The organism is Phreatobacter aquaticus, assembly GCF_005160265.1.
Taxonomy (GTDB): domain Bacteria; phylum Pseudomonadota; class Alphaproteobacteria; order Rhizobiales; family Phreatobacteraceae; genus Phreatobacter; species Phreatobacter aquaticus.
Window position 1 is genome coordinate 1,531,148 of the sequence record NZ_CP039865.1, and the last position, 57,671, is coordinate 1,588,818.

A 57,671-nucleotide genomic window follows, 5' to 3' on the forward strand; every position below is an offset into this window, starting at 1 on the left:
ACGTTCCTGCTGGCGCCGATCGCCATCGTCACGGTCTTCGCGCTCAATCCGACGCCCTACATCTCGTTTCCTCCGGTCGGCGTCACCTGGCGCTGGTTCGACAAGTTCCTGTCGAGCCCGGAATTCATGGACGCCTTCTGGCTGAGTTTTCGGGTGGCGCTGGCGGTGCTCGTTCTCTCCATGCTGATTGGCGGGCTCTGCGCATTGGCGCTGGCACGCGGCAACCTGCCGGGCGCGCGCCTCCTCACCGCCTTCTTCATGTCGCCGCTCATGCTGCCGGCGATCCTGACGGGCCTCGCACTGTTCCAGCTCTATCTGATCCTCGACATCGGCCGCCCGGTCTGGGGTCTGATCATGGGCCATACGCTCGTCGCGGTGCCCTATGTGCTGCGCACGACGCTGGCCGTGCTGCACAATTTCGACCGCCGGATCGAAGAGGCCGCCGCCGTCCATGGCGCAACGCCGACGCGGGTCTTCTTCGAGGTGACGCTGCCGCTGATCCAGCCCGGCGTGATGGCCGGCGGCATCTTCGCCTTCATCGTCTCCTTCGACCAGTTCCCGATCTCGCTGTTCCTGGTGCCGCCCAGAGGCGAGACGCTGCCGGTCGTCTTGTTCAACTACATGAAATTCGACCTGGATGGCGCCATCGCGGCGGCATCCATGGTGTCGATCCTGATGGCCGTCTCGGTGGTGGTGCTGCTCGAGAAGGTCATTGGCTTGAAGGCCTATGTGAAGCTGTGACGCCGAGACCCGACAGGAGGCTCCTCATGACTGCCAAGACCATGAATCGCAGAACTCTCATGAAGGCCGGCGCCGCCATGGCGACCGTGCTTGCCGCGCCTCACATCGCCAATGCCCAGGCGGCCACCCTCAAGATCACGACCTGGGGCGGCAAGTGGGGCGACATCATGAAGAGCGAGCTGCTGCCCGCCTTCGAGCGCGAGTTCAAATGCACGGTCTCGCCCGACCAGGCCTTCCCCTTCCTGCCCAAGCTGCAGGCAAGCCCGAAGTCGAACCCGATCTACGACGTGCTGCACGCCAATTCCAACGAGCAGTGGAAGGCGCTGGAAGAGGGCCTCGTCGAAGCCAAGTTCGACGCGAAGAACGTCCCCAACATCAAGGACGTCTACCCCTACGCCAACAGCGACAAGATGGTCGGTGTCTCGATCTTCACCTCGGCCATCGGCCTCGGCTTCCGCACCGACAAGGGTCTGGTCAAGCCGACCTCCTGGAAGGATCTCGCCGACCCGAAGCTCGCCGGACAGCGCGGCGGCTACATCATTCCGGTCAATTCGCTGGGCCAGGCCCATCTGATGATGCTCGGCAAGATCTATGGCCGCGGCTTCAACGATCTCGACGCAGCCTACAAGGCGCTGGAAGCGCTGAAGCCGATCAAGCTGTTCGACTTTACCGGGCAGATGGAAAAGGCGCTGCTCTCGGCGGAAGTGACCATGGGCGTCATCCATGACAGCGGCATCTATCGCTATGACAGCGGCACCGAGCCGGTCGACTTCGCCATTCCCACTGAAGGCGTGCTGTCGCTCGAGCAGGTCCTGACGGTGACGCCGGGCTCCAAGGTCAAGGAACTCGCCTACGCCTATGTCGATTACATGCTCCGTCCGGCGGTTCAGAAGCGGCTGGCGGAAGGCGTCTGGTACTCGCCGTCCAACACCAAGGTGCAGCTCGACGCCAAATATGACGCGAAGCTGTTCAACACGCCTGAGAAGGTCGCCAAGCTGATCCAGGTCGACTGGAAGTGGTATAATGCCCGCAAGGACGACATCGACCTGCGCGTTGCGCGCATCCTGAGGGGCTGATGTCGGCCATCACAACATCGCCGGCGTCGATCCGGCTGGATGCCGTGTCCAAGAGCTATGACGGCCAGTCCCTGGCCGTCGACGCGGTGACGCTGGACATCCAGCCGGGCGAATTTTTTTCTTTGCTCGGACCCTCCGGCTGCGGAAAGACCACGACGCTCAGAATGATAGCCGGCTTCGAAACTGTCGATGCCGGACGCATCCTCGTCGGTGACCGGGATGTCACCGACGTGCCGGTGCACAAGCGCGACATGGGAATGGTGTTCCAGTCCTATGCGCTCTTCCCGCATCGCACGGTCGCCGAGAACGTCGCCTTCGGCCTCAGGATGCGCGGTATCGACAAGGCCGAGATCGCCGAACGGGTGAAGGCGGCGCTCGCCCTGGTGGCTCTCACCGGCTACGAGGACCGTAAGCCCGGCCAGCTCTCGGGCGGCCAGCAGCAACGGGTGGCGCTGGCGCGTGCCACCGTCATCAAGCCGCCGGTCCTGCTCTGCGACGAGCCGCTGGGCGCGCTCGACCGCAAGCTCCGCCAGCAGATGCAGTTCGAACTGAAGCAGCTGCAGAAGGAGCTTGGCGTTACCCTGGTCTTCGTCACCCACGATCAGGAGGAGGCACTCGCCATGTCCGACCGGATCGCGGTGATGAATGCCGGCCGGATCGAACAGGTCGGCACGCCCGGCGAGATCTACGAGCGGCCGCGCACGCGCTTCGTGGCGGACTTCATCGGCGAGATCAACCTGATGGAAGACGCCGGCGGCAAGGCACTCGCCGTCCGCCCTGAGAAGATCGTGCTGGGTGCGGCGAGCGGCGCCCAGGTGTCGGGTCGGGTCGAAAGCGCCAACTTCCTCGGCGGCCAGACGCTCTACCGGATCATCACGGCTGACGGCCGGCAGATGCTGGCCAAGGAGACCAATGTCGGCGAGCGCCCCGTGCGCGCTGTCGGCGACGAGGTTGGGCTCTCGTGGAGCCCCGCCGATGCCGTTCACCTGGAGGCATGACCATGGCGCTCACCCTCGGCATTGCGACCATCGGCCAGGCGCCGCGCGACGACATCGCGGACCTGTTCGCGAGCTACGCCCCGGCTGGGACCAGGGTCATCCTCCGCGGTGCGCTGGACGGTCTGAGCGACGACGAGATCGCCGCCCGCCCACCGCTTTCGGGGGCCGACACGCTCTACACACGGCTGCGCGGTGGCCAGGACGTCAAGATCTCCAAGGCCCATGTCATCGAGCGCTCGCCGGCTGTCCTGGCCAAGCTTCGGGCCCATGGGGCCGACGCCATCGTCTATGCCTGCACCGGGGATTTCCCGCCGATGGAGGGCGATGCCGGGGTGCTGTTCCCATCGCGCGTGCTGAACGGCCTTGCCGCCGCCCTGCTGCCGCAGGGCCGGCTCGGCCTTCTGCTGCCGCTGGTCGAGCAGGGCGAGAAGCTCTCGGCCAAATGGGCGCGGCCCGGCCTTGAGATCGTCTTCGAGGCACTGAGGCCAAGCGCTGGCGCGGATGAGATCGCCGCCGCCGCGGCCCGCCTCAAGGCCAAGGCGCCCGATCTCGTGGCCATGGACTGCATGAGCTACACGCCGGCCACCAAGGCAGGCGTCAAGGACGTGCTGGGTGACGTGCCGACCATCCTCGGCATCACCGCCACCGCCCGCGTGCTCGACGAGATGCTGAGCTGACGCCTCAACCAACCCTTCAAGGCCGCGCCTTGCCGCGGCTGCCCACCCTTCCCTCGACTTGATCGCGGACGCCCATGACAGACCTGCGTGAACTCTCCATCGACGACATCGAATCGCTCTCGGTGGGGGCCTGGATCCTCGGCACCGGTGGCGGCGGCTCGTCCTATCTCGGCCTGCTCAACATGCGCGCCCTCTATGCCGAGGGCTACCGCGTCAGCCTGATGCAGCCGGCCGATCTTGCCGACGACGATTGGGTGGCTGCGGTCTCCAACATGGGCGCGCCGCTGGTCGGACAGGAGCGGCTGACCGACAGCCGCACCATCGCCCGCGCGGTCGATCTGATGGAGCGCCATACCGGTTACCGGTTCCGCGGGATCATGGCGCTGGAGATCGGTGGCGGAAACTCCATTCAGCCGCTGATGGCGGCAGCCCATCTCGGCCGCCCGGTGATCGATGCCGACATGATGGGCCGCGCCTATCCGGAAGCGCAGATGACCTCGGTGGCTGTCGGCGACCTGAAGCCCTATCCGCTCTCCACCGTCGACTGCCGGGGCCTTGAATCGGTTGTCGAGAAGGTACCGACCTGGAAATGGATGGAGCGGGTCAGCCGCAAGATCTGCGTCGAGTACGGCTCCATCGCCTCCACCTGCAAGGCGCCGCGCACCGGCCGCGAGGTCAAGGACTGGGGCATCCATGGCACCACGACCAAGGCGATCGAGATCGGCCACGCCGTGCGTGAGGCGCAGCGCCGTCACGAGGACCCGATTGCGGCCATCCTGTCGGTCGAGCCCGGCAAGGTGCTCTATCGCGGCAAGGTGATGGATGTGGAGCGCCGGGCAACCGAAGGGTTCCTGCGCGGCCGCACCCGTTTCGACGGCATCGATGAGTGGAAGTCGACCTCCATGGAGCTCGCCTTCCAGAACGAATGGATCGTCGCCTGGCAGGATGGTGAGCCGATCGCCATGTCGCCCGACCTCATCTGCGTGCTGGACAGTGTCACTGGCGAAGCCGTCGGCACCGAGACCATCCGCTATGGCCAGCGCGTCACCGTGATCGCGCTGCCCTGCCCGCCGGTCTTCATGACGCCGAAGGGCCTTCAGCATGTCGGCCCCCGGGCCTTCAACTATGACATCGAATTCAAGAGCGTGTTCGCATGAGACGGATTGGCATCGACGTCGGCGGGACCAATACGGACGCCGTCCTGATCGAAGACGGCAAGGTTACCGGCGCGGTCAAGGCGCCGACCACGGAGGACGTGACCTCCGGTATCCTGGACGCCCTGAAGCGCCTCGGCGCCACCGGCCTGCTCCAGGGCAAGAAGATTGATGCCGTGATGATCGGCACGACCCATTTCATCAACGCCGTGGTCCAGCGCAAGCATCTCTCGAAGGTCGCGGCGCTGCGTCTCGGCATGCCGTCGGGTGCTTCGCTGCCGCCCTTCTGCGACTGGCCGGGCGATCTCGCCACCCTGGTGCGCGGCGGCGTCTGGATGGTCGAGGGCGGTCACGAATATGACGGCCGGCCCTTCATGCCGCTCGACCGCGAGGCGGTGACCAATGCCGCTCGCGAGATGAAGGCAAAGGGCCTGAAGGCCGTCGCCATCTCCTCGGTCTTCTCGCCGCTCGACCCGAGCCACGAGCGCGAGGCGGCCGAAATCGTCGCGGCCGAAAACCCTGGCGCCATCATCACCTGCTCGTCGGACCTCGGCCGCATCGGCCTGCTGGAACGCGAGAATGCCGGCCTGCTCAATGCAGCGCTCGCCGATCTCGCCCGCGATACGATCGCCGCCTTCGACAAGGCGATCCGCGACAGCAAAATCGACGCACCGCTGTTCATCACCCAGAATGACGGCACAGTGGCCGAAGCCCATCAGGCGATGAAGCTGCCGGTCTATTCCTTCGCCTCCGGTGCGACCAATTCGATGCGCGGCGCTGCCTATCTCTCAGGACTCGACGACGCGATGGTCGCCGATGTCGGCGGCACCACCACGGATATCGGCCAGCTCAAGAATGGCTTCCCGCGCGAGGCGAATTCCGTCGTGCAGGTCGGCGGGGTGCGCACCCTATTCCGCATGCCCGACCTGATGTCCTTCGGGCTCGGCGGCGGCAGCCATGTCGCGCTGGATCCAGTGAAGATCGGGCCGCTCTCGGTCGGCTATCGCTTGCTCACGGACGGCATCGCCTTTGGCGGCGGCCAACTCACGACCACCGATGTCGCTGTTGCTGCCGGCATCCTGCCGCTCGGTGACAAGGCGAAGGTTGCCCATCTCGACAAGGACACTGTGGCGAAGGTCTTCGACGAGGCGAAGCGCATGGTCGAGGTGACGGTCGACATGATGAAGACCGAGGCAGGTGACGTGCCGCTGCTGGCGGTTGGTGGCGGCGCCTTCCTCATTCCCGACACGCTTGAGGGCGTCTCGCGCGTGGTCCGCGTCGAGCATGGCGACTGCGCCAATGCGGTCGGCGCGGCCATCGCCCAGGTGTCCGGCGAATGCGACCAGATCTTCCGCGACATGACCCGCAACGACGCGCTGGACGCGGCGGCAGCCGTCGCATCGGATCGCGCGGTGGCCGCAGGTGCGGACAGGTCCACGCTCAAGACGATCGAGACCGAGGACATGCCGATCGCCTATCTGCCGGGCAATTCGCTCAGGGTGCGCGTGCGCGTCGTGGGAGATGTCGCGAGCGGTTGAGGCTCACAGGCTCTTCAGGGCTGCGTCGAGATCGCCGCGGCCCTGGTAGCGGACCGTCTCGAGCCCAAGCCAGTCAGCCATCAGCCTCAGTTCCGCGGCAAGCGGCTCAGCAACGCGCGCCGGCTCGAAGCCCGCTTCGGCATGGGCCGCCTGGACTAGCAGCACGGAGGCCGGACGATCCGCCTTGAGGTCAACCCGGGCCGCGAGCGTGTCGCCCAACAGGAACGGCAGGACGTAGTAGCCGTGGGTGCGCTTGTGCGCCGGCGTATAGATCTCCAGTCGGATGCGAACGCCATAGAGCGCCTCGGCCCGCTCGCGTTGCCAGACCAGCGGATCGAACGGGGCGAGCAGGGCGCGCGCTTCGACCTTGCGGGGGATGCGGATGCCCGGCGCAAGGTAGGCCTGTTTCGGCCAGCCCTCGACCGAGACGGGGATGAGGTCTCCCGCCTCCACCAGCTCCGCGAATAGCGGTTTGGCATCCTCCGCATCGAGCCGATAATAGTCGCGCAGGCAGCGCTCCGACGCGATGCCGAGGGCAGAGGCGGAAAGGCTCAATAGCCGCTTCTGGGCATCCCTTGGCTCAGGCGTCGGCAGGTCGATAATCTCCTGCGGCAGAACACGCTCGGTCAGGTCATAGACCCGCTCGAAGGCGCCCCTGCGAGTCCTGGTCGTTACCTTGCCTGCCCAGAACAGCCATTCCAGCGCACGCTTGCCCTCCGACCAGCCCCACCAGCCGCCCTCGCCCTTGTGTTCGTGCGACAACTCCGCCGCTGCCAATGGTCCGCGATCGGCAATTTCCTGGCGGACCTTCTCGATCACGTCCTGCCGTTCGCGCCCGAACTTCGCGAGGCCGGTATAGACGCCCTCGCCCCGGGCGGCGCGGTCCATCCGCCAACGAAACAACGGTTGCAGCGAAACGGGGAGGTAGGAGGCCTCATGGCCCCAATATTCGAACAGCTTGCGCTTGCGGCCCTGGTAGGCGAGCCGGTCGAGATCGGCCGTCTGATAGCGGCCGAGCCGCGAGAAGCCAGGCAGCGTGTGGGCGCGGGCGATGACATTGACCGAATCGATCTGGACCACACCGAGGCGCTCGATCATGCGGCGGAGATCACCGATGTCGGCTTCTCCCGTTTGTCGGTCGGCCCCAAACCCCTGCGTTGCTATGGCAATGCGGCGCGCCTCGGCGAGGGAGATGCTGCTTGATCTGCGTGGCACGGAGGGGCTCCGGTAATGAGCCGCAGACCCTAGCGCGTCACCCCGCGCGCGTCATGGTGCACGATCCACCTTGCGTGCCTTCACATAGGTCATGGCAACATCCTTGATCTGGACATTGGCTGTGCACAGCGAGGCGAGCATATTGAGCTTTGTTGTCTGCGCGAGTTCGGGCTGATCACCGATCTTCTGCCCGAGATGGGCGAGCCGGTGCGCGAGCTCGATCAACTCATCCCCGATGACGTCGGAGGAGAGGTCGCGACCGCGATGTTCGGTGGGGCGCGGAAACCGGATGACAGTCATGGGAATCGCTTGGCTCGACGCTGACGAAGCGGATAGAACAGCCGAAGGTAACCTAACGTCAACAGAACAGGTTGGGCTACAACTGCGAATTCGCCATAGGCGCCTTACGTGGCAGGTCAGCCGGTGATGGCACCGTCGCTCATAAACAGTGCGCCCAGCACGTTGCCGTCCCGCCAGACACGCTTGCAGACGCGGCGAGAGGCACCGCCAGGTGCCAGATGCAGGACGAACTGCTCGGGGATGTCGGTGCCTGGCGCCACCTGAAGCTTGGCTCCGGTGGCCGAGACATCATGAATCTGACAGGGGATCAGGCTGCCATCCAGGACATTTTCGATCGTGGCGCGATAGCGAACGCTTCGGCGCGCTGTGCGGCGATTGTCTGATGGCGTTGCCATTGGCGTCGTGGCACTCCAGAATCCGGATCCATTTCAGTTAAGCGACAATGACTTTGTATGAGCAAGACTTGATGCAAATGGTAGCACAGCCATTTGTGCATGATGCCTGACGGGGCGATCGAAATGTCGGTAAAATCAGCCTGCCCGAGGCCAGATCAGGTGCCACCTTACGTAGGTGCACAACCTTAAGCCGATCTCAATATTTGTCTGTGTAAATGCCGATCTGAACCAAGGACGGGCTCGGGGGCATCGTGTTGAAGTGGTTGCGTAGCGTTTTTGCGGTGCCAGGCGACGACCCCGATCTGCTGCAGGCGCAGGTGCAGGCCCTCAGCACCCGAATCCCCCTGATGTACGGACTGGTGGCGATCAACACGGCCGCCGTGTCATGGACGCATCTGCATGTCGCGCCGGCATTCCTCACGCTCTATCTGCCTGGGTTGATGATTCTTGCGACCTTCGTCCGCGCGGTGCAGTGGGACCGCCGTCGGCGGTTGGCCTTTGATCCCGTCGCGGCCGCGGCCATGATGCGCGGCGTGATGATCGTTGCGCCTGCGCTGGGCCTGGTCTTCCCGATATGGGCTCTGTCCCTGATGCCCTATGGCGATGCCCAGATGCAGAGCCAGATCGCGATCTACCTGTCGGTCACGCTCATCGCGTGCAGCCTGTGCCTCATGCACCTGAAGACCGCGCCGGGAATTCTGCTCGCCATGGTCATCGTGCCGTTCATCATGGTGTTCAGTCAGACCGGCAATCGCGTCGACACGGCCGTCGCGCTGAACATTCTGCTGGTCGGAGTGCTGATTCTTTTCCTGCTCCGCCGCAACTACGACGACTTCGTGAGCATGATCGTCCAGCGTCGCGTGCTGGTCGACAAGCAGGCTGAGACCCAGATGCTCAGCGACGAAAACTTCATGAATGCCAACATCGATATGCTGACGGGCCTGCCGAACCGGCGCTACTTCTTCGCCGAGCTGGGGCAGAAGATGGCGACGGCGCGGCGCGACGGCTCGACGCTGGCGGTCGGGGTGGTCGACCTCGATGGCTTCAAGCCGATCAATGACATCTATGGCCATGCCACCGGTGACGATCTGCTCGCCCTTGTCGGCCAGCGACTGGCTGACGTCTCCACGCGGTCCATATTCCTCGCGCGTCTTGGCGGTGATGAGTTTGGCATGATCGTCGAGCACTACGCCGACAATGCCGAGTTGGCCGGTATCGGTGAAACAGTGGCGGTGGCGCTGCGCGCGCCGTTCGATTTCCAGATGATGACGGTGCAGCTTGGCGCATCCGTGGGCTTTGCGTCGTTCCCCGAAGCCGCAGAAACCGCCGAAGACCTGTTCGAGCGCGCGGACTACGCGCTGTACCATGCCAAGCAGCACAACAAGGGCGGTGTGGTCCTGTTCGCTGCCGAACACGAGACCGCCATCCACGAGGCGAGCCACGTGGTGCAGGCGCTTCGGGCCGCCAATCTGCAGGAAGAATTGTGGGTTGCCTACCAGCCGATTGTCGATGTCGACACCGGCATGACCTACGCCATGGAGGCGCTCGCGCGCTGGAACAACTGCTCGCTGGGCCCCGTCTCGCCGGCTGTCTTCATCCCGTCGGCGGAGCGCTCAGGCATGATGAGCCAGTTGACGCCGGTCCTGCTGCGCAAGGCGCTGGCAGACGCATGCGACTGGCCTGGCGACGTTCGGTTGTCGTTCAACCTTTCGGTCTTCGACATCTGCTCACCGGCTTCGATCCTCGGTGTTCTGGCCATCGTGCGCGAGAGCGGATTCCCACCCTCGCGGTTGGATTTCGAGGTGACCGAGACGGCCGTCATGCTCGATTTCGATCAGGCGCGCGATGGTCTCAATGCCCTCAAGGCGCTGGGCGCGCGCATCTCGCTCGACGATTTCGGCACCGGCTATTCGAGTTTGAGCTGTGTCCGCCAGTTGCCGCTCGACAAGATCAAGGTCGACAGAAGCTTCGTCATCGAGCTTGAAAACGACCCCGCTGGCCGGCAGGTCGTGCGCACTATTGTCGACCTCTGCCGAAATCTCGACTTCGACTGCGTTGTGGAAGGCGTGGAGACCGAAGCGCAGAAGGCCATCCTGCGCGAGCAGGGATGCCGCCTGATGCAGGGCTATTTCTTTTCGAAGCCGATCCCGTCAGCCGGCGTCGCAGATCATTTCACCCGGCACGGCCCTCACTCCATCGCGCCTCGGGCCATGGCCAGCTGAGTCATCAACCGGAAATGCGCTCGATCTGGGCGCCGCAAGCAGCGAGCTTGGCCTCCAGGTTCTCGAACCCGCGGTCCAGATGATAGACGCGGTTCACCAGCGTCTCTCCCTGGGCGGCAAGCGCTGCGATGACCAGCGAGACAGAGGCGCGCAGATCGGTCGCCATGACCGGCGCGCCCTTCAGCACATCGACGCCCTCGATTGTCGCCGTCTGCCCGTCCAGGTGGATATGGGCGCCAAGGCGCGCCAGTTCCTGGACATGCATGAAGCGGTTCTCGAAGATGGTCTCGGTGATCCGCGACGTGCCTTGGGCGCGGGTCATCAGGCCCATCAGCTGGGCCTGGAGATCTGTCGGGAAGCCGGGGAAGGGCGCCGTCGTCACGGTGACGGGTGAAATGCCGGCGCCGTTGCGCTTGATCCGGATACCCGCATTGGTCGCGCTGATCTCGGCACCCGCCTGGGTCAGGACATCGAGCGCCGCCTGCATCAGTTCGGGCCGCGCGCCTTCCAGCAGGACATCGCCGCCGGTCATGGCCACGCACATCGCATAGGTGCCCGCCTCGATGCGGTCGGCCACCACGGCATGGTGCGTGCCCTTCAGGCGGGTGACGCCGGTCACTTCCAGTGTATCGGTCCCAAGCCCCTTGATCCGGGCGCCCATCTTGATCAGGCATTCCGCGAGATCGGTCACTTCCGGCTCACGTGCGGCATTGCGAATGACGGTTGTGCCGTCCGCAAGCGTTGCCGCCATCAGCGCCACATGGGTCCCGCCGACCGTGACCTTGCCGAAATCGATCTCGGCGCCCTTGAGGCCGTTCGGTGCCTCGCACACCGCATAGCCGGCATCGATCTCGATCTTGGCGCCGAGGCGCTCCAGCGCCATCAGCAAGAGATCGACCGGGCGCGTGCCGATGGCACAGCCGCCGGGAAGCGACACCTTGGCGCGGCCCATGCGGGCGACCAGCGGCGCGATCACCCAGAAGCTCGCGCGCATGGTCGAGACCAGCTCGTAGGGCGCCGTCGTATCGACGATGGAGCGCGCCGCCAGGCGAACCGTCTGGCCCATCAGAACGTCGTCTCCCGAGCGCTTGCCGGCAATGGTCACGTCGACGCCGTGATTGCCGAGAATCCGCGCAAGATTCGAGACATCGGACAGCCGCGGCACATTGGTCAGCGTCAGTTCGTCCTCGGTGAGCAGCGAGGCGATCATCAGCGGCAGCGCGGCGTTCTTCGCACCCGAGATCGGGATCGTGCCGTTGAGTTCACGGCCGCCAGTGATACGGATGCGATCCATGTCGAGCCTCCAGTGCGTGTGCCGGCGCGGGGACGGCGACCGTCATCCGCGCAAGCAGGGGACAGCAGTACCGCCGGCCCGCCGACGTCGATCTACCTGACCAATCCCGGCGAAACAAGGAACGACCTGTGGCCGCATCCTGTCCCGGCTGATCGCAAGGCTAGCCACGGTCCTCGTCAGGCGCCTGGGCCCGTGCGCGCTGCTGCGCCTTGCGTCGCTTCAGGTTGGCCTTGAGCTGGGCAGCCAGCCGTTCGCTTCGTGTCTGGCGGAGGCTGTCAGGCGGCGCAGCGGCAGATAGGGCTGGCTGGACGGTACCGGCACCGGGCAGGACAACGCCTGCCGGGCGGATGTCTTCGTCAGGCTCCGGCGACACTGCTGCCGGGCCATCCGAGCCGGACGATTCGTGAGTCATGACCCCAAAATGCACCCAGACGGGAATGCGCGGCAAGATTGTTTGCAACGACCGGGGATCACGCCGGACCTGTAGCGCATGCCAATGCATTGCAGCGGGCCACAAGTTCTGGCCCGCAGGCCTTGCATCCGCCGATCCTGTGTGGCAGGGAAGCGTCCCGATCACAGGCAGGGCGTTTTGCCCGGCCTTCGCTGGTCACGCTGCGGTAGCTCAGTGGTAGAGCACTCCATTGGTAATGGAGAGGTCGACAGTTCAATCCTGTCTCGCAGCACCAGTCTTTCCCTTTGAAATGATTGAAGTCTCTTGATCCAAGGGCGTTTTCGGGCATCTTGCCGTTACAAGACTCGTTACAAACTTGGCAATGATGACAACCAAAATCAGAAATCTTCTCGATCGCGACGGTCGGTATTTTGCGCGTCGCGTCGTGCCGGTTCACCTGCGCGAGCTTCTCGGACGTGAGTTGAGAACGCCTCTGGGAGGCGAGCGAGCGATCGCTATTCGGCGTCTTCACGGGGCGCTCGCCGACTTTGAACATCAGATTGAAGACGCTGAAGCGCAGGTGCTTGATCGCCGGAAGAAGGCGCCGCGCAGGATCGTAAGGCCGCGTTCGCCAGAACAGGTCGCTAGGGAGCAATATGAGGCGCTGTTGGCGCTGGACGACGATTATCGAAACCGTGGGCCGGACTATGCGAACAGTGAACTCAACCACGGTCGAATAGAGATCTTGCGAAAGATCGCCGCGGGGCGCGCGACGAATGTCGAGATGGGAGCAGCCCTTAGCCACTGGGTTGAAGTGCTGCGTCAGAATAGTGAGCTCCCGGGAGCGTTTGGGAGCACAGAGTGGCGGAACGCCATGAGGCTATGGGCTCGAGCTGAGATTGATCTTCTCGCCCGGGTCCAGGATCGGGACGAAGGCACTTTGGATGACAAGGGTGTCCCGGACTTCCTAGCCCCGAAGTCATCTGAGGCGGCGAACCAGCCGGCGGAAGTGTCAATACGTGGCCTGTTCGCTGCCTACGTCGAGCAGAGCCAGAAGGCGGGTAAAGGGCAAGTTGCCGCGAGACTGTGGGCACCTGTCGTCGAAAAGTTCGTACGCTTCATCGAACATGACAATGCGAACCTTGTCGAACGAAAGGATGTGCTGCGCTGGCGCGATCACCTCCTTCAGTCCCTAAGCTCCAAGACAACCAAGGACGTCTACCTCGGTGCTCTGCGTGCCATATATCGTTGGGCGGAGGACAACGAACTCGTCGACCGAAATCCGGTGACAAACATCAAGGTGACTCTAGCGCGGCAAGTCCTCGGCCGCGAGAGGGGCTACAATGATCAGGAGGCGACGGCGGTATTGCGCGCCGCCTGGAACTACCAGCCTCGCAGCACTGTCGAGGAGGGAGGGCGCGAGCTTGCCCAAACCAGCGCTGCGAGACGTTGGGCCCCGCTTCTCTGCGCGTATACCGGCGCGCGGATCACCGAGATCACGCAGCTCCGGAAGCAGGACATTGTCGATGGAGAAATCCCCTACATCAGGATCACACCCGACGCTGGCTCTACTAAGACCGCTCGCTACCTCGACGTTCCGATCCACAGCCACTTAGTCGAGATCGGGTTCATGGAGTTCGTCGCAGAGCTCCCGGATGGGCCGCTCTTCTATCGCGACAATAGCCGTACGGGTACGACGCACCCCTCGAAAATGGTTGCCGGTAAGATCTCGAGTTGGGTCAGGTCGCTTGGACGCCTCGACAAGCGCGTCCAGCCAAGTCATGGCTGGCGTCATCGGCTGAAGACGGTCGGGCGGGAGATTGGCGTGGCCCCTCGCGTCCTTGATGCCCTTCAAGGGCATGCAGCCCGCACCGCAGGCGATGGCTACGGGGACATTTCGCTCAAGGCAAAAAAGAGCGCGATCGAACTCTTCCCTCGCTTCGTGATCGAGGACGAGCAAGCCTAGGCGGGCATGCGGCCCCCTTGATCGCGCCGCATCGTCAAAAAATTCCGTAGCCTCGAATGACGACGAAGTCCTAGAAATGTGCCTGACTGATCAGAGGGATGAAGCGGGTCTCCCGAGCGAGACTGTCATCATCCTTACCCCATCTAGATGCCTTCAGGCGAGCTTTGGCGTCGTTACCTGTCTCGAGAACGCTATAAGCTGAAGGGAGCGTCTGACCTCTGCGCGCTCGAAAGGAGATCAGATGACACAACCCATTGCTTCGCATTCATCGACTGAGCGTATGCCGCTCCTGGCGCTATTGCGAGCCCATGTTGCTGACGTGGAGGCCGGACGATACGTCTCGCAGGCCGCGGATCAGCCCAGCCCTCTGGAGAGCGGGTTACAGGCGTATGCTGACGAGCTCGAAAAGAAGCGGCTAGCTGCTGAAACTGCCATTGACGAGCCCTCAGTGTTCGAGAAGCGCGTCCGACATCGTGTCGACAAGCTGGGGGCGCAGCGCATGGCCGCTATCGCGACAGCGGAGGCGTCGTCAATCTCCCCGTGCGGAGACCAAACTGAGTGCAGGCCGATCGCAATTGCCCCCCAAGCGTCCGAAGCAATTGATGGCGAAGTACCAAGCGCTCCTGCTGCGAACCAGCTGATCTTGCTTAGGATCGCGGAATGGCGTGTCCGCGCGGAGGCTATCCGGGCTGAGAGTCGAAGAATTGACCGTCTGAAGGTGCTCAAATCGTGGGATACTGGAGAGTTCAGTACACCAGGTGAGCGCGAAGCGGCGCGTAACCGTGCAAAGCAAGCCGCATATCGTCATAGACAGAAAGCGCATAGCCAGACGCCACTGGACGAAATGACAGAAGACACAGGCAGCCACGCCACGGATGCACCCATAGAATTCGCGCCCGGTGCCCGTGACGCGGCAGAGCACCGAATTACCGCATGGATCGCTCGAGACACTCCCCAAAGTCGCCAGGTGCGCCCTGAAGCCGTTCCAAATATCGCCGCCGCATTGCTTGTCTGGCTTGACGCCTGTGATGAGCTCGATCGAGAGCCATCCCAAGCCGACTTTGCTCGTCGGATCTTCAGAGCGACAGGGCAAGGTTGTACGAGGCGGCAGGCGCAGAACCACATCCGGCGGGTTCGTTCAATCCTCCATGCCGAAGGCTTCGACCGCACGTCCGCGGGCATCCTGACTGGGATGGTAGCTTCATCCCAGAATGTGGAAGGCTAGCAACAAACTTCACTTCATCGCCGGGAGGCTGGTGCAGCGATTCGTTACCGTTTCTCTATATAGAGTATATTAGAAAGAGAGTAGTTAAAAGAAGTGCGCCGGTAACGCCGCTCCGAACCAACCTGTAAGCAATACCCCCGGCTCCGTGCTGAAGAAGCTGAGCCAAGGAATTACTTCCCGGATCTCGATTGCCTTGTAGTCGTTGTATCCGGATCGACGATTTTAAGGGCCAAGGAGGGCAAAATGGGTGCCGGGCGCACCCCCCTTGTCGGAAAGATGCGCCGTGCCAGCCAGCGAGCTCCCTGGCCGCTTCTAGAGTGCATCTATTTCCGACACTTCCATCCCGCGGCCAGCTAACACGAAGTCCTAGAGTACCGTCGGCTTGCCCACCAGGGTGCAGCCCGTGCCCGGGCTGATGGCAATTCATCCTTACCCCGGCAGTCTGACTCACCTTTAAAGGTTAGTCTCCGGCAGCGTGATGGTTAGTCGCCATGATCAGCCATCCGTTCAAATCCGGGCGACTATCGTTTGTGAACGCCCCGCCGAGTGCGAAAAGGTTAGTCTAAGGTGTGTGTATGGTAAGTGCGAAATCCATTTTTCGCCAAGAGACGCCCACAAAACCTGCGTTCTTGCTTCGCTCAGGCGCATTTGCTCTCGGCCTAACGAGGTAGAAATGACCGTGCCCGATCCAAGCCGAGACCTTCGGTGTTCAAGGCTAGCGCGCCTCAGGCAAACGCAGTCCCGGCTACGACCAATTCATATCCTGGTCCATCGGCTATCCGAGATGTCGATCCACTGGGGAAGCGAGCCTCGCAATGCCGAGAGATGTGCACCGTGCAACGCTCCGCGACTACCGAACGCACCAGGCGGTCCGCTGGCTACCCGGCAATGACGCTTGATCCCAGCGTGTTCGGACGTGGATGTCCGCCACCGCCTTACCCCGCATGAGCTTGACGAGGCTCAACCACCTCCCACCTACCCTGCTGCGCTCTCGTTCAGACCCAGGATCACCTCGACAAGCATCTTGGCCTGTTGGGCCATAGGTCGTTCGACTACCCCACCAAATCCTTCAGCACTCTCGCCTTAAGCAGCTTGTCACGTGAAGTGTAGCGCGGTCCTTGCATCGCTCCGGGCTTGGCATCAGCGAAGGGGATGGGCTTGGCGAGCGAAGTTGCGGGGGCCTTGAACACCAGCCGGAACTTCCCGGTGTCGCCATAGGGCTCGATCCGCTCCACCTCTGCGATGTGGGTTATGGCCGCGACCGGAAGCGTCTGGTAGCCAGCGATCCATTTGATGCGCGGCAGCATACCGCCTGAGATGCGAATGGAATGCCAGCAGTTCTCACCAAGGAAAACGCGGCGAAAGCCCTCTTCATTCGCAGGAACAATGATCGTGTCCTTGTCAGTCTGAGAGCCGCCGAGCGCTGCCACTTCCTGGACGGTCTTGGCTGGAAGAATTGCCCTAGCCTTCTCAAAAGCATGAACGCCCACCAAAGGCATGATCTGGAGCATCTGCTTGAGGAAGGCGTTGGTGTCGGCCTTGTCGCCCTCTCCCAGCGCCGGTTCGTTGGGTCGCTGTCCGTTCTGCACCACAGCCCGGTTCGCGGCGTCGGCCTGCTTGATCAGCGCCCATTCCAGCCATGTGATGTGACCACGGTTCAGGTCGTTATTGCTCGAGACGAACACCAGGACAAAGTTCCAGAATTCCTTTTGTTCCGCATGGGTGTCGATCCGGCCGCGCACGCCGTCCGCCTGTCCGATGTAGATGATCGGCTGGTCGTCATCGCCGTAGCCAACGAGGATGTAGACGCCAGCCCGCTCGAACTCAGAACGGCTCTTCACCGCGTTCCACCTGTCGCGCGGGATCACAAGGCCTTTGCCGGTCCAGTTCAGCCGGTCAACGATGCGCACTCCCTCAGGATCGCCATCAGGAACGAAGATGCGGATGGTGAAGGGCTCAGTCATGCAGCTCAACCATAGTCCGCGTGCTGAAGGCCGGAGCGCTAGGCGCGTTACGGCGGCAGATGTCATCCTGCCAATTTCTTGGCCGTAAGCTGCGATAGCGAGCGCACAAGAGGGTGCGGGACAGGCCCACACCATCCCTGCGGATGTCACAGTCCGGTCTGTCCAAGCAGGCCAAGGCGGTGCGCATCATGGTCGCCGCCAGACGCTCCATAGAATGCTGCGCTACTATCGCCCTGCCGAGAGTCCCGTTCATCCGGTAAAGCGCATCGTTCTTGGTGTTCGTCATGCGAGAGGCGAAGCGCGAGAATGCGTCGTTGTCCTCATACAGCCTGATCCGCACTTCAGGGGTGTAGTTCCCATAGAAGAGCGTGTTGGTGACAAAGGAGGAGTTAAACACGATGGTAGAAACGCATCGGAAAACCGCAGCGACGTGTTGCGCCAAGCCGCCACCTAACGAATGCCCAGTCGTGATGAAGGCAATTGGCTTGCCTCGTGCAGCCCTAATGCCTTCTGCCACGACTTCAGGGAATTCGTTCCTTGCCGCCCGGTATTGGTCATAGGGATTGAACCACTGAGTGAACCATGACGCGTTCGCAATGCCATCTGCGTTAAGCCAACCGTCGGTGCCTCTGTATGCCACCAAGACAACAAGGCGGGCGGCCTCGTTCCGATGATAAACGTCGTACGATAATCCCGGCACACCGCCGACGCCCTTGCGGACTAAGCGCCAGCCCGTAACCCCCGGATCGCCCGATAGCCGGCTCAGGTTCGGGTCGTTGTCAGCAATTGCAAACGGACGCTTCTCCTTGCCTGGCTCGGTTGGCTCGTAGGCGTCGTAGCTCGCAGCCGCGTAGATTGCATATGTATTGGCGACGCGCTCTCGGTCATAGTTCCAGCCCCCGGGGTCGTAAGTTCTATCTATCGCCTCCAATGGGGTCGGCGCACAGGAGAAGTCGCTCTGCGCTGCCGCTCGATCGGACAAGGCTGCAAGGCCCGTGATCGCCGCTAAGATGGAAAGTCTCTTGAACAACTTCATGTCAGCCTCCCAAGACAATCACGTCGACTATGCCGCCATCATCGCGATTTCGCTGGCATACTACCGCGCTCCCTGGGGGCATGGATAACTGCCCTCCCGCTATGGTCAACCCCGGAATGCTCGGCCAGTCCGGGAAGGGCGACGCGGTGCGACGGATAACTGTTAGGGCAGGTTTCGCAGTCAGCCCCAAGATAGCTGTTAATGTCGTGGTCAAGCCCGCTACCAGAGTGCGTATGGCCCGCGGGCTTATGCTCCCGTTGTTAAACCGAGGATAATTGGGAGATCAGGTCCTGCATGGCTAACGCTCACTTGAGCAGTTGTTGACGAAGGTCTTGGATCGCGCTTGTGCCGTTTTGCGGCCGTGGAGAGGTGGCAGAGTGGTTGAATGCACCGCACTGCGAAATGCAGAAGACGGGTGTAACTCGCCGCGACGATCAACCGCCTCACTTCTTGTTACCTCCAATGAGTACGCTTCCTCGACGCGCCCGGCGCGGGCTTCGGCAGCCTGTTCAAAATTGCCGGCGCGACCCTACCTCGGGACAAGGCCGCGGTACCGGAAAACGTGCCTCCGCCCCTAGTGGGCAACGTGAATGCCCACTTGTGAGACGGGCCTCAACGCACTCGCCTTGCGCGCCGGATTACTATCGCAGAAGTCGCGAATTGGGGTGGTCAGACTGGATAAGCGCTCTGGCGCTCGTCGACGGCAATTGCATACCGGTCATTTCAAAAACGGACGGAGTAAGCTGCCAGGGTCATGGGGAACCTCACTTTGGCGCCCGATTGCTGCGCCGCAATACGAACTCCAGCGACTACAATTCCCTAAGGTCATTCACACAGCCACAATCGATCAGGCTAGCCTTGAACCGAAGAACGCACAAATATTTACGAAATGCGCAATTCCTCACTGTCCGGCCGAGTTTGCTTTTCCTAGAATAACGCGTCGACTGCGAATCGAACCCCGACACCGCTTTCTCAACGGAGATGCAGAATGCATTGGACTGACATTGCCTGGGCAGCGATAGGTGGCGCCTTAACATTGCTCGGTCGAAATGCATTGACTGCCGCATTCACCGACGTTGCACGACGCATAAGCCTTTCCATGTGGGGTATCCGAATGTTCGATCAATATATCGGAAAATATCTAATACATCCGATTTGGAGCGGCCAATGGGACGTCACATGGTTTGTCAATAGCGCCTCGTTCGAAGAGAGCAATACCCACACAAGCACGATATATCGCTGCTTTAACACTATTGCGATCGAGAGCACCGGCACCACACCAGCCGGACTGAAGCTACGTTATGGTTTTATCGGTCGCTTGAGCCGAGATAAGACTATTGTATCTGGCATCTGGTTCGACAGTCGCGGCAATGACGGGGGTTATCATGGTGTTTATCAGCTTAGGATGCCTGGCGCGGGACACGCTGCGACAGGTTTGTGGGTCGGATTCTCGGATACCACTGACGCTATAAATTCGGGGAAACTCGTATGGACTAAATTATAGAACGCGCTCTGCGATAACATGGTCTTATGTTGAAATAACTCAAATGCCCCTCGTCGCAATGCGCGCCGCATGCATGGGCTTAAGTCGGATGATTTGTTTGCCCTATCCATGATGCGCATGCGCTATCGGCTCGGGGGGGGTGTAACCATAATTGCGGGAGTTGCCATCCTTGCGACTCCATATATCTATTGAACAAGGCTGCAGCTGGAATAGTCGCTCATTTCTGGAAATCACGACATGCCCAAATATCCGCCCCACCCTCACGCCTTGACAACACAGGCATTCGAAAATGTCCTAAATTGCCGATACACGCCCAGACGCAAAAAGCTTGCGTACCTCGCAATGATAAATTCGTGTGGCTCAGACACCAATAGTGCCGCAGCGGCTCATGACAAGGAACGAAAAGGCGAGCTTCGCAAGGGGCCGCCTCCGGACAAATTAATGCCTGACGAGGGGCTTGGAGTGATCATATCGGAGTTCACTTTCATCGCCAAGACTGCACAAGAGTTCAGTATGGCGCCTTCGGAGTTCCGCCGGAAGGTTGACGCATGGCTCCGCTATACTGAGAAGCGATCCGCAGGCAAGCCAGTCACAGAAACTGAGCGTCTGGCAGCGATGACGATTCAAAGCTCAAAAGTCCCAGCGCGACAGGATGGCGAAATTTGGCTCTTCCGAAATCCAGGCCGGGGGCGAGATGCATTCTCTGGCGTTCTAGACGATTGGCTCGGAATGAGACTCGGCATCCAGTTAATACCAGGCGAAGTGCGGCTGGCCTTTTGCTTCCGCAGCCAGCATGTCACCAACCCGTCTGTGCCTCGCTTCCTTGACGCCACATGGAGCACGTTGCCCTTTTGGGACTGGCGGGGTAAAACTCGTCCGCTTGTCGGTTGTCCGAGCGGTAAGGGCGGGTTTGAGGAGATAGTGGCAGATCCACCCGAACTTCGGTTCTTGGATCGCCCGGTCGAACGGATAACTCTCAAGTCCCCCTAAGGGCGCGCGTCGTGGCAGAGTTGGAACAATTGGGCGCCAATGATCACACTGAGATTCGTATGCGCCTCCGAGAGATAATTTCCGACCATGTTGCCGGAAAGTTCGATGCATTCCAAAGAACCGAACTCGAGCTTCTGGCATCCGGAATGAGGAGCTCCGACGATGAGCGCTTGCGGACAGAGAGCCTCCTTTGTCGGCTTTTGGATGAGGGAGTTCCGGACGACAAACATTGGTGGGACGCGATAGCTCTCCTAATAGATTACGGTGGTATACATTCATCTAGCGTATTTGAGAAGCTGGAACAGATGGTGTGGATGCCACAGTCCTGTGGCGTGCATTGCAGAGCGGTAATCTACGGAATTCTTGCGTCTGGGGGGAAGCCACCGACGAGTTGGGCGCTATCAAACGATCTAGAATTTCGTCAGAAACACCCTTTAGAATGGATAGATTTGATTGTTCCAATGCTGCCGGATGTCTTTGATAGGCAGCAGGTAATTTTGGAGGAGATCGCGGCGGGAACTTTTTCTGTGAGGCAATTGGAAACCCGGCTGGATAAAATTCGGTTGGCGGGAGGCTCCCATTTGGGAGAGTGGCTTGAGCAAATTGGACTGACCGTCCCAGTTAGCCAGCGAAAGCGCTTCTGGGCAATTGCAAATAGCGCGTTCGGCCCCGATCGATCAAAGCTTGCCCGGCGCCCAGGCCATCGGCCGTTGGCAACTCGCACTAGGCCAGGCAATTCCGGGCGCGGCAGTCTTGCTGCAAAAAGCATTCAGAATAGCCCCGCGCTAGCAAACAACATTAAATTCATCCAAGCCGGCGGCCTCTCAGATCGCCGTAATCGTGCACGAGAACTGGTATGATGCAGAGCACCTCGTCGCGCCAGTTTCTTCTCGCGAGACCATTCAAAGCGGCATCGCAAGACATACTCGCGGGGTGGTGGTCAGCAGTACAGTTGTTCTGCGAGGAGCCAGCTGAAGTGTGGCTATCCGAGCCATTCGGTTGGCGCGTCAGCGGGTGCTTCACTGCTCTTGGGAAAAACGCAACCCAATTCGACCCACATCTCACTGCTGGGTATTTCGATAGCCTGCGCACAGTTAGAGCAAGAGGGAGTGAGACGACGTCGCGCCGGCCCGCGTTTACGCGACCTTACGCGTTGTTGCTGGAGCATTTTCGCGCTTCTCAGGTGAGAAGCTCCCTCATTGTCTCCCCGCCCAGCTCGAATAATGATAAACGAAATCGCTCGAAGCAGTATCTGTTTTCGCCATTGTATTTGATGCGGCAGTTACTCACATCACCGGAATATCTCGCCAGCGATGGCTATGCACATGTTGTCGTTCGCTCTGAGATATTTTCGAGCGCATATGATTTCTATGTCCATCTCAATAGGACAAAGCGGAAAGTCGCCAAATTGGCGCCAGTGGACGCCATCAAAGAGTTCATATCGTTTGATAATATTGCAAATTCGCTCCAGAAGGCGGAGTCTTATCATAGAAAGGGTGATACGTTTTATCCGGCGACTCCGACGGACTTCATCGTAGGGCATTTGTTGGCGTCACGGGGCCTCGCTGTGCTCGCTTTTGCGCCGGAACAAGGAAGCTACACGCCAGAGAGGCGACACGAGAGGCCGTTGATTGGACGCGATACGTTTCTGGCGCAGAGGGAGCTGTCCAGCCAGGCGTCGGTTTACGAGTTTCGGATTGTTGATCAAGTGAGCCGGCTGCCGTCGCCCTCAGAGCTTATAAACGAACTGGACGGGTTTCCGCTTCCGCTCCCTGGGGCCGATGTGATTTTCGCGCGTGGGATCAGAACCACAACTAATCGAGGGGTTGTCGGCCGCATCTCGGGCGCATCGGGAGCTGGAAAGACCAGCGTGGCCTTATCAATAGGCGCCGCGCTCGCGCCGATGGGCACCACGACAATTTACCTGTCGTGTGAGGAGGATCCAGTCGATCTCAAGAAGCGTGTGTTGACCTTGACGCCTCCATTTGTGTCGCGAATGTCCACCTTTCCAAGGCATATAAACGAGTGGTTTCACGGCGAAAAGATTGAGAATGATAATCCGGCAGAGGAATTTGCGGATGTCGAAGATGTCATTGATGCGATAATATCGAAGTACGCGTCGGCTAACGTATCATTGTCGGAATTGTCTCCCGGACTCGTTCCCCTCTATGTCGTCTTCGACGGCATTCATGAGCTTATCGACAAGAGACTGGACGACAAGTCATCCGGGCTACGCCACTTGGTCGATAGGTTCCGAGAGCTTGGTGCGTTTGTTGTTATTCTGAGCGCAGATATCGATGAGCCGGCCCTTCGTGAACTTGATTATGCAGTGGATTTTGTCGTTCGATTGGAGGTTGATACGCCGAGAGACGCGGCGGAAGAGCCGTTACGCAGGTTCGTTCTCGAGAAAACGCGCTTACAGTACTCGAGAACTGGAGCACACCTGCTGCATATTTCCCGGAGAGATGGCGTTAAGCTGTATCCTCAGCTCGCAGCACAACTCGATCGGTATACTCATCTTGAATGGAAGGCGCAGAATAAGTCGCGGTACTACGATTTTTTACAAACAGGAGTTCGACGGCTCAGGCCTGGCACAGAAGAGCTTGAGGCGCGACCTCTCGCGCGAATTTATGAGCGTTCGCAGATATTGCTGAGTGGTCGCGGTAGTACTGGCAAAGCGGGATTTGCACTCAAGCTTCTTATGAAGCCCTTGATAGGTAGCGATTCATTCGAGCCATCGTTATTTGCAGGTGCGCGCGCTGATTCTGGCGATTTTGAGGATCCGGCGCGCGCTTTGGTAGTTTCGTTTCTTTACAATGAATCATATTACCGGGAGTTGCAGACCGTGATCGAACGGTCATTTGGGGCAGATTCACACATGGGGAAGCCGCCCAGAGCTTTCCGGTGCGATGTTATTCCGCTTTATCCGGGATACCTGTCTCCAGAAGTTCTCATCGCGAAAATTATTGCTCAAGTGGAATCACGCGCACTTGATGGAACGCCGTTTACCGGAATCGTCATCGATGGTTTGCACAATGTGTTTTTGCAATTCCCCCGGCTTCAGGACACATTTATGCTTTGGCCGCTTCTGTTTGAGTTCTGCCGGGTGCTCGGCGTTACTCTTATAACGACCCACACGCAGTTTGAAGTGCGTGGAATGGACTCCGCGTTTCAGTTTCGCGGAGACGTCGAGACAGCTATGCATCGAGTAGGGCCACTGTTGCAGGCGCTGGTTAATGCTGCTGATTTTTATATCGACATATCTGCCCCGGAGCGGCCGGACGAGCGCGTTGGTCGCAATCAGATCCGCATCATCTCCGCCCTCGGGCAGGACGCTCGATCGTTGGAGTACTTTTGGAATCGCGAGCACTCGATCGTGGAGCTAGTTCTTTGAGGTATCACTCTATGGGCGCTCACCAATTGCTATGTTGAGGGCTACCTGCATACTGGCGTTCGATTACGGGTTTGGTCATAGTTTGTGACAGTCACGTTTGAAGAGTGGATAGGCGGCCGGAATATTGTGAGCTTCGGCACAAATGCTGGCGCCGACTCGCTGCCGTTCCAGCGCTGGCGACGGTTCAAGGAGGCGTTCGCCCCCGAGCTCGTGTCATATGCCTTCTCACAAGCTGGAAGGCCAGTCACCAGTTGCTTGGATCCGTTTGGCGGATCTGGCACTACTGCATTGGCTGCACAGTTCCTGGGCGTCCACCCAATTACAGTCGAGGTAAATCCGTATTTGGCGGATCTCATTGAAGCAAAATTAGCTTGCTACGACGTTGATGTCGTTGCAGTGGATTGCGCGGTCGCAATTGGCATTGCAGACGGTTTCGCTAAATGCGCTGAGACTTATGTGGAGTCGCTTCCCCCAACCTTCGTAGAGCCGGGCCTAAACGGGCGTTGGCTTTTCGAGCGCCCAATTGCAATGCGTATCGGCGCGCTGCTGGCGGCTTTCGATACGCTGCCAGATTTGAAGCACCGGCGCCTGCTGCGCGTCCTTCTGGGAGGTATACTTGTTGACCATTCGAACGTCGTTGTCAGCGGCAAGGGGCGGCGGTATCGGCAAGGATGGCGGGCCCGACGCAGTACCGTTGCTGACCTCGATACCGCTTTCGCTGAAACTGTGCGAAGCGCGTTAGCCGATATACAGAGGTTTGGTCGACGGATGACGACTACATCAACTGTTTTGCATGGCGATGCGAGGACGACAATAGCCGGCATAAGCGAAGTTGACATTGTGGTGTGCTCTCCGCCCTATCCAAATTCGTTCGACTACACCGACGTATACAATATAGAATTATGGTGCTTGGGGTATATTGCGAACGCAGAGGACAATCGTGCGTTGCGCTTGAAGACGCTATCGTCGCACGTACAGGTAAGCCGACCATTGATCTCACCACCGACTTCGTCGAAAACACTGTCGGTTATCTTAGAACGGCTTCAATCCAAACGTGATCAGCTGTGGGATAGACGAATACCAGAAATGATAGGGTCATATTTTAGTGACCTAACTCGCGTTTTGACTGAGTGCGCTAAGAAGGTGCGGCCGAACGGCCAGATGTGGGTTGTTGTTGGTGACAGCCAGTATGCGTCTGTTCTAGTGCCTGCCGCGACCATTATTTCCGAGCTTGCTCCGTCGTTCGGATGTTGCACAGTGCGTTACGAGCCCTTCCGATTCATGAGAGCATCGGCGCAGCAGGGTGGACGCCATGATCTGCAAGAGAATCTAATTGTCATTTCAAAAAGATAGATCCGGATGAGCCACTTGGCATTACAGTGTGTATAGTCGTCGTAACTCTCCGTTGGTTCGCTGAGCTGCCGACCTCTGTTGCCCCTGCCCGAAGTGCGGCTTGACGGCCGCTTGAAATTGACAGTTTAATCGTAGCTTCTGATTGCCTCGAATAAGTACACCCCTGCGAGACGACGCTGCGAGACAGCCTGACCGTCTCGTTTGGATTGACACCGATGTTCCGAGAAATGATTGTGCGATGGTCTTGAGCCAAATGAGACACACTCATGACCATGTATGGCTACGCGCGGGTCAGCTCCGTTGACCAAGATCTGTCAATCCAGATCGAGGCCTTGAAGGCCGCAGGGTGTGCCGCTGTGCGCGCCGAGAAGAAGAGCGGCACGAGCACCGACGGTCGGGTTGAGCTGCAGATCATTCTCGATTTCCTGCAGCCCGGCGATATCCTCGCGATCACACGCATTGATCGCCTGGCACGTTCGATAGGCGATCTGCAGGACATCGTTAGAAGCGTCCGCGGCAAGGGAGCCAGCCTGCGAGCCCTTGAACAACCGATCGACACCTCGACGGCAGCAGGAAAGGCATTCTTGGACATGCTAGGGGTGTTTGCTGAGTTCGAGACGAACCTTCGCCGTGAGCGCCAACTTGAAGGGATCGCCAGGGCGAAAGCGGAAGGTGTTTATAAGGGGCGTCGCCCTAGCATTGATCCTGCTGCAGTCAAGGAACTCCGAGCTCGCGGATTGGGCGGCAGCGAGATTGCTAAACAGCTGGGGATCGGGCGCGCATCTGTGTACCGAGTGTTGGGTGCCGCCTAGCACTCCACGGAATCACTTTACTGGTGTTGCGGCGTCGAGGCTCCATCACACCGTGTTTGGCAACGCGCGTTGACCGCCTGCGACGAGGCCGTTGCAGGGCATGTCTCGCATTTTGCGGCCCATCGTGCGACTGCGAGCAGTTAGGGTTCGTCGGGCCCAGGAAAGAAGCTTTCGCCGGGCCGGAAACGGTGCTTGGCAAATAGGTCCGCTATCGCCTCGGTAATGAGCTGCCGCATGGTCCACCCCTTCATGCTGCAGAAGATGCGCACATCTCGTCGGAAATCGCGGCTGACCTTAGTGTTGAAGTCGACAAGCTTGGTACGGGATACAGTCATTCTGGCCTCCAGAAATCGTTAAGTGCTTGTTAATGATTCGTATAAAAGCGTCAATACGTCAATTCTCGTAAGTAATCGCATACTTACCGCACGCTGATGTCTGTTATGCTATCAATCGATCAGACGGTATTTGGATGTTGGCAACCTCGCCAAGCGCTAGACTTTCGCGGAGGCCGTCGCGACGCGCCTAGCGCTGAGGGCGTACGTTACAAAAGCTCGTTCGTTCCAGCGTTACAAAAGTTGACGAAGTACCAGTATAACCCATTGATAAATAATGGTTATGACTCACGCAACGACAGTTCAATCCTGTCTCGCAGCACCATCCATCTCGTTGAAATTGCGAAACCCACTGCTTGGCATGGCGCGCCAGTGCGTGCCGGCATGGTGCTGACCAAAATGATCGATCCGCCCAGGCGAGGGGATCGCCAGGACGGATCGAGGAACTTGACGACGGTGAACCGGCCTTGGCCGCCTCCTGGCGAGACGGCTAGGCCGCTCGCACGCCAGCCAGAAACTTGCTCATCTCGCTGCGCAGCTCAGCGGCCTGGCCGGCGAGGCCGTCGGCGGATGACAGCACCTGCGTCGCCGCGGCACCCGTCTCGGTGACCGCATGGGACACGCCGGTGATGTTTGATGCCACTTCCGATGATCCGGCCGAGGCCTGGTGGATGTTCCGGGCGATCTCGTTGGTGGCCGCTGCCTGTTCCTCGACGGCTGCCGCGATGTCGGTCGACACGCGGCTCATCTCGCGGATCGTCTTGGCGATGCCGGTGATGGACTGGGCCGAGTTGCGGGTCGCCTCCTGAATGCCGGCGATCTGATTGGCGATTTCGGTCGTGGCCTTGCTGGTCTGGTCAGCGAGGCCCTTCACTTCGGCGGCGACGACCGCAAAGCCCTTGCCGGCTTCACCGGCCCGCGCGGCTTCGATCGTGGCGTTGAGGGCGAGCAGGTTGGTCTGGGCCGCGACGCCGCTGATCAGGTCGACGATCTCACCGATCTTCTGAACCTTCAGAGCAAGGTCCTCGACCTGGCCGGCCGAGGTGTCGGCATTGGCGACCGCGCTGGTGGCCATGTGGGCCGATGTGTCGACCTGGCTGCCGATCTCGCGAACGGATGCCACCATTTCTTCGGTGGCAGCGGCAACCGTCTGGATGTTGCCGGAGCTCTGTTCCGAGGCGGCGGCCACCGCGGCGGTCTGGGCGGAGGCCTCGTTGGCGGCACCGGTCAGGGTGCCGGCGGCGGCCTTCAGCTGCTCTGCCGAGGCCGAGACCGATTGGACGATCGAGCCGACGGCCGTCTCGAAATCATCCGCCATGCGGTGCATCAGGGCTTTCTGGTCGCTGGCGGCGCGCTGGCGGGCCGTCTCCTGCTCGGCGCGCAGGCGCTGCGCGTCGATGCCATTGGCCTTGAACGTCTCAGCCGAACGGGCGATGTCACCAATCTCGTCGCCACGCTCCGTGCCCTTGATGTCGATGTCGAAGCGCCCATTGGCGAGTTCACCGAGCTGTCCCGACAGGCTGGCGATCGGAACGGCAATGCCCGAGCGGCCGATGAGCAGGCCGGCGAGAAGGCCGAGGACGACCGAGACACCGGCCAGAATCATCAAGAGGCGCGACATGGAGGTTTCGGTCTCGGTGATCGACCGGTTATAGGTCTCCGACCGCTGCACCAGAAGGGCGGTGAGGTCCTGACCTGCGGCGCGGGCCTTGAGGAACTGGTCCCGCCCGGCGGCGACCGCTTCGCCGAGTGCCTGGCGTTGGGCTTCGCTGGCCGTGCCGGTTACCGCACGGGCGATCTCGACGGTCTTGGCGCGCGCCGCAGCATAGGCTGCGAAAGCTGTTTCCGACACTGCGAGCTTTGCGCGAACCTCCTCGCTGGGGCTTGTGCGGATACGACCGATCCTGTCCGCGATCCGGACCTGCTGTTCCTCGATCATGCGGAGATTGTCCGCAATCGCCTGTTGGGTAGGCAACGCAGCCAGAGTGGCTTCCGCTCGCGCGATGAGAGCCAGCGAGGAATTGGCCTGTGCGCTTGCGAGCGCCCGGGCCGCACCGCCCTGGCCCAGTTGAGAATCGACCCCCACTGACGACAGCGAGAACATGCCCACCGCTGCGATCGCGACGGTCAGCAGGTTCAGCAGGATGATGACCATCATCATCTTCGGGGTGATGCGCATTCGATTGAGCAGTGTCATGGTGCAATCCGTTGAGGGGGGTCTTCCGCTGGGTAACAACAATCAAAAAGATGTTAAATTTTGAATAAGATACAATCTGTAGTATGTATTTGTAGCCGCGAAACAGACAACTGGTGAGACAGAGATCAGGCGTCCTTGCCAAGCCCGGCCAGCCGCGGAGGACAATGCCGCTCGGCCAGATTGATCACGAAAGCAAGTGCTTATCTGTTGGCGGGTCTCTCGTTACGGCCACGGATAGCCTGGGCATAAGCGTCACCGCTCCTGTAATACAACCCATCAGCCCAATGCAGTCTGGATGCAAAGGTTGCAGGGTGAGTCTCGTCTGGAGGTCCTCCACGCAGATGCCTCCGCTCCAGCGCTTTGCAACGGAAGGCCACGCTCCCGGAGGCCGCGCCATGGCTGTGCTCGCATGTCAGAAGCGGCGCTATCGTCGCCTCGGGTCCAAGGCGCGTCCGGCGTGCGACGAAGGCTCCGGTACGGCGGGCCCACCTCTCCCTCTCTCGCAGCGCACCCACCATGTCGATCGCCATGGGCTATCCGTTCAAGCCTCGCGGAGGCGCGCGACATAGCCCTCCGGAGCCGCAAGCCCGGAAGATTGTGCCCGGTGCCCATGGGGCAGGTCCGGCGCCAGGTGATTCGCGAAGATGGCTGCCTTGTCAAAAGGATAGGGAGCATGCGCTGGCCGACCATCCGGGAGCTCCGGCGCGATGCGGCAATTCTTGCCGGGCAGGCGGCAACAAATGCCTACTTAAGATATTGAAAAATATAAGTTTTTTGAAAATTCTGCGCCTGATTTCTCCGGCCCCGCCGTTTCACCATCAAGGCCCGCCTCCTCACCAGACTTGCGTGCGGGCGCCGGGTTGGGAGAAGTGCAATGGCCCTCGCTTACGCCACATCAGAACCAGCGGTCGTCGCAACCCCGATCATGTCGAACACGGCCAGCAAACGGTTGGACGGACAATCCCGGGCGATGCCGGCGGACATGCCCGCGCGGCCGCGCGATATCGACGACGAGTTGCTGGAGCGGATTGGCCAGAGTGACGAGCAGGCCTATCGGCTGCTGGTCGAGCGCCATATCGATCGTGCCTATGCCCTGGCGCTTCGCATCCTGCGCAACGGCGCCGATGCAGAGGATGTCGTCCAGGATTCGCTGATCAAGATCTGGTCCCATCGCGGATCGTGGGTTGCCGGCCGGGCGAAGTTTTCGACCTGGCTCTATCGCGTGGTGACCAATCGATGCCTCGACCTGCGCCGCCTGCCGCGCACCGACGACATCGATCAGGCACCCGACCTTGCCGATGGGCGGCCCGACGCCGTCACCGCACTGCACCGGCACGAGGTCACCGATTTGCTCGGCCAGGCCATGGGGCGATTGCCAGACCAGCAGCGCGTTGCCCTGACGCTCTCCTACTACGATGACCTTAGCAACGGCGAAATCGCAGAGGTGATGGAGACCACGGTCTCAGCCGTTGAGTCCCTGCTGAAACGCGGTCGCCAACAGTTAAGAAAGTATTTAGGGCGTTCCGAGCCGGACATTCGGCAGTCGTTTACTGACGATTAACCATAACCCGACGCGGACTGATAGAAAGTCCGCCTGACAATGCCTCCTGCTCCCGTTGAATGATCAGACGCGAACAATCGCGTTTTCTCAGCCCTGCTCGCACAGGGGTGGGTGGCCCGACAACGCGAGGAGCAAGCCCTCATGCCCGTTATCTCCACGAATACCGCCGCCAACTCGGCGGTGCGCTACCTGAACATGAACTCGGCCGACCAGAGCTCGTCGCTCTCGAAACTGGCTTCGGGTTCGCGCATCTCGCAGGCCTCGGACGACGCTGCCGGCCTCGCCATCTCGACCCGCATCTCATCGGATGTCACCACCCTCACCCAGGCCGCCACGAATGCCTCGCACGGCATCTCCGTGCTGCAGACTGCCGATGGCGGCGCCGCCAACATTTCCGACATCCTGCAGCGCATGAAGGCGCTGGCCTCCCAGTCGGCATCCGGCACGGTCACGGATACCGAGCGCGCCTATATCGATGCTGAATTCTCGCAGCTGACGGATGAAATCGACGGGACGGCCACATCGACCCGCTACAACGGCCAGAGCCTTCTCGACGGCACCAGCTCCTTTGCCACCGGCGTCAATGTCATGGTGGGTTCGGATGCATCTGACACGATCGAGGTGACCATCGCCACGCTGACGGCCGAACAGCTCGGGATGAGCTCGGACACCGCAACGGCTCCGACCGCGCTGACCGGCAATTCGACGGGCTACACCGCGACCAGCGACGTGAGCTTCGACATCAACGGGACGACGGTGAGCCTGAGCGCGACCGGCGGCACGAACAGCGACGGCGTCTACACGGCAGCGGATCTCGTCAGCGCGATCAATACCGCGCTGGGCTCATCGAGCACCACCCAAGCGGCGGTCGATTCGACGGGCAAGCTGACGCTGAGCAATTCGGCAACCGGCGCGTCCGCCGAAATCACGCTCGACAATTTCACGGGCAGCGGTTTTTCGGCTACGAGCCTCGGCTTCACCACAACGTCGAGCACTGGCTCTGATGCGGGCGCACTGTCGGTGGCAACTCAGGATGGCGCCACAGCGGCGCTCGACAAGCTGGATGCGGCGATCAACGCTGTGTCTCAGGCGCGTGCCGATATTGGTGCAACGGAATCGCGGTTCAATTTCCGCTCGGAATCGATCGCAACCTCGATCGAGAACCTCGACGCGGCACGGTCGGCGATTTCCGACGTCGATGTCGCCTCCGAATCCGCCAAGCTCGCATCGGCCAAGGTCAAGACCCAGGCAGCTGTCGCCGCCGCGTCGCAGGCGAGCCAGATGCCGCAGGACCTCCTGAAGCTCCTGCAGTGACGGATTGAATCCGGCGGGCCGGCACCCTCGGCCCGCCGCTTGTGGGGAAGCAGGTCCAATGTCTTCAGTTAGCAGCACGAGCTCAAGCACATCGGACCTGTTATCCTCCACCTATTCGACGTCTTCGACGACGAGCAGTTCGACGTCGTCGACATCGAGTTCCTCGAGCTCGTCCAGCATCGATTGGGACAGCCTGATCGAGGAAGCTGTTCAGGCCAAACTCGACAAGGCCGACACGATCGACACCAAGATCACGGCCAATGAGGCCAAGATCTCGGCCTATGAGAATCTTCAATCGCTGCTTGGCGATATCCAGAGCGCCGCGCAGTCGCTCCGCGCGCCCTCGGGGACCTCGAACGCCTCGGACGATGCGTTCCTGGACCGCGCGGCCTATCTGACTGCCGTCGGCGACGTCGACACGTCCTCCTCCGTCTCGGTGACAGTGGATAGTGGCTCAGATATCGGTACCCACGACCTTCAGATCGTCCAGCTCGCCACCACCCACAAGATCAGCGGCAGCGCGGAGACGAGTAGCACCACGGATCTCGGCTATTCCGGCGTGATGTCGGTCGGCGTGGTGGATGGGACCGCCGTGGATATCACCATCGACAGCGGCATGACGCTCGCGGAGATTGCTGAGGCGATCAACAACGAGACCGACACGACCGGCGTGCAGGCCACAGTGCTCAAGGTGTCCAGCAGCTCCTACAAGCTGGTCCTGTCGTCCAGTGATACCGGCAAGACCATTGCTGCCAGCGCCGTGTCTGGCGACGATGTGCTGCAATCCCTGGGCATCACCGATTCATCCGGCGATTTCGCCAATGTGCTGCAGGCATCGCAAAGCGCGATCATCAAGCTCGACGGCATCGAGATCACCCGCGAATCCAATGACATCGACGATGTGCTCGATGGCGCCACCTTCCATCTCTACCAGACGACGCCCGATGACACATCGATCACGGTCGATATCGGTGTCGATGTCAGCGCGGCCAAGACCGCGGTGCAGTCGCTTGTCGATGCGTACAACGCGTTCCGCGACTATGTGGTGACCCAGCAGACAGTCACCAGTTCGGGAACGGCCTCCAGCGACGCGGTTCTGTTCGGCGACGGCACGCTGCGCACCATCTCAAGCCAGGTCTACGATGCCCTGAACACCACGGTGAACAAGGAATCGATGGCCCTGCTGGGCCTCACATTCGACGAGAACAACAACCTGGAGCTCGACGAAGATACGCTCGACAACGCGCTGCTCGACGACCTTGACGCCGTTCAGCAAGTGTTGTCGTTCCAGATGACGTCGTCCTCGCAGGACCTGCTGCTGTTGTCGCGCGGAACCAGCAGTCCCGCCGATTTCACGCTCGACATCACGACCGATTCCAGCGGCGCCATCACGTCAGCATCCGTCGACGGCAACAGTTCCTTGTTCACGGTGAGTGGGACGCGGATCATAGGCGCCGAGGGCAGCGCCTATGAAGGGTTCACCTTCGTTTACACCGGCTCCGCGTCGAAATCGGTGGACCTGTCGTTCTCATCGGGCCTTGCCGAGCTGCTCTACAATGCCACGACCGATGCGGTGGATTCCTCGGATGGATCGCTCCAGACGCTGATCGACAATCTCGAAAGCGTCGACGACACGCTCCAGACGAAGAGCGATGACATTCGCTCGCGCGCCGAGACCTACCGGACCAACCTGACAAACCGCTACGCCAAGTATCAGTCGGCTATCTCGCAGGCGGAATCGATGCAGGACTATCTCACCCAGTTGCTTGCCACGTGGAATGCTTCTTCATGACGCAGATGCTCAACTACGCCATCTCTTCCTACCGGCGCACCTCGGTGGCGCTGTCGCCTCTGGCGGCGGTGGTGCGGCTGCTCGACGAGGCAATCCGGTCGATCCGGAAGGCGGTGCAGGCCATTGGCGAGAAACGGCATGAGGAGAGCTACGTCGCCATTACCAAGGCCAGTACGATCCTGCGGGGGTTGATCCACAACCTGAAGTTCGAGCGCGGCGAGGACCTCTGCGAGGATCTGATGCGGACTTATAACCGCAATATCGTGGCGCTTCACACGTCCTATGGCAGGCCGGATGCTCCGCAACGCTATCAGCGGATCATCGAGGGGCTGACGGAATTGCGTGATGCGTGGGCGTCCGTTGCAGGGATGAAGTCCGCCGCTGAAATGGTGCGTGCGCCGGACAAGCCGAACACGGCCCGGTAGTTTTTTGTTGCAGCGCAGATGCAAATCACGCTTTTTGTATCCACAAGGTAACGGCAGGTATCATCCTGTTCCGTCCGTGGATCAAAGGCGCGATGACGTTCCACGAATTCGAGACCGCGATGGTGCGCTTCGGTGACGATCTTGCGGCATGGCCGCAAGCCGAACAGGCGGCTGCGCGCGCTTTGCTGGCCGCGTCTGCCGAGGCTCGCAGGCTTCTCGATGAGACTCTGGCGCTCCGTCTGATGTTTGTCGACAGGGCGCCATCTGTTGCCCCGAGCGGGCTCGCCGACCGGATCATCCGGCGTGCGATGGAACTCTCGCCGGCTGACCGGACCCGCCGCTGACGGTCTTCCCCGCAGTCGAATCCGGTAACGCCGGCCTGGCCATGTGCTGAGCCACGTTGAGCCCGGACCGCCCATGTCTCGGCCCTGCACTTGCCGGTCTTGTGAACATCGAGCGTTCCAGCCGCGTTCTGCCAAGTATACAATGGTAAATGATATGTTGATGCGACGCTCCGAAGCGGGATTTCGGGCGTGCGTAGAGTTTCCGCAAACAAATCCCGCCTGAAAATCCTTCCAGCCTCGTTTCACTAGCGACGTCCACAACGACACGTCGTCGCACAGATCCTGGCAGCCGCCCGCAAGGGCCACGCTGCGGGTGACCGAACGAGGCTTGCCATGAGCATCAGCTCCATCTCCTCCACCTCCACCACCACCACCGCGTCGACGACGTCGTCATCGTCGACGAGCTCGTCGTCGACCTTGAGCGGCGACAGCTTTCTCTCCCTGCTGGTCGACCAGCTGCAGAACCAGAATCCGCTCGATCCGACCGACTCGAACGAGATGATGAACCAGCTCATGTCCTATGCGAGCTACGACCAGCAGACGACGACGAACTCGACGCTGTCGGATCTCTCCAGCACGCTGTCGGATCTGTCTTCGACGGTCAGCAGCATCGCTTCCAGCCTCAACATCACGGCCTGAGGCGCGCCATGAGCCTCTCGGGCGCACTGAACTCCGCCGTCTCGGCGCTCTCCTCGCAGAGCTCCGCATTGGCGATGATATCGGACAATATCTCCAACTCCAGCACCTACGGATACAAGACGACGACGGCGAGCTTCGAGAGCATGCTGACTGGCTCATCCTCGTCCGCCTATTCGTCGGGCGGCGTGTCGGTCTCGAGTGTTTCGAACATCTCGACCGCCGGTCTGCTGGTGGCGTCGACCACCTCAAGCAACATGGCGATCTCGGGCAGTGGCTTCTTCGTCGTCACGGATGGCGCCAATTCCAATCAGACCTTCTACAGCCGCAATGGCGAGTTCACGACCGATTCCGACGGTTACCTGGTCAATGGCGACTATTACCTCCAGGGCTGGAAAACCGACGCCGAAGGCAACATCGTCGGCAGTTCCACCCAGAGCTCGCTGACCGCGATCGATACCAATTCGGTCGCCACGATCGCGTCGGCGACCACCAAGATGTCGCTGCAGGCCAATCTGCCCTCCAATGCGGCGACGAACGACACGTTCACCAGCGAGGTCGAGCTCTATGACTCGCTCGGCACCGCGGCCACCTCGACGGTCACCTGGACCAAGACAGGCGACAATGCGTGGACGGCGAGCTTTTCGGACCCGACCGCCGCGGATGGCACGACGCAGCTTGGCACAGTGTCGAGCAGCGACATCACCATCACCTTCAACACGGATGGCACACTCGCGAGCACGTCACCGAGCCCGGCCACCCTGTCGATCGGCGCCTGGACGACCGGTGCGGCCGACAGCACCATCACGCTCGACATGGGCACGATCGGGTCCAGCAGCGGCCTGACCCAGCTGTCATCGACAGCTGACACACTCGCTGTCTCGCTCACGCAAGACCAGGACGGCGTCAGCTACGGCAGCCTCACCGGCGTCGAGATCGGCGACAACGGCACCGTCTACGCCAATTACGACAATGGCGAGCAGAGGGCGATCTACAAGGTCGCTGTCGCCACCTTCAACAATGCCGATGGCCTGACTGCGATGAGCGGCGGTGTCTATGCCGCGAGTTCGGAATCCGGCGGCAGCACGCTCCACATCGCCGGCACCGGTGGCGCCGGCGACGTGCTGGGCTCGAAGCTTGAGGCCTCGACCACCGACACCAACCAGGAGTTCTCCAACATGATGTCGGCGCAGCAGGCCTACTCGGCCGCCGCGCAGGTCATGTCGACGGTGAACAAGATGTACGACACCCTGATCAGTGCCGTCAGATGACGGCCGGGTCCGATCCTGATCTGCAGCTTCGGTTGTTGGATCGGCTGGTGCGCCAGGCGGCGCACTGGACCGCCCCCGGACGCTCCCGTCCGACCGCAATCGAGTGCCAGGTCCTCATGGCGCTGATCGCCGACCTCGATCTCAACGTCCGGGCGCTCCGCCGGGCAAGCCGTGACCTCAGGGTCGAACTCGACCGGGCCCTCATCAAGATCAACGCGGCCGATGCCTACAGGCGCACCAACAGCCTCGGCCGGCCCTCTCTGCGCCCCTATGGCACAAGCCCAGGAGCATCCTATGAGTTACGCACCCACCCGGCCTTCCGGTGGATCTGACGCCAGACCCAGGCCGGCCGGCGACACCGCTCCGGCGACCAATGCCGCGGTCACCAAGATCCTTGCGCTGGTCGACGAACTGATCGCCGTCATCTCCGACGAGAACAGCCAGCTGGCGCAGGGGCTTCCAGCCTCCATGTCGCTGTCTGCCGCGCGCAAGGCGGAACTCGCCAAGGAGTTCGAGCAATGGGTCGCCGACATCCGTAGCAGGCGGATTGTGCTGGCCCATGCCGATCAGCCGCTTCGCGCCCGCATCAGCGAGCAGACCGGTGTCCTGCAGCAGGGCATGGACGAGAATGTCGAACGTCTGCGGGCGGCGATCGATGCCTCGCGACGGCGGGTCGATGCGGTGATGCGGGCGATCCGCGAGCAGATCGCTCCGTCCGGGCCGTATCAGGCGAACGGTCTGACGCGCACCGCGTCGCCGCCTGTCGCCGGCAGCGGCCGCTGGGTCTGACCGGTTCGAGGAGCTGCCGCCATGTCGTTCTCGGTCATCCGCAGCATCGCCTATTCCTCGCTTGCGACCTCGCAGGTGCAGATGAGCGTGGCGGCCTCCAACATCGCGAATGCCGATACGGACGGCTACACGCGCAAGACCGCGACCCAGGCATCGGTTGTCTCCGGCCAGGTCGGCACGGGCGTCACGGTGACGGCGGTGACCGGCACCGTCGACAAATATCTGCTCAAGGATCTGGTGACGGCAACGTCCGAACTGTCGGCCGCAACCATCGCCGACAGTTATGGAACGCGCGCGCAGAGCCTGCTGGGATCAACCTCCGGCTCGGATGACAGCGGCACCTCGATCGCCAACACGATCGCCGACCTGGAATCGTCGATCGCGCAATTGTCGGGCACACCCGAGAGCCAGACCCTGAAGGCGGTGACCGTCGACGCGCTGGACAGCGTGGCGACCCAGTTGCGCGAGACGTCGGCCGGCATCCAGTCTCTCAGGGCGGACGCCGACGATGCCATCGACACCTCCGTCGATACGATCAACGACGCCTTGAACACCATTGCCGACCTGAACAGCCAGATCACTTCGGCGGCGGCCCGCGGGGAATCGACCGCCGATCTGGAAGACCAGCGCAACACGGCGCTGCAGACTCTGTCCGGCCAGATGGACGTCACCTATTTCGTCAATTCCGACAACCAGATGAGGGTCTATACGTCGGGTGGCACGACATTGGTCGATGGCAAGGCCCATGAACTCTCCTATGCCAGCGCCTCGACCGTCACGGCCGAGACGGTCTTCGGTGCGATCAGCGTGGACGGCAAGGACATCACCACGCAGATCACATCCGGTACGGTCGGCGCTCTGATCGATCAGCGCGATGAGGTCCTGCCGGCAGCCCAGGATGAGCTGGATCAGCTCGCCGCGGGCCTGATCGATGCCTTGAACGCGGTTCACAACGAGGGCACGTCGTCGCCTCCGCCGTCCTCGCTGACCGGATCGGCGAGCGTCAGTTCCACCGACTCCTTCTCGGCCAGCGGCACGACCCGGTTCGCCGTCACCGACAGCGATGGCAACCTCGTCGCCTCCGCCGATCTCGACCTCTCCGCCTATTCGACCGTCGGCGACCTTGCCTCCGCCATCGACGCGATCGATGGCCTGTCGGCCTCGATCGATGCGGATGGCCATCTGGTGATTGCAGCCGAGGATTCGTCGAACGGCGTGGCAATCGCCGACCTGACAGCGTCAGTGGGCTCGTCGGGGCAGGGCCTGGCGGACTATTTCGGCCTCAATGACCTGTTGACCGGGTCCGGGGCCGCGGACATTCGGGTCAAGGCGGATATCCTTGCGACGCCCGGGCTCCTTGCGACAGCGGCATTGAGTACCGACGCAAGCCTGACGCTCGGCAGCCAGGTGGTCTCGACCGGCGAGAACGGCATTGCGGCGAGCCTGTCCGATGCCCTGACCGGCGAGACCAGCTTTGCGGCCGCCGGCCGGCTGTCGGCCACATCATTGTCCTTTGCGGACTATGCCTCGAGCATCGTCGCCGATATCGCGAGCACCGCCTCCTCAGCCTCCAGCACGCTGACCGCACGCGAGACGACGAAGGAGACCCTGGCCAATGCGATTGCCTCACAGAGTGGCGTCAATATCGACGAGGAAACCGCGCGAGTGAGTGAGCTGGAACAGCAATATTCCACCGCGGCTCAGCTTCTGGAGGTGCTGAATGCGATGTTTGACGCGCTGCTCAGCGCGGCGCAATCGGCATAGCGGGGGCAAACCATGACCATGCGGGTCGCGACATTCGCCATGAATGACCGGATGCTCAGCGCGTCGCTGAAGACGCAGGCCCGCATGGCGGAGATGCAATTGCAGGAATCGTCGGGGTCGGTGTCGACCGATTATGGCGGTCTCGGCAGCTCGGCGCGCCAGGTAATCGATCTCGAAGTCTCGATCACCCGCTCGAAGAGCTATTCCGACGCGGCGGACGAGGCGGGGCGGCGGATCGAGACGATGTACAGCGCGCTGTCCTCGATGACCGACCTTCTGTCGAGCTTCCGCTCCGACCTCGCCTCGGCGCTCAGCACCGACAGTTCGGCCTCCTCCACCAGCACGCTGGCAGCAACCGCCGAGCAATATTTGTCCGAGTTCAGTTCGCTCATGAACACCCAGTTCGAGGGGCGCTACCTGTTCGCCGGAACGGCCACGACCGCCAAACCGGTGGACCTGTCGTCCTATGTTGCGAGCGATGTGGATACCGCCGACACCTCCTACTATCTCGGCAACGAGCAGATCGTCTCGGCCCGCATATCGACTGACCAGACCCTGGCCTATGGCGTCACGGCGTCCGATACCGGTTTCGAGCAAGCCTTGCGCGCGCTCAGCCTCATCGCCAACGCCACGGGCACGCTGGACGAGACGACGCTGAACGCCGTGTCGGAACTCGCAGTCAGTGCCCTCGACAATGTCACGGCGACACAGAGCCAGCTCTCGGTCCATGCGGCGACCGCTGAGCGCGCCTCGTCCGACCAGCTGGATTTCCAGGACTATGCGGCCTCTTCCCTGAGCGATCTCAACGGCGTCGATGTCGCTGCCGTCACCGTGAAGCTGACCGCCTATCAGTCCCAGCTCGAGGCGTCCTATTCGGCGCTGGCGAAAATCCAGGGACTGAATCTGCTGACCTACCTCAGAGGGTGAGCGCGGCAACCAGGCGCCCTTCGCGCTCGCAGCCTGAAGGCCGCATTCACCTGCAATTCAGCCGCCGGGGCTCAGGGAACAGGGAACCATTGCCCAGCGACTGATCGGTTCCACTCATGCACGCGCCTGCCACCCGTTCCGCCCGCGCGGACGATGACCTGAGCCCCCTGCGGATTGCCCTGCTGTTTGCGGTCCTGCTGCTGATTATCGCTGTGCCGATCCTGACCCATCGGCTGCCCCCGATGTCGGATTATGTGAACCATCTGGCGCGCATGCATGTCATCGCCGATGCCGGCCGCGACCCCAATCTGGCGCAATTCTATCGGATCGACTGGCAGATCGTGCCGAACCTGGTCATGGACCTGATCATTCCGCCGCTGACCCGCGTGATGGATGTCTACCTCGCCGGCCAGGCCTTCCTGATCCTGACCTTCTTCCTGATCATGTCCGGCGCCATGGCGCTGCACCGGGCGCTGTTTGGCCGCTGGTCAGCCCTGCCGCTCATCGGCTTTCCGCTGCTCTACAACTACGTGCTGCTGGTCGGCGTACTGAACTACATCGTCGGCATCGGGCTCTCGCTGTGGGGCCTGGCCTTCTGGGCGGCCTTGCGCGAACGAAACCCGGTCCTGCGCCTCGGCGTCGCCACGGTCTTTGCCTGTGCCCTGTTCTTCTGCCACCTCTATTCGGTCGGCGTGTTCGGTATCGGCCTGTTGGCATTCGAGCTCCTGCGCCTCCACGAGCGCCGGAGCGAGCCATGGTTGCCCCGGCTGGTGGATTTCGTCGCCACGGGCCTGCCCTTCCTGCCGGTTCTGGCGCTGCTCCGGGCAAGCCCGACCTGGGGGCTCGCCAGTGAGAATTCCTGGGAGCCCAAGGGCAAGATCGACGGCCTGATCTATGTGTTCGAGATCTATTCCGACGTCGTCGCGATTGCTCTCGTCGCCGTGGTTGTCACCGCCAGCGCCTGGGCAATCCGCCATCGGATCCTGCGTTTCCACCCGCTTGGATGGCTGATCCTGGGCGTCGGCTTCATCGTCTACATGGCCATGCCGCGGGTACTGTTCGGCTCCTATCTTGCCGACCAGCGGCTTCCCATCGCCCTGGTCTTCATGCTGATCGCCTGCCTTCGGCTCGACATGCATCACCGCTTCGTGCGGCACGGCTTCATGGTGATGGTGCTGGCTCTGGTCGTCGCCCGCACCACCGAGGTGCAGCTGGCCTGGCAACAGCTGTCGCGCGGGCCGCTGGCGGTCAAGCAATCCATGCAGATGGTCAATCTCGGGTCCAAGATCCTGGTCGCCTATGCCGACCGCAGCGCCGGCGATGATGTCCGCGACTACGGCCTGCTCCACGCCGCCTGCCTCGGCATCATCGAGCGCTCGTCACTGGTGACGACGGCTTTCACGGTTGCCGGCAAGCAGATCATGCATGTGCGCGAAGCGTTCCGCGACCGGGTCGACAATGAGGATGGCACGCCGCCTTCGGTCGACCAGATGCGCGCCGCCCTCGAACCGATCCAGGGCGAGGCCCCGAACTATTGGGAAGCCTGGTGGGACCAGTATGACTATGTCTACATGGTGTTCACCCAGGCCGGTCAGGAAAACCCCATGCCCGACCAGCTGCAGCTGGTGGTCGAGGGGCCGCGCTTCCAGCTCTACAGGGTGGTGAGGGAGCAGCCCCCGGGTTGACGTGACGCCTCAGCCAAGGCCAGCCCAGAGCGCGTTGAACCCGAATGGCTTGAACAGCCGGCGCAGCGCCAGCACATCGCCGCCCGTCCTGGTGTTGGGACGGCCGGGGCGGCCGTAGTCGCAATCGACCATGCGGATCTCGCCAGACGGCGTGACGATCAGGTTGTCGCGCTCGATATCGCCGAGCGCCAGTCCCATCCGGTGGACCTCGCGCACCTTGGCGAGAAAGGTCCGGACCTGCTCGACGCTGCACTGTTCCAGGGCCAGGTCGCCACGTTCGATCAGCTCCTGGATCAGATAGGTGTGGCCGATGCCGTCGCCGCCGTTCAGGAACAGGTGGCCCATATGGTGGTAGCGCGGCAGGATGCGCAGATCCCCCAGCTGCTCAAGAACCGTCGCATAATGGGCGACGACGCGCAGATTCTGGATCGCCTGCCGCTCGTCGAACCGGTCATAGATCTTGAACGCCCGGACCGCGCCGGTCGGCACCTCGTGGCAGCGGTAGGATTCCGCGGTCCAGCCGGAGCCAAGCCGCTCGCCGATCTCGTAGTGCCCGACGCGGAAACCCGCCGGAATGCCGAAACGGACCGATGTCCCGTCGAAGATGCTCATGACCAAGCCATAGCCGGTTGCGGCGCTCCGGTCACGATGGGCTCATCTCCTGGCCGGAGGGCTGCCTTGACCCCCGGCTCGTGCCGTCTGTAGGTTTCGTTCGTTGAAATGGCGCTTCATCTGTCGCCGCGTGCGAGCGCGGGTCGGCAGGCCACATTCCGGGACGGAGACATCAAGACCATGAGCGAGACGGCACAGGAACCGGCGGTCATCGTCCGGCGCGAGGGCGCGGTCGCCATCGTCACACTCAACGAGCCGCGCTCGATGAATGCGCTGTCCGGGCCCATCAAGGACGGGCTTGCCGGCCAAATGCCCCTGCTGCTCGACGACCAGACGGTGCGCTGCATCGTGCTCACCGGCACGGGACGCGCCTTCTGCGCCGGCGGCGACATCCGCGCCATGGACGAGCGTGGCGTGACCCAGGTGCGCGCCCGCATGGAGCGCAGCTATCGCTGGTTGTTCCCGTTGCTCGCAGCATCGAAGCCGGTCGTCACCGCGATCAATGGCGCGGCGGCGGGCGCCGGCCTGTCGCTCGCGCTCACCGGCGACATCATCGTGGCGGCCCGCGATGCCCGCTTCAAGGCAGGCTTTCCGGGGCTCGGCGCCTGCCCGGATCTGGGCGTTGCCTATACCCTGCCGCGTGCCGTCGGCCTGCCGCGCGCGACCGATATCCTCCTGACAAACCGTGAGGTTTCGGCGGAGGAAGCCTTTGCCATGGGGCTCGTCACCCGGCTCGTCGAGCCGGAACAACTGATGGCGACGACGCTCGAGATCGCGCAAGCGCTTGCGGCCGGGCCCACCCAGTCGCTCGGCCTGACCAAGCGGCTGCTGCGCCGGGCCTACGAACTGCCGCTGGAGGGCTTCCTGGAGCAGGAGGCCATGGCCCAGGCCGCAGCCTTCGGCACCGAGGATTTCGCTGAGGGCGTCGCGGCCTTCCGCGCCAAGCGCAAGCCGGCCTTCGCCGGGCGTTGAGGGCCGGAACCCTCATGGAGAACGGCGGAGACCGGCCTCCGTTTGGTGGTATTATAAAACCGTGAAGCCAGAGCCGTCGTGGAACCGGACGGAGACCTCTCTCCGCCTGTCTCGACCGCGCTTCGAATTTCGGTTGCAGAAATGGCATTTCACACCAAAGGTGATCGGCGCTGCGCTCCAGGGCGCGCCGGATCGATCGCCTCCCGTCTGGCCTTGCGCCCCCGTCAAGGCTAGGAGAGGCGCCGAACAGCTGGCCGTCCGGTGGCGTGATGCTGCCGGAACGACTTCGAGGACGCCCGTCGCATGCCTTCCTTCGACCCCGTCATCGCGCTCTCGCGCGGCCTGGAGATCCTCCGCATCCTCAACGAGGAGCGCCGCTCGACCGTCGGCTCACTGCACAAGGCGAGCGGCCTGAACAAGGCGACCATCGTGCGCATGCTGGAGACCCTGGTCCACGAGGGCTATGTGCTGCACGATGCCGCGCAGGGCTTCTACGCCCCCACCGGTCGCTGCCTGCTGCTCTCGCAGGGCTATGACCAGCATCTGTGGATCGGCAGCCTGGCCGAACCGATCATGCGGGACTTCCGCAAGGAGATCGGCTGGCCCTCCGACATCGCAGTGTTCGACCGCGATGCCATGGTGGTGGCGCAGACCACCCGCGAGTCCGGCTCCATGCTGTTCTCCAGGCGGCCAGGCTTCCGCTTCCCCCTGCTTGGCACGTCCATGGGCCGCGCCTATCTGGCCTTCTGTGCGGAGGACGAGCAGGCCCGGATCATCGCGCGCCTCGCCGCCATGCCGGGGCCTTCGACCGAGCTCGCGCGCCAGCCGAAGAAGCTCGCCAAGCTGATCGCCGACATCCGCGAGCGCGGCTATGCTCTGATGGACGATGCCTATAGCCGCGACATCTTCGACGGCAAGGTGTGGGCCATGGGTGTGCCGGTGGAGGCCAATGGCCAGGTCTTCGCCAGCATCAATGTCATGATGCTGCATGGCGCGGTGTCGGTGGAGGATGGCGTCCGGCTCTACCTCGCCCGCCTGAAGGCAACCGCCGCGCGAATCGCGGAGGCGCTGACCGAGAACCACCGCGCGACCCTCTGGGTTCCGGGCGCGGCGGACGAGTGAGGGCAGGCGAGCCGGTTACTCTTCCCTTCGAGGCTCGGTACACCCGCTAGTGGGCTGAAGTCCCCTCCCCGCCACTTCGTGGGGGGAGGGGAGCTTCTGTGGCGCTCCCGTCAGCTGGCTGGCCATTCAACCCAGCGGTCCAGCGCATGCCCTGATCCGCGACCATTTCGCGCGCCGAAACCATATTTCATCGAATTGACCGGATTCTCCGTCCGTGAGACCTTGAAGCGGGTGATGGCGGTTGCCCGTCCCGGCGATAGTGGCCTCGGCCTCGCTCGGCAGGATGGCCGGCCGTGTCGCCCCAACACGACCAATCAAGTCCGCTCCCCGGGGGGAACAATGCTGGAATCGCCGTCCCGCCGCGCGCTGTTGCGCGCTGGCATCATCACGACTGTCGCTGCGCCCTTGGTTGCCCGAGCAGCCCCCGCCTGGCCCACCAAGCCCGTGCGGATCATCTGCGCCTTCCCGGCCGGCGGCATCACCGATGCCTATGCCCGCGTCTATGGCGAATACATCTCGCAGAAGAGCGGCCAGACCGTGGTGGTCGAGAACCGCGCTGGTGCCGGCGGCGGCCTCGGAGCGCAGGCGCTGCTGAGCGCGCCCGATGACGGTCACACGCTGATGATCACCATCTCGTCGACCATGCTCGGCAACCGGGTCATGTACAAGTCGCTGCCCTACAATCCCGACAAGGATTTCGCCTTCCTCGCCATGATGTCGACCGGCCATCTGCCGCTGGTCGTGCAGAAGTCGATCGGGGTGAGGAACCTCGCCGAATTCGTCGACTATGCCCGCAAGAACCGGGTGAGTTTCGGCTCCTATGCGGCCGGCTCCTTCGCCCATATCGCCGGGTTCGAGCTCAATCGCCGGTTCAATCTCGACATGACCATCGTGCATTACCGGGGTGAGGCACCGATGTGGCAGGACCTGCTGACTGGCTCCAGCCAGGCGGCGGTCGGCAGCTATTCCGCGGCCAAGGGCGTGCTGGATGCGGGCGCTGGCGTCGCCATTGCGGTGCCGACCACCAAGCGAATGAAGACGCTGCCCGATGTGCCGACCTTTACCGAACAGGGCCTGACCGACAAGGTATTCGACCTGATGAGCTGGGCCGGCTTCTTCGGCAAGGCCTCCATGCCGCCCGACATGGTCGAGGCCATTTCCGGCCTGATGGTGGAAGCCGGCAAGACCGAGCGCATCCAGAGACTGATTGCCACATTCGGCATCGACGAGGCGGCGCAGGACCACCGGGCCTTCCGCCACATCTACGAAACCGAGGGGCCGATCTGGCTCGACAACCTCAACAAGCTGGGCATCACGCCAAACTGACCGTTCCTGTCGATCGCTGACCGGTGGCCACCGAACAGAGGAAGCGCCCATGTCTCTCATCATCACACGCCGTCGGCTGCTCGCCACCGGCACGGCCTCCACACTGTTCGCCCCGCTTGTCGCGCGCGCCCAGGCGCCCTGGCCCACCGGCACGATCCGTATCATCTGCGGCACCGCCGCCGGCGGCCTGACCGACCTGTTCTCCAGGGCCTATGGCGAGTTCATCTCGCGGCGCGTCGGTCAGACCGTGGTCGTCGAGAACCGGCCGGGCGCTTCGGGCGGCATTGCCGCGCAGGCGGTCAAACAGGCCCCGCCGGATGGCCTGACCATGATCCTGACGATCTCGACCACGTTCTTTGCCAACCGCATCCTGATCAGCAATCTGCAATACGATCCGGACAAGGACTTCAAGGTCGTCTCGATCATGCCGGCGGGCCATCTGCCGCTGGTCGTCCGAAGCTCCACCGGGGTCACCAACGTCAAGGAATTCCTGGCCTTTGCCGAGGCCAACAATGTGAGCTTCGGCACCTATGGCGCTGGGTCCTTCCCGCACACGGTGGCCTACGAGTTCAACAAGCTGCTGCAGCGCAAGATCGTGCCGGTGCATTATCGCGGCGAGGCACCGATGTGGAACGACCTCTCGGGCGGCGCGCTGCAGGCGGCGATCGGCAGCTATCTCGGCATGGCCGGCGTGCTGCAATCGGGAGCGGGGCGCGCCATTGCCGTGCCGACGGCCAAGCGCATGGGCAAGCTGCCGAATGTCCCGACCTTCCAGGAGCAGGGCCTCAACATTCCTGTCCTGCAGCTGAATGGCTGGGTCGGCCTGTTCGCGCCGGCTGCAACGCCCGAACCGACCCTCGACCGCATCGCCGAACTGATGGTGGAGGCCGGCAAGAGCGAGGCGATCGTCAAGCTGCTCGACACGTTCGGCATCGACGAAGCCGCCATGAGCCGCAAGGACTCGCAGAAGCTCTACGACGAGGAAGGCCCGGTCTGGATCGAATCGACCCGCCAGCTCGGGATCACCCCGAGCTGACACGGCCCGAGACGCGGCTCAGTCGAGCTGCGCGAAGCCGTTGTTGAGCACGACCAGGTCGCGCTCGACCACCCGTGCGCGGAATGACACGGCCTTGCCGTCGCGCCAGATTTCGGTGCGGATCGTCTCGCCGGGATAGACCGGCGATGAGAAGCGCAGTTTCATCTCCTTGAGATTTGCCGGCTCATCATTGCAGCAGGCGCGCAGGAGCGCGCGGCAGGCGACGCCGAAGGAGGCGAGCCCGTGCAGGATCGGCTGGCGGAAGCCGGCGGCCGTCGCGATGTCGGGATCGGCATGGAGCGGGTTGTAGTCCCCCGACAGGCGGTAGATCAGCGCCGCCTGCGGCACGGTCGGCGTGTCGACAGTCAGATCCGGCGCGCGGTCCGGCAGGCTGTGGGGCTGAGGCGTCGGGCCGGTGGGGCCGCCAAAGCCGCCCTCGCCGCGCAGGAAGGTGGTCGAGGTCAGCGTGCAAAGCAGTTGGCCGGTCGCCTGGTCGATCACGTCGCGCTCGGAAAACAGGAGGGCATCCTTGCCCTTGTCGACGATCTCGGTGATCCGCGACTTGCCGACGACGGTTGCCGCTGCCGGCAGCGGCGCGTGGATGATCACGCCCTGCTCGCCGTGCAGCACCTTGCGCCAGTCGATGCCGGTCGCCGGGTCCTTCAGCCAGAAGCCGGGATAGCCCAGCACCACGCCCATCGAGGGCAGGACCTTGATCGCCTCCTCGTAGACGTAAGCGAGGTCGGCGCGGTCCATGGGGTCGCCGCCGCAGCCAACCCCCAGCGCATAGAGGATCGTGTCTCTGACATCATAGGTCTGGACGATGTCGGGCACCGGCCAGGATTTCAGCTTGGCATAGTCGATCGGCATGGGGTTCTCCCTGGATCTCGATGTTGCTGGGTTGGCATTCGGTTTTCGGGACTGGCCCCTCACCCTTGCCCTCTCCCCGCAGGCGGGGAGAGGGTATGCGGCACCCATCCGCCTTGCCGTCCAACGGTCGGGCCAGGCACGTCGGTCGTTTTTGGGGACCGGGGGTTCCGTTCCCTCTCCCCGCCTGCGGGGAGAGGGTAGGGTGAGGGGCCACAAGCCGCCCCACCGGTCCTCAAAGCGACCGCGCCACGATCTCCTTCATGATCTCGGTCGTGCCGGCATAGATCCGCTGGATGCGGCTGTCGGCATAGGCCCGGGCGATCGGATATTCCCACATATAGCCATAGCCGCCGAACAGCTGCAGGCAGGTGTCGACGACGCGCCCCTGCAGCTCGGTCAGCCACCATTTGCACATGGCCGCGGTCGGGATGTCGAGCTCGCCGTGCATGTGCTTAGCCAGGCAATCATTGAGGAAGACGCGGGCGACCGTCGCCTCGGTCTTCACCTCGGCGAGCTTGAACCTTGTGTTCTGGAACTCGGCGAGCGACTTGCCGAAGGCCTTGCGCTCGCGGGTGTACTCCACCGTCCAGGCGAGCGAGGCCTCGATTACCGCCACCGCCGAGATCGACACCAGCAGGCGCTCGCGCGGCAGCTCGTTCATCATATAGGCGAAGCCGCGGCCTTCCTCGCCGATGATGTTGGTGGCGGGCACCCGGACATTGTCGAAGAACAGTTCCGACGTATCCTGCGCCTTCAGCCCGATCTTCTCGAGATTGCGGCCCCGCGTGAAGCCGTCGCGGTCGGCCTCCACGATGATCAGGCTGACGCCCTTGGCGCCGGCCTTCGGATCGGTCTTGCACGCCACCACGATGAAATCGGCGAGCTGGCCATTGGTGATGAAGGTCTTCTGCCCATTGATCACGTAATGGTTGCCGTCGCGCACCGCCGTGGTGCGGATGGCCTGCAGGTCCGAGCCGGCGCCGGGCTCGGTCATGGCGAGCGCGCCGATCGCCTCGCCGCGCGCCATTTTCGGCAGCCATTCGCGCTTCAGATGCTCGGAGGCGTTGTTGAGGATGTAGGGCGCGACAATGTCGGAATGCAGCCGGAAGCCCGGGCCGGTATAGACATGCCGCATCATCTCCTCGATCAGGATGACGCTGGTCAGGAAATCGCCGCCGCCGCCGCCATATTCCTCGGGGATGTTGGTGCAGAGCAGGCCCGCTGCGCCCGCTTTGGTCCAGAGCGCGCGGTCGACCACGCCCTCCTTCTCCCAGCGCGCATGATGGGGCGTGATCTCCTCGTCGACGAAGCGCTTGGCGCTCTCGCGGAACAGGTGATGCTCTTCCTTGAACAGCTGCTCGGTGCTCATACCGGTCTCCCATGGCGTCCCGGATTGCACCGGGTTGGCCGAAATTCTTACCTCGTCATTTCGTCGAATGAAATAGAGTTTCGCACAATTGACGGCTGTGCCGCCGTGGTGCAAATCTCCCGTCCGAAGCAGGGCAATGATCCGGCACGGGTTCAAGAGGAACGCAGCATGGCGGGAACGGGCGCACTCGACGGCAAGGTCGTCATCGTCACGGGAGCCGGGCGCGGCATCGGGCGCGAGATCGCGCTCACCGCCGCTGCCGAAGGCGCCAAAGTGGTGGTCAACGATCTCGGCGGCGCCGCCGACGGCGCGGGATCATCCGCCGCTCCCGCCGAGGAAGTGGTGGACCTCATCCGCAGCAAGGGCGGCCAGGCGGTCGCCAGCTTCGACAGCGTGGCCGAGCCCGCTTCCGCCAATGCCATCGTCAAGACCGCGGTCGATGCCTTTGGCGGTCTCGACGGCGTGGTCAACAATGCGGGCATCCTGCGCGATGCCATCTTCCACAAGATGAGCGTCGCGGACTTCGAACTGGTCATCAAGGTTCACCTGATGGGCTCGTTTTATGTGAGCCATGCCGCCGCCCGCATCTTCCGCGAGCAGCAATCGGGTTCCTTCGTCCATTTCACCTCGACCTCCGGCCTCATCGGCAATTACGGCCAGGCGAACTATGCCGCCGCCAAGCTCGGCATTGTCGGCCTCTCGAAATCGATTGCGCTCGACATGGCGCGCTTCAACGTGCGGTCAAACTGCGTCTCGCCCTTTGCCTGGAGCCGGCTCATCGGCACGATCCCGACGGAGACCGAGGCGGAGAAGGCGCGCGTCGCCCGCATGCAGGCCATGGGGGCTGAGAAGATCGCGCCGCTCTCGGTGTCGCTGCTCGGCGCGGGCGCGAAGGATGTCACCGGCCAGATCTTCGCGGTCCGGATGAACGAGATCTTCCTGATGGGCCAGTCGCGGCCGATCCGCTCGGTCCAGCGCTCGGATGGCTGGACCTGCGCGACCATTGCCAATCATGCGATCCCCGCGCTGAAGTCGTCCTTCTATCCGCTGGACCGGTCGGCCGATATCTTCTCGTGGGACCCGGTGTGACCTCCCACGCTTCGCAATTCGTCATGGCCGGGCTTGTCCCGGCCATCCACGTCTTTCATCTCAAGGCGTGGATGCCCGCCACAAGGGCGGGCATGACGTCGAGAGATGGATTACTGCATCCGGGACTGATCCCATGACCACAGGCATTCTCTCCTTCGGCGCCTATATCCCGCGGCTGCGCCTGCAGCGGCGCGTGGTGGCGGAAGCCCATTCCTGGTTCAACGCGGCCCTGAAATCGCAAGGCAAGGGCGAACGCGCCATCTGCAACTGGGACGAGGATCCCGTGACCATGGCGGTGGAAGCCGCCCGCGACTGCCTCACCGGCATCGACCGGACGAGCATTTCCGCACTGCGCCTCGCTTCCACGTCGTTCCCCTTCCTTGACCGGCTGAATGCCGGTGTGGTGGCGGAGGCGCTCTCGCTGCCCGAGGACATCTCGTCCCTCGACGTGACCGCCACCCAGCGCGCCGCGACCTCCGCTCTGGCCGAAGCACTGGGGCGCACCGGCCGCACGCTGGTGGCCGCCGCCGATCAGCGCGGAGCCCGCGCTGCGAGCCCGGTCGAGATGAGCGCCGGCGATGGCGCGGCCGCCCTGCTCGTTGGCGAGGGTGAGCCGGTGGCGAAACTGCTCGCCTCCGCCACCCGCTCCGCCGATTTCGTCGACCATTACCGCACGATCGAATCCGGCTTCGACTATCAATGGGAGGAGCGCTGGATCCGCGATGCCGGCTATATGCCGATCGTGCCGCCGGTGATCGCGCGCTGCCTGGAGAAGGCTGGCCTCAAGGCCGCCGACGTCACGTTCTTCTGCATGCCCGCGGTGCTGGCCAAGGTCGCCAATTCCGTCGCCAAGGCCGCCGGTATTGCCGATGCCGCGGTGGTCGACAACATGCACGCCGTGCTCGGCGAGACCGGCTGCGCCCATCCGCTCGTCATGCTGGTGGCGACGCTCGAAAAGGCGAAGCCCGGCGACCGGATCCTGGTCGTCGGCTTCGGCCAGGGCGCCGATGCGCTGCTCTTCGAGGTGACACCGGCCATTCTCAGCCTGCCGGCCCGCATGGGCGTGAAGGGTCATCTGGCGCGCCGCCGCGAGGAGGCCAACTACCAGAAGTTCCTCGCCTTCAACGAGACGATCGATCTGGAGCGCGGCATGCGCGCCGAGGCCGACAAGCAGACGGCCCTCTCGGCGATGTGGCGCAACCACGGCACGGTGACGAGCTTCATCGGCGGCAAATGCACCACATGCGGCACGCTGCAGTTTCCGAAGAGCCGCATCTGCGTCAATCCCAACTGCAACGCCGTCGACAGCCAGGAACCCCATCCCTTTGCCGACCGCATCGGCAAGGTGAACTCCTACACCGCCGACCGCCTGACCTATTCGCCCGATCCGCCGGCCTGCTACGGCATGATCCAGTTTGACGAGGGCGGCCGCTGGATGATGGACTTCACCGATGTCGACGAGCCGGATCTGAAAGTCGGCATGCCCATGCGCATGATGTTCCGCGTCAAGGACGTCGACAGCCAGCGCGGCTTCCGCCGCTATTTCTGGAAGGCGGCACCGGCCGCCGCGCCTCAGGAGTCTTGATCATGGCCAAAGGCATTCGCGACAAGGTCGCCATTCTGGGAATGGGCTGCTCGAAATTCGGCGAGCGCTGGGACATGAACGCCGAGGACCTGATGGTCGAGGCCTATGTCGAGGCGCTGGCCGATGCCGGCATCGAGACCAAGCAGATCGATGCCGCCTGGCTCGGCACCGCGATCGAGGAGCAGCATGTCGGCAAGTCCGCCGTGCCGCTCGCCGTCGCCCTGCGCCTGCCCTACATCCCCTGCACACGCGTCGAGAACTATTGCGCCTCGGGCACGGAGGCGTTCCGCGGCGCGGTCTATGCGGTGGCCTCTGGCGCCGCCGACATCGCGCTGGCGCTGGGTGTCGAGAAGCTGAAGGATACCGGCTATGGCGGCCTGCCGCAGCGCGGCCGTGGCACGGTCAACAACATGACCTGGCCGAACGCCTCGGCGCCCGGCAATTTCGCCCAGCTCGCCGCCGCCTATCGCGCCAAATATGGCTCGGCGCCGGAAGACCTGAAGCGCGCCATGGCGCATATCTCGGTGAAGAGCCACGACAATGGCTCCAGGAACCCGAAGGCGCATCTGCGCAACAAGATCACCATCGACACCGTGCTGAACGCGCCGATGATCGCCGAGCCGCTCGGCCTGTTCGATTGCTGCGGCGTCTCCGACGGTTCGGCCTGCGCCATCGTCACCACGCCGGAAATCGCGCGGAGCCTCGGCAAGAAGGACCTGATCACGGTGAAGGCACTGCAGGTGGCGGTGTCGAACGGCCAGGAAGCCCAGCACAATGCCTGGGACGGCAGCTATTTCGCCACCACCCGCATTGCCGCCACCCGCGCCTATACGGAGGCTGGCATCACCCGGCCGCGTGACGAGGTGAACCTCATCGAGGTGCACGACTGTTTCTCGGTGACCGAGCTCGTCACCATGGAGGACCTGCACATCTCGCCCGAGGGGCGCGCCATCCACGACGTGCTCGACGGCTTCTACGATGCCGACGGCACCGTGCCCTGCCAGATCGACGGCGGCCTCAAATGCTTCGGCCACCCCATCGGCGCCTCGGGCCTCCGGATGATCTACGAGATGTATCTGCAGATGCAGGGCCGCGCCGGCGAACGCCAGCGCCAGGACCTGCCCCGCATCGGCCTCACCCACAATCTCGGCGGCTTCCCGCACCAGAATGTCTGCTCGATCTCGATCGTCGGCCGCTACGGGGAGTGACGGGGCGGGAAAGCTGCGGATGGCTTGCGCTCGCCCCTCACCCTGACCCTCTCCCCGCCTGCGGGGAGAGGGAACCGCTCACCCCCGGCCTTGGATCACATGACAGGGCGGTCATTTCGATCTGGCGCCTCGCTGAAGGGTCGTCATCGGGCGCAACGTGTGCCGCCGCATCCCCTCTCCCCGCCTGCGGGGAGAGGGCAAGGGTGAGGGGCCGGCATGGCCGGGCTCGACCCTCACATCGTTCGCCCCTCAGATCTTCCGCCCCGCCGCCTCCCAGTAGGGATCGCGTAGCCGCCGCTTGAAGATCTTGCCGGAATCCTCGCGCGGCAGGCCGGTGCGGATTTCCACATGACGGGGAACTTTGTAGCCGGCAAGCTTCTCACTCAATCCCGCGCGGATCGCGACGGGATCGATCACCATTCCAGGCTGCGGCTCGACCACTGCCATCAGCGCTTCGCCGAATTCGGCATCCGGCACCCCGAACACAGCGCAATCCTGCACGCCCGGCAGGCCATGCAACACCGCCTCGATCTCGGCCGGATAGATGTTCACGCCGCCGGAAATCACCATGTCGCGCTTGCGGTCGCAGAGAAACACATAGCCTTCGGGATCGACATAGCCGATATCGCCGCAGGTGACGAAGCCCTGCAGATCCACCTCCCGGCGCTTCTGCGGATTGTTGTGATAGGTGAAATCGGGATAGCCGGCGATGCGCGCATAGATCTCGCCAACCCCGCCCTGAGGCACCGGCTGTCCGGCATCATCGACCACCAGGATCTCGGCGCCGGGCGACAGGCGGCCGACCGTGCCCGGCTTCTTCAGCGCGTCCTCTGAGGTCGCATAGGTCACCGGCCCGGTCTCGGTGCCGCCGTAGAATTCGTGAATGACCGGTCCCCACCAGGCGATCATCGCGGCCTTCACATCGACCGGGCAGGGCGCCGCCGCATGGATGACGAACTTCAGCGAGGAACAGTCGTAGCGCCTGCGCACCGCCTCCGGCAGTTTCAGCAGCCGGATGAACATGGTCGGCACCATGAAGATGCCCTCGATCCGCTCGGCCTCGATCAGCCGCAGCATCTCCTCGGGATCGAAACGCGGCATCAGCACCAGGGCCGCGCCCAGCTTGCCGCAGCGCGTGCCGTAGCTGTTGGGAGCCGAATGGTAGAGCGGGCCCGGCAGCAGGGCGCGCAGTCCCGGCCTGATACCATAGACCAGCGCGCGCAGCGCGTCGGTGGCGCGGGCCTCCTCCGGCGTCGGGGCCTGCCGACGGACGCCCTTCGGATTTCCCGTCGTGCCGGACGTGTAGATCATGCTCTGCGGCGCGGGCAGGGCCGGGCCGTCATAGGGCGGAACGGCGGCAAGCCAGGTCTCGATGTCCACCGCGCCCGGTGCGGGCCGGAGCAAGTCGCCGCTTGCCGGATAGACCGCCTGGATTTCGGGAGGCGGCACGACTGTCACGACGGTCAACCCGTCCGGCACTGCCGCGACATAGTGGTTGACGAGGTCGAGATGGCCGATCAGGGCCTTGGCCCCGCAATCGCGCAGCACATAGGCAATCTCTTCGGCCTTGAAGTGCCAGTTCACCGGGACGGCATAGGCGCCCAGCATCATCGCCGCATAGGTTGCCTCGAGAAAGGCGATGTCGTTGCGCATCAGGATCGCGACGCAATCGCCGGCCCCGACCCCCAGCGCCTTCAGGCCACCTGCGATGTGACGGGAGCGGGTCTCGACCTCGGCCTGCGAGGCCGCGCGACTGCCACTGACGATGCCCGTGGACAATGCCATCCTCGTGTCTCCTCATGATGCCGTTTGCCGGCTTATGATTAGTTGACGCCGCGGCCCCGACCATCCCAGTAGGGTTTGCGCAGCTCGGTCTTGAGGATCTTGTTGGCCTGCGACAGGGGCAGGCTGTCGCGGAACTCGATGCTGGACGGGCACTTGAATGGCGCGATCAGCGTGCGGCAATGGGCGATCAGCTCCTCGGCCGTGGCGGTCGCGCCGGCCTTCAGCGTCACCACGGCATGGACCGCCTCGCCCCATTTGGCGTGGGGAATGCCGATCACCGCGACCTCGCGCAGGGCCGGGTGGGCGATCAGCGCGTTTTCCACCTCGATTGAATAGACGTTCTCGCCACCGGTGACGATCATGTCCTTGATCCGGTCGGAGACATAGACATAGCCATCGGCGTCGAGATAGCCGGCGTCGCCCGTGTGCATATAGCCGCCGCGCAGCGCCTCCGCCGTCATCTCCGGCTGCTGCCAATAGCCCTTCATCACGAGGGGACCTGCCACGATGATCTCGCCGATCTGGCCGGTCGGCACATCGCGGTCGTTCTCGTCGACGACGCGGATGTCGCAGCCATAGGCGGCGCGCCCCGCCGAGGCGAGGCGGTGTACTTTGGCGGGATCCAGCGAATGGTCGGCATGTTCGAGATAGGTGCAGGCGGGCGACAGTTCGGTCATCCCATAGGCCTGGGTGAAGCGGATATTCGGCAGCCGCTCGATCAGGGCTGCGAGCGTCGCCACGGGCATGGGCGCACCGCCATAGCCGACGAAGGTGAGGCTGGAGAGATCGAATTCGTTGAGCCGCGGCTCGTTCAGCACCATGGTCATCATGGTCGGCACCATGGATGTCGCGGTGACCCGATGGGTGTGGATTGCCTCGAGCATGGCGATCACCGAGAAGCGCGGGATCACCACATGGGTGGCGCCGAGGATCGTGTTGATGAACACCCGCGAGCCCGCGGCCGCGTGATAGAGCGGGCCGGCATGCAGGCCGATCAGATTGGCCCCGAGGCCGGTATGGGCGATGGAAGCAAAGGCATTGGCCATGCAATTGGCATGGGTGAGCATGACGCCCTTGGAGCGCCCGGTCGTACCGCCGGTGTAGAACAACAGGGCCACATCCTCGCCGGAGCGGCGGAGATCCTCGGTCGGCGGGCGCCGTTGCAAAGCCGGCTCATAATCGATCATATCGGCCGGCAGCGGTCCGTCGCCGGCATGGATCAGGTGGCGAAGCGTCGGCACCGAGGCCTTGATCGCCCGGGCCATCTCCTGGAACTCGTCGCCGACCAGCAGGACCGACGCGCCGCAATCCTCCATCAGAAACTGCGTCTCGGGCAGGGCGTAGCGGGTGGACACCGGCACGGCGATCCCGCCGGCCCAGAGCGTCGCGAAAAAGAACTCGAGATAGCGGTCGCTGGAATGCGAGAGCATGGCGACCCGGTCGCCCGGGCCGATGCCGAGATCGGCCAGAACGCCCGCAAGCCTGGCCACACGGTCGGCAAAGCCCGCCCAGCTGATGCGCCGCTCGCCATAGATCACCGCGGTCTTGGTGGGAGAGATTCGGGCGGCCCGATGAACCGGGAGCGTTAGTTGCATGTGCGCAGTCCATCCTGGCCCGGGCGATGCCGCGGGCCCGCACATCCTGTCATGATGCCGCCGTCCATGCCGCCGCTCCCTCGGGTCGCGACCGGTCGTCGCGACAATATTTCTGTTGGTGCTATTTCTCACATTGAAATGACACTTCGCAAGATCGAAACCGGCTGGAACGGCTGTTCCAGGCTCCGGCTCTGCGTGACGGCGAATGGCAGGCCCCATGGAACAGCACTTGACCTCGCCCTCATTCGTCATTCGGCGGGTTGCAACTCGGCTGCGATCTGAGCAGACTAGCCAAATCGGAACGGGCCAAATTCAAAAATAGAGCCCGCCAGGGAGGAACTTTCAACGATGACCGCACCCGCGGCCGCGATTGATTCTGTGCGCGCCGAAACCGCCCCCTTGCTGGCGGTGCGCGACATCTCAGTCCGCTTCGGCGGCATCATCGCCCTTGGCGGCATCTCCTTCGATGTGCTGCCGGGACAGGTGGTTGGCCTGATCGGCCCGAACGGCGCCGGCAAGACCACGCTCTTCAATTGCCTGAGCCGGCTCTACATCCCGAACAGCGGTGACATCCTGTTCGACGGCCGTTCCATCATGAACGCGCCGCGCCATGCCATCGCCTCCATCGGGCTTGGCCGCACCTTCCAGAACGTCGCGCTGTTCGATCGCATGTCGGTGCTCGACAACGTCAAGGTCGGTTGCCACAGCCAGACGCAATCCGGCTTCATCGCGAGCTTCCTCAGAACCGGCGGGGTGGCGGCCGAGGAGCGCCGCATCGAGGAGCGGGCGCGCGAACTGATCGCCTTCATGGATCTGGAGGCCTTCGCCGCCCTGCCGGCGGGGCCGCTGCCCTTCCCGATCCGCAAGCGGGTGGAACTGGCCCGCGCGCTGGCGGCCAGCCCCAGGCTGCTGCTGCTCGACGAGCCGGCCGCCGGCCTCAACCACGAGGAAGTGGAGGTTCTGAAGGAGCAGATCCGGCGCATCCGCGACCACCAGAAGGTGACGACGCTGCTCGTGGAACATCATATGAGCCTGGTCATGTCGGTCTCCGACAAGGTCGTCGCCATCGATTTCGGCCGCAAGATCGCCGACGGGACGCCGTCCGAGGTGCAGCGCAATCCGGACGTCATCCGGGCCTATCTGGGAACGGAGGCCTGACGTGGCGCCCATGCTGGAAATCAAGGGCCTCAAGGCCTTCTACGGCGGCACGCAGGCGCTGCATGATGTCGGTCTCGATCTCGAGGCTGGCGGCATCACGACCCTGCTCGGCGCCAATGGCGCGGGCAAGACGACGACGCTGCGCGCCATCTGCGGCATGGTGCGGCGCGAAGGCACGGTGCTGTTCGATGGCCAGCCGATCGACAAGCTGGCGACCGAGGACATCGTGCGGCTGGGCGTTGCCCATGTGCCGGAGGGCCGCGGCACCTTCACCGGCCTGAGCGTCGAGGAAAATCTGAAGATTGCCTCTTTCGGGCGGCGCGACAAGTCGGGCGTCAAGCGCGACATGGACCTGGTCTTCACCTATTTCCCGCGCCTCAAGGAGCGCATCTCCCAGCAGGCCGGCACCTTGTCGGGCGGCGAGCAGCAGATGCTGGCGATCAGCCGCGCGCTCATGCTCGGCCCGCGCCTGATGCTGCTCGACGAGCCGTCCTTCGGGCTCGCGCCGCTCATCGTGCAGGAAATCTTCCGCATCATGCGGCGCATCAACCAGGAGGCCGGCGTCTCCATGCTGCTGGTGGAGCAGAACGCCTCTCTGGCACTCGATCTCGCCGACCGCGCCTACCTTCTGGAGACCGGCCATGTCGTCATGTCGGGGGCAG

The 57,671-nt window shown here is 62.7% G+C and carries 47 protein-coding genes, 1 tRNA gene and 1 pseudogene (2 of these 49 running past the window's edge); 36 read left to right on the forward strand and 13 right to left on the reverse strand.

Annotated features, from left to right (window positions below; genetic code table 11):
• The 6 genes from E8L99_RS07140 to E8L99_RS07165 form a co-directional block, all read left to right on the forward strand.
• A protein-coding gene (locus E8L99_RS07140) for an ABC transporter permease (RefSeq protein WP_137098891.1) crosses the window boundary here: on the forward strand, nt 1–741 show its 3' portion. The gene continues 60 nt to the left of window position 1, outside the view; only the last 741 of its 801 coding nucleotides appear in the window; the start codon falls outside the window, past its left edge; it ends in the stop codon at nt 739–741.
• Between the two features lie 26 nt (nt 742–767).
• Nucleotides 768–1,817 (forward strand): extracellular solute-binding protein, encoded by a 1,050-nt coding sequence (locus E8L99_RS07145; RefSeq protein WP_137098892.1) that lies wholly within the window; start codon nt 768–770, stop codon nt 1,815–1,817.
• Nucleotides 1,817–2,815: an ABC transporter ATP-binding protein gene (locus E8L99_RS07150; RefSeq protein WP_137098893.1), complete on the forward strand. Its 999-nt coding sequence runs from the start codon at nt 1,817–1,819 to the stop codon at nt 2,813–2,815. The genes E8L99_RS07145 and E8L99_RS07150 overlap by 1 nt, the downstream gene beginning before the upstream one ends.
• 2 nt (nt 2,816–2,817) lie before the next feature.
• Nucleotides 2,818–3,492 (forward strand): AroM family protein, encoded by a 675-nt coding sequence (locus E8L99_RS07155; RefSeq protein ID WP_168201600.1) that lies wholly within the window; start codon nt 2,818–2,820, stop codon nt 3,490–3,492.
• A gap of 74 nt (nt 3,493–3,566) precedes the next feature.
• Nucleotides 3,567–4,649, forward strand: coding sequence for a DUF917 domain-containing protein (locus E8L99_RS07160; protein ID WP_137098895.1), 1,083 nt, complete (start codon nt 3,567–3,569; stop codon nt 4,647–4,649).
• Complete coding sequence (locus tag E8L99_RS07165; RefSeq protein WP_137098896.1) at nt 4,646–6,184, forward strand: hydantoinase/oxoprolinase N-terminal domain-containing protein; 1,539 nt, start codon at nt 4,646–4,648, stop codon at nt 6,182–6,184. Before E8L99_RS07160 ends, E8L99_RS07165 begins: the two co-directional genes overlap by 4 nt.
• Before the next feature lie 3 nt (nt 6,185–6,187).
• Here the strand turns inward: E8L99_RS07165 and E8L99_RS07170 are convergent, their stop codons facing one another.
• The 3 genes from E8L99_RS07170 to E8L99_RS07180 all read right to left on the reverse strand — a co-directional run bounded on the left by E8L99_RS07170 (nt 6,188) and on the right by E8L99_RS07180 (nt 8,094).
• On the reverse strand, nt 6,188–7,282 hold the full coding sequence (locus E8L99_RS07170; protein ID WP_252511287.1) for a winged helix-turn-helix domain-containing protein: 1,095 nt from the start codon (nt 7,280–7,282) through the stop codon (nt 6,188–6,190).
• A gap of 168 nt (nt 7,283–7,450) precedes the next feature.
• Nucleotides 7,451–7,699, reverse strand: a complete 249-nt coding sequence (locus E8L99_RS07175) for a hypothetical protein (protein ID WP_137098898.1) — start codon at nt 7,697–7,699, stop codon at nt 7,451–7,453.
• 116 nt (nt 7,700–7,815) lie between these two features.
• Nucleotides 7,816–8,094 (reverse strand): PilZ domain-containing protein, encoded by a 279-nt coding sequence (locus E8L99_RS07180; protein WP_137098899.1) that lies wholly within the window; start codon nt 8,092–8,094, stop codon nt 7,816–7,818.
• A gap of 263 nt (nt 8,095–8,357) precedes the next feature.
• On the opposite strand from E8L99_RS07180, the gene E8L99_RS07185 reads away from it, so the two are divergent.
• Complete coding sequence (locus E8L99_RS07185) at nt 8,358–10,316, forward strand: putative bifunctional diguanylate cyclase/phosphodiesterase (RefSeq protein ID WP_137098900.1); 1,959 nt, start codon at nt 8,358–8,360, stop codon at nt 10,314–10,316.
• 4 nt (nt 10,317–10,320) lie between these two features.
• Here E8L99_RS07185 and murA read toward each other — a convergent pair whose 3' ends face one another.
• Both murA and E8L99_RS07195 read right to left on the reverse strand, forming a co-directional pair.
• Complete coding sequence (murA, locus tag E8L99_RS07190) at nt 10,321–11,610, reverse strand: UDP-N-acetylglucosamine 1-carboxyvinyltransferase (RefSeq protein WP_137098901.1); 1,290 nt, start codon at nt 11,608–11,610, stop codon at nt 10,321–10,323.
• A gap of 160 nt (nt 11,611–11,770) precedes the next feature.
• Entirely contained in the window at nt 11,771–12,022 is a 252-nt protein-coding gene (locus E8L99_RS07195; protein WP_137098902.1) for a hypothetical protein, read from the reverse strand.
• A 199-nt stretch (nt 12,023–12,221) separates the two neighbouring features.
• On the opposite strand from E8L99_RS07195, the gene E8L99_RS07200 reads away from it, so the two are divergent.
• The 3 genes from E8L99_RS07200 (at nt 12,222) to E8L99_RS07210 (ending at nt 15,192) form a co-directional block, all read left to right on the forward strand.
• Nucleotides 12,222–12,296: transfer RNA gene (locus E8L99_RS07200), tRNA-Thr, on the forward strand.
• 87 nt (nt 12,297–12,383) lie between these two features.
• Complete coding sequence (locus tag E8L99_RS07205; protein ID WP_137098903.1) at nt 12,384–13,967, forward strand: tyrosine-type recombinase/integrase; 1,584 nt, start codon at nt 12,384–12,386, stop codon at nt 13,965–13,967.
• Nucleotides 13,968–14,208: 241 nt separating this feature from the next.
• On the forward strand, nt 14,209–15,192 hold the full coding sequence (locus E8L99_RS07210) for a hypothetical protein (protein ID WP_137098904.1): 984 nt from the start codon (nt 14,209–14,211) through the stop codon (nt 15,190–15,192).
• Nucleotides 15,193–16,244: 1,052 nt separating this feature from the next.
• On the opposite strand, the gene E8L99_RS07215 is transcribed toward E8L99_RS07210, so the two are convergent.
• Nucleotides 16,245–17,156: a GIY-YIG nuclease family protein gene (locus tag E8L99_RS07215; protein WP_137098905.1), complete on the reverse strand. Its 912-nt coding sequence runs from the start codon at nt 17,154–17,156 to the stop codon at nt 16,245–16,247.
• Nucleotides 17,149–18,192 carry an alpha/beta hydrolase family protein gene (locus E8L99_RS07220; RefSeq protein ID WP_137098906.1) on the reverse strand — a complete coding sequence of 348 codons (1,044 nt, stop codon included), beginning with the start codon at nt 18,190–18,192 and terminating at the stop codon, nt 17,149–17,151. The genes E8L99_RS07215 and E8L99_RS07220 overlap by 8 nt, the downstream gene beginning before the upstream one ends.
• 988 nt (nt 18,193–19,180) lie before the next feature.
• On the opposite strand from E8L99_RS07220, the gene E8L99_RS07225 reads away from it, so the two are divergent.
• From E8L99_RS07225 to E8L99_RS07240, 4 genes are all read left to right on the forward strand, one after another.
• The gene (locus E8L99_RS07225) at nt 19,181–19,696 is read left to right on the forward strand and encodes a hypothetical protein (RefSeq protein ID WP_137098907.1); all 516 of its coding nucleotides are present in this window, start codon (nt 19,181–19,183) and stop codon (nt 19,694–19,696) included.
• Nucleotides 19,697–21,542: 1,846 nt separating this feature from the next.
• Complete coding sequence (locus E8L99_RS07230; RefSeq protein ID WP_137098908.1) at nt 21,543–24,080, forward strand: RAD55 family ATPase; 2,538 nt, start codon at nt 21,543–21,545, stop codon at nt 24,078–24,080.
• Nucleotides 24,081–24,164: 84 nt separating this feature from the next.
• Entirely contained in the window at nt 24,165–25,433 is a 1,269-nt protein-coding gene (locus tag E8L99_RS07235) for a site-specific DNA-methyltransferase (RefSeq protein WP_137098909.1), read from the forward strand.
• A 266-nt stretch (nt 25,434–25,699) separates the two neighbouring features.
• The gene (locus tag E8L99_RS07240; protein ID WP_137098910.1) at nt 25,700–26,245 is read left to right on the forward strand and encodes a recombinase family protein; all 546 of its coding nucleotides are present in this window, start codon (nt 25,700–25,702) and stop codon (nt 26,243–26,245) included.
• 822 nt (nt 26,246–27,067) lie between these two features.
• Here E8L99_RS07240 and E8L99_RS07245 read toward each other — a convergent pair.
• Nucleotides 27,068–28,774 carry a methyl-accepting chemotaxis protein gene (locus E8L99_RS07245; RefSeq protein ID WP_137098911.1) on the reverse strand — a complete coding sequence of 569 codons (1,707 nt, stop codon included), beginning with the start codon at nt 28,772–28,774 and terminating at the stop codon, nt 27,068–27,070.
• Nucleotides 28,775–29,648: 874 nt separating this feature from the next.
• Here E8L99_RS07245 and E8L99_RS07250 point away from each other — a divergent pair.
• The 13 genes and pseudogenes from E8L99_RS07250 to E8L99_RS07305 all read left to right on the forward strand — a co-directional run bounded on the left by E8L99_RS07250 (nt 29,649) and on the right by E8L99_RS07305 (nt 41,282).
• On the forward strand, nt 29,649–30,335 hold the full coding sequence (locus tag E8L99_RS07250) for an RNA polymerase sigma factor (RefSeq protein ID WP_137098912.1): 687 nt from the start codon (nt 29,649–29,651) through the stop codon (nt 30,333–30,335).
• A gap of 141 nt (nt 30,336–30,476) precedes the next feature.
• Nucleotides 30,477–31,070: pseudogene (locus tag E8L99_RS24135) on the forward strand (flagellin); the annotation flags it as partial.
• A 285-nt stretch (nt 31,071–31,355) separates the two neighbouring features.
• Nucleotides 31,356–31,649 carry a flagellin gene (locus E8L99_RS24175; protein ID WP_449301089.1) on the forward strand — a complete coding sequence of 98 codons (294 nt, stop codon included), beginning with the start codon at nt 31,356–31,358 and terminating at the stop codon, nt 31,647–31,649.
• A 58-nt stretch (nt 31,650–31,707) separates the two neighbouring features.
• Entirely contained in the window at nt 31,708–33,441 is a 1,734-nt protein-coding gene (gene fliD, locus E8L99_RS07260; protein ID WP_137098914.1) for a flagellar filament capping protein FliD, read from the forward strand.
• Nucleotides 33,438–33,866 carry a flagellar export chaperone FliS gene (locus E8L99_RS07265; RefSeq protein WP_137098915.1) on the forward strand — a complete coding sequence of 143 codons (429 nt, stop codon included), beginning with the start codon at nt 33,438–33,440 and terminating at the stop codon, nt 33,864–33,866. Before fliD ends, E8L99_RS07265 begins: the two co-directional genes overlap by 4 nt.
• Before the next feature lie 92 nt (nt 33,867–33,958).
• Complete coding sequence (locus E8L99_RS07270; RefSeq protein WP_137098916.1) at nt 33,959–34,210, forward strand: hypothetical protein; 252 nt, start codon at nt 33,959–33,961, stop codon at nt 34,208–34,210.
• 333 nt (nt 34,211–34,543) lie between these two features.
• Complete coding sequence (locus tag E8L99_RS07275) at nt 34,544–34,849, forward strand: flagellar hook capping FlgD N-terminal domain-containing protein (protein WP_137098917.1); 306 nt, start codon at nt 34,544–34,546, stop codon at nt 34,847–34,849.
• 8 nt (nt 34,850–34,857) lie between these two features.
• Nucleotides 34,858–36,117 carry a flagellar hook protein FlgE gene (gene flgE, locus E8L99_RS07280; RefSeq protein ID WP_137098918.1) on the forward strand — a complete coding sequence of 420 codons (1,260 nt, stop codon included), beginning with the start codon at nt 34,858–34,860 and terminating at the stop codon, nt 36,115–36,117.
• Between the two features lie 47 nt (nt 36,118–36,164).
• Nucleotides 36,165–36,449, forward strand: coding sequence for a hypothetical protein (locus E8L99_RS07285; protein WP_137098919.1), 285 nt, complete (start codon nt 36,165–36,167; stop codon nt 36,447–36,449).
• On the forward strand, nt 36,412–36,906 hold the full coding sequence (locus E8L99_RS07290; protein WP_252511288.1) for a flagellar protein FlgN: 495 nt from the start codon (nt 36,412–36,414) through the stop codon (nt 36,904–36,906). The genes E8L99_RS07285 and E8L99_RS07290 overlap by 38 nt, the downstream gene beginning before the upstream one ends.
• Before the next feature lie 21 nt (nt 36,907–36,927).
• Complete coding sequence (flgK, locus tag E8L99_RS07295) at nt 36,928–38,670, forward strand: flagellar hook-associated protein FlgK (RefSeq protein WP_137098920.1); 1,743 nt, start codon at nt 36,928–36,930, stop codon at nt 38,668–38,670.
• Nucleotides 38,671–38,682: 12 nt separating this feature from the next.
• Complete coding sequence (locus E8L99_RS07300; RefSeq protein ID WP_137098921.1) at nt 38,683–39,597, forward strand: flagellin; 915 nt, start codon at nt 38,683–38,685, stop codon at nt 39,595–39,597.
• Nucleotides 39,598–39,713: 116 nt separating this feature from the next.
• Nucleotides 39,714–41,282, forward strand: a complete 1,569-nt coding sequence (locus E8L99_RS07305; RefSeq protein WP_137098922.1) for a hypothetical protein — start codon at nt 39,714–39,716, stop codon at nt 41,280–41,282.
• A gap of 9 nt (nt 41,283–41,291) precedes the next feature.
• On the opposite strand, the gene E8L99_RS07310 is transcribed toward E8L99_RS07305, so the two are convergent.
• The gene (locus E8L99_RS07310) at nt 41,292–41,894 is read right to left on the reverse strand and encodes a protein kinase family protein (protein WP_137098923.1); all 603 of its coding nucleotides are present in this window, start codon (nt 41,892–41,894) and stop codon (nt 41,292–41,294) included.
• Between the two features lie 180 nt (nt 41,895–42,074).
• On the opposite strand from E8L99_RS07310, the gene E8L99_RS07315 reads away from it, so the two are divergent.
• From E8L99_RS07315 to E8L99_RS07330, 4 genes are all read left to right on the forward strand, one after another.
• Nucleotides 42,075–42,866, forward strand: a complete 792-nt coding sequence (locus E8L99_RS07315; protein WP_137098924.1) for an enoyl-CoA hydratase/isomerase family protein — start codon at nt 42,075–42,077, stop codon at nt 42,864–42,866.
• Nucleotides 42,867–43,169: 303 nt separating this feature from the next.
• Nucleotides 43,170–43,988, forward strand: coding sequence for an IclR family transcriptional regulator domain-containing protein (locus tag E8L99_RS07320; protein ID WP_137098925.1), 819 nt, complete (start codon nt 43,170–43,172; stop codon nt 43,986–43,988).
• A gap of 339 nt (nt 43,989–44,327) precedes the next feature.
• Nucleotides 44,328–45,314: a Bug family tripartite tricarboxylate transporter substrate binding protein gene (locus E8L99_RS07325; protein WP_137098926.1), complete on the forward strand. Its 987-nt coding sequence runs from the start codon at nt 44,328–44,330 to the stop codon at nt 45,312–45,314.
• 49 nt (nt 45,315–45,363) lie between these two features.
• A complete protein-coding gene (locus tag E8L99_RS07330; RefSeq protein WP_252511289.1) occupies nt 45,364–46,350 on the forward strand; it encodes a Bug family tripartite tricarboxylate transporter substrate binding protein in 987 nt (328 codons plus the stop codon).
• Between the two features lie 18 nt (nt 46,351–46,368).
• On the opposite strand, the gene E8L99_RS07335 is transcribed toward E8L99_RS07330, so the two are convergent.
• Both E8L99_RS07335 and E8L99_RS07340 read right to left on the reverse strand, forming a co-directional pair.
• Nucleotides 46,369–47,220, reverse strand: a complete 852-nt coding sequence (locus E8L99_RS07335; protein WP_137098927.1) for a MaoC/PaaZ C-terminal domain-containing protein — start codon at nt 47,218–47,220, stop codon at nt 46,369–46,371.
• A gap of 232 nt (nt 47,221–47,452) precedes the next feature.
• Nucleotides 47,453–48,589, reverse strand: a complete 1,137-nt coding sequence (locus tag E8L99_RS07340) for an acyl-CoA dehydrogenase family protein (RefSeq protein WP_137098928.1) — start codon at nt 48,587–48,589, stop codon at nt 47,453–47,455.
• Nucleotides 48,590–48,757: 168 nt separating this feature from the next.
• Here E8L99_RS07340 and E8L99_RS07345 point away from each other — a divergent pair, with 168 nt between their 5' ends.
• The 3 genes from E8L99_RS07345 (at nt 48,758) to E8L99_RS07355 (ending at nt 52,471) form a co-directional block, all read left to right on the forward strand.
• Nucleotides 48,758–49,678 (forward strand): SDR family NAD(P)-dependent oxidoreductase, encoded by a 921-nt coding sequence (locus E8L99_RS07345; protein ID WP_137098929.1) that lies wholly within the window; start codon nt 48,758–48,760, stop codon nt 49,676–49,678.
• A gap of 133 nt (nt 49,679–49,811) precedes the next feature.
• Nucleotides 49,812–51,263, forward strand: a complete 1,452-nt coding sequence (locus E8L99_RS07350) for a hydroxymethylglutaryl-CoA synthase family protein (protein ID WP_137098930.1) — start codon at nt 49,812–49,814, stop codon at nt 51,261–51,263.
• A 2-nt stretch (nt 51,264–51,265) separates the two neighbouring features.
• Nucleotides 51,266–52,471, forward strand: coding sequence for an acetyl-CoA acetyltransferase (locus tag E8L99_RS07355; protein ID WP_137098931.1), 1,206 nt, complete (start codon nt 51,266–51,268; stop codon nt 52,469–52,471).
• Nucleotides 52,472–52,720: 249 nt separating this feature from the next.
• Here the strand turns inward: E8L99_RS07355 and E8L99_RS07360 are convergent, their stop codons facing one another.
• Nucleotides 52,721–54,256, reverse strand: a complete 1,536-nt coding sequence (locus tag E8L99_RS07360) for an acyl-CoA synthetase (RefSeq protein WP_137098932.1) — start codon at nt 54,254–54,256, stop codon at nt 52,721–52,723.
• 38 nt (nt 54,257–54,294) lie between these two features.
• Entirely contained in the window at nt 54,295–55,851 is a 1,557-nt protein-coding gene (locus tag E8L99_RS07365; protein ID WP_137098933.1) for a long-chain-fatty-acid--CoA ligase, read from the reverse strand.
• Between the two features lie 348 nt (nt 55,852–56,199).
• Between E8L99_RS07365 and E8L99_RS07370 the strand changes: the two genes are divergently transcribed.
• Nucleotides 56,200–57,009, forward strand: a complete 810-nt coding sequence (locus tag E8L99_RS07370) for an ABC transporter ATP-binding protein (protein WP_137098934.1) — start codon at nt 56,200–56,202, stop codon at nt 57,007–57,009.
• 1 nt (nt 57,010) lies between these two features.
• A protein-coding gene (locus tag E8L99_RS07375) for an ABC transporter ATP-binding protein (RefSeq protein ID WP_137098935.1) crosses the window boundary here: on the forward strand, nt 57,011–57,671 show its 5' portion. Its footprint extends 53 nt past the window's final position; only the first 661 of its 714 coding nucleotides appear in the window; the start codon lies at nt 57,011–57,013; its stop codon lies off the right edge, out of view.

Coding starts and splice junctions, on each gene's coding strand:
- E8L99_RS07265 (WP_137098915.1), top strand. CDS start 33,438: ATGACGCAGATGCTCAACTACGCCATCTCTTCCTACCGGCGCACCTCG.
- E8L99_RS07360 (WP_137098932.1), bottom strand. CDS start 54,256: ATGGCATTGTCCACGGGCATCGTCAGTGGCAGTCGCGCGGCCTCGCAG.
- E8L99_RS07165 (WP_137098896.1), top strand. CDS start 4,646: ATGAGACGGATTGGCATCGACGTCGGCGGGACCAATACGGACGCCGTC.
- E8L99_RS07170 (WP_252511287.1), bottom strand. CDS start 7,282: ATGATCGAGCGCCTCGGTGTGGTCCAGATCGATTCGGTCAATGTCATC.
- fliD (WP_137098914.1), top strand. CDS start 31,708: ATGTCTTCAGTTAGCAGCACGAGCTCAAGCACATCGGACCTGTTATCC.
- E8L99_RS07210 (WP_137098904.1), top strand. CDS start 14,209: ATGACACAACCCATTGCTTCGCATTCATCGACTGAGCGTATGCCGCTC.
- E8L99_RS07150 (WP_137098893.1), top strand. CDS start 1,817: ATGTCGGCCATCACAACATCGCCGGCGTCGATCCGGCTGGATGCCGTG.
- E8L99_RS07275 (WP_137098917.1), top strand. CDS start 34,544: ATGAGCATCAGCTCCATCTCCTCCACCTCCACCACCACCACCGCGTCG.
- E8L99_RS07315 (WP_137098924.1), top strand. CDS start 42,075: ATGAGCGAGACGGCACAGGAACCGGCGGTCATCGTCCGGCGCGAGGGC.
- E8L99_RS07340 (WP_137098928.1), bottom strand. CDS start 48,589: ATGAGCACCGAGCAGCTGTTCAAGGAAGAGCATCACCTGTTCCGCGAG.
- E8L99_RS07205 (WP_137098903.1), top strand. CDS start 12,384: ATGATGACAACCAAAATCAGAAATCTTCTCGATCGCGACGGTCGGTAT.
- E8L99_RS07230 (WP_137098908.1), top strand. CDS start 21,543: ATGATGCAGAGCACCTCGTCGCGCCAGTTTCTTCTCGCGAGACCATTC.
- E8L99_RS07330 (WP_252511289.1), top strand. CDS start 45,364: ATGTCTCTCATCATCACACGCCGTCGGCTGCTCGCCACCGGCACGGCC.
- E8L99_RS07365 (WP_137098933.1), bottom strand. CDS start 55,851: ATGCAACTAACGCTCCCGGTTCATCGGGCCGCCCGAATCTCTCCCACC.
- flgK (WP_137098920.1), top strand. CDS start 36,928: ATGTCGTTCTCGGTCATCCGCAGCATCGCCTATTCCTCGCTTGCGACC.
- E8L99_RS07310 (WP_137098923.1), bottom strand. CDS start 41,894: ATGAGCATCTTCGACGGGACATCGGTCCGTTTCGGCATTCCGGCGGGT.
- E8L99_RS07350 (WP_137098930.1), top strand. CDS start 49,812: ATGACCACAGGCATTCTCTCCTTCGGCGCCTATATCCCGCGGCTGCGC.
- E8L99_RS07320 (WP_137098925.1), top strand. CDS start 43,170: ATGCCTTCCTTCGACCCCGTCATCGCGCTCTCGCGCGGCCTGGAGATC.
- E8L99_RS07305 (WP_137098922.1), top strand. CDS start 39,714: ATGCACGCGCCTGCCACCCGTTCCGCCCGCGCGGACGATGACCTGAGC.
- E8L99_RS07300 (WP_137098921.1), top strand. CDS start 38,683: ATGACCATGCGGGTCGCGACATTCGCCATGAATGACCGGATGCTCAGC.
- E8L99_RS07290 (WP_252511288.1), top strand. CDS start 36,412: ATGAGTTACGCACCCACCCGGCCTTCCGGTGGATCTGACGCCAGACCC.
- E8L99_RS07195 (WP_137098902.1), bottom strand. CDS start 12,022: ATGACTCACGAATCGTCCGGCTCGGATGGCCCGGCAGCAGTGTCGCCG.
- E8L99_RS07245 (WP_137098911.1), bottom strand. CDS start 28,774: ATGACACTGCTCAATCGAATGCGCATCACCCCGAAGATGATGATGGTC.
- E8L99_RS07215 (WP_137098905.1), bottom strand. CDS start 17,156: ATGACTGAGCCCTTCACCATCCGCATCTTCGTTCCTGATGGCGATCCT.
- E8L99_RS07155 (WP_168201600.1), top strand. CDS start 2,818: ATGGCGCTCACCCTCGGCATTGCGACCATCGGCCAGGCGCCGCGCGAC.
- E8L99_RS07145 (WP_137098892.1), top strand. CDS start 768: ATGACTGCCAAGACCATGAATCGCAGAACTCTCATGAAGGCCGGCGCC.
- E8L99_RS07355 (WP_137098931.1), top strand. CDS start 51,266: ATGGCCAAAGGCATTCGCGACAAGGTCGCCATTCTGGGAATGGGCTGC.
- E8L99_RS07175 (WP_137098898.1), bottom strand. CDS start 7,699: ATGACTGTCATCCGGTTTCCGCGCCCCACCGAACATCGCGGTCGCGAC.
- E8L99_RS07180 (WP_137098899.1), bottom strand. CDS start 8,094: ATGGCAACGCCATCAGACAATCGCCGCACAGCGCGCCGAAGCGTTCGC.
- E8L99_RS07220 (WP_137098906.1), bottom strand. CDS start 18,192: ATGAAGTTGTTCAAGAGACTTTCCATCTTAGCGGCGATCACGGGCCTT.
- E8L99_RS07250 (WP_137098912.1), top strand. CDS start 29,649: ATGGCCCTCGCTTACGCCACATCAGAACCAGCGGTCGTCGCAACCCCG.
- E8L99_RS07370 (WP_137098934.1), top strand. CDS start 56,200: ATGACCGCACCCGCGGCCGCGATTGATTCTGTGCGCGCCGAAACCGCC.
- E8L99_RS07240 (WP_137098910.1), top strand. CDS start 25,700: ATGACCATGTATGGCTACGCGCGGGTCAGCTCCGTTGACCAAGATCTG.
- murA (WP_137098901.1), bottom strand. CDS start 11,610: ATGGATCGCATCCGTATCACTGGCGGCCGTGAACTCAACGGCACGATC.
- E8L99_RS07325 (WP_137098926.1), top strand. CDS start 44,328: ATGCTGGAATCGCCGTCCCGCCGCGCGCTGTTGCGCGCTGGCATCATC.
- E8L99_RS07225 (WP_137098907.1), top strand. CDS start 19,181: ATGCATTGGACTGACATTGCCTGGGCAGCGATAGGTGGCGCCTTAACA.
- E8L99_RS07270 (WP_137098916.1), top strand. CDS start 33,959: ATGACGTTCCACGAATTCGAGACCGCGATGGTGCGCTTCGGTGACGAT.
- E8L99_RS07345 (WP_137098929.1), top strand. CDS start 48,758: ATGGCGGGAACGGGCGCACTCGACGGCAAGGTCGTCATCGTCACGGGA.
- E8L99_RS07160 (WP_137098895.1), top strand. CDS start 3,567: ATGACAGACCTGCGTGAACTCTCCATCGACGACATCGAATCGCTCTCG.
- flgE (WP_137098918.1), top strand. CDS start 34,858: ATGAGCCTCTCGGGCGCACTGAACTCCGCCGTCTCGGCGCTCTCCTCG.
- E8L99_RS07335 (WP_137098927.1), bottom strand. CDS start 47,220: ATGCCGATCGACTATGCCAAGCTGAAATCCTGGCCGGTGCCCGACATC.